Source organism: Streptomyces sp. NPDC102406, from assembly GCF_044765725.1.
Classification (GTDB): domain Bacteria; phylum Actinomycetota; class Actinomycetes; order Streptomycetales; family Streptomycetaceae; genus Streptomyces.
On sequence record NZ_JBIWKP010000014.1, the window covers coordinates 57,672 to 114,089 of the forward strand.

Below are 56,418 nucleotides of genomic sequence, written 5' to 3' on the forward strand. Positions count from 1 at the left end.
GGCCAGCCGGGCCAGGCGGACCAGGCGGACCGGACGGGCCAGCCGGGCCAGGCGGACCAGGCGGACCGGACGGGCCAGCCGGGCCAGGCGGACCAGGCGGACCGGACGGGCCAGCCGGACCAGACGGGCCAGCCGGACCAGCCGGGCCGGATGGACCAGCCGCCGCCCGGAGGGCCTAGGCCGCTACCGGCTCACCGGCCCGCGCCCCCGCGACCGACACCCACCGCGCGAGCACCCCCGCCGCCGCCCCCGAGTCCACCGCCCACGCGGCCCGCTCCAGAGCGGCGGCGAGCCGAGGGGCCACCGGTCCCGTGCCACCGTCCAGCGCCGCGAGCCCCGCCGCGGCGGACAACAGCACCGCGTCCCTGACCGGCCCGGTCACCGCACCGGCCAGGACGTCCCTGGCCACCCGGGCGTTCTCGACCCGGTCCCCGCCGCGCAGCGCGTCCGCGGTGGCCCGCGGGACACCGATGTCCCGCGGATCGAACGACTCCCGGCGCACCTCGCCCCCGGAGACCGACCACACGGTGGAGGTAGTGGTGACCGTCAACTCGTCCATCCCGTCGTCTCCGCGGAAGACCAGCGCGTCCGTACCGCGCCGCGCCAGCACCTCCGCGATCCGCTGCGCGAGCACCGGGTCGGCGACCCCCACCGCCTGCGCGGCGGGCCGCGCCGGATTGGTCAGCGGGCCCAGCGCGTTGAACACCGTACGGATACCGAGCTCGCGGCGCGGCCCGGCGGCGTGCCGCATCGCCGGGTGGAACAGCGGGGCGAAGCAGAACGTGACGCCCACCTCCGCGGCGACCGCCGCCACGTCGGCGGGCGGCAGGTCCAGCGGCACGCCCAACTCCTCGAGGACGTCGGCCGAGCCGCACGCCGAGGACGCGGAGCGGTTGCCGTGCTTGACGACCCGGGCGCCCGCCCCGGCCGCCACGAGCGCCGACATCGTGGAGACGTTCACGCTGTGCGAACCGTCACCGCCGGTGCCGACGATGTCGAGGCAGCGCCCCGGCACCGTCAGCGGCACCGCGTGCCGGAGCATGCCCCGCGCCAGGCCCTCGACCTCGGCGGCGGTCTCGCCCTTCGCCCGCAGGCCCATCATCAGCGCGGCGAGGCGCGCCGATCCCGCCGCGCCGGACATGGCCTCGTCCATCGCCCATTCCGCCTGCCGCGTGGACAGGTCCTGGCGGTCCAGCAACGCGTTCAGCAATTGCGGCCAGTTGTTCCGGTCGTCCACGACAGTCACGACGCGCTCCTCGTATTCCTCGGAAACGGCAGAAGAAGAGTTCGCCCTCAGTCTGCGAAATGCGGTCCGCCCTTTCCAGACCAGTCCCGGGCCATTCCTACGGTCCACTTCGACGGCACGGAAAGGGGATCGAGCAGCATGCATGTCGCGATGAATGTGGTCCGGGACTCCGAGGTCCCGCTGACGTCCCAGATACAGAGATTCATCAAGAGCGAGGTCGCCGCCGGTGTCCTGCACCCGGGCAGCCGGCTGCCCTCCAGCCGCAGCCTCGCCGACGACCTCGGCGTCTCGCGCAGCGTGGTCGTGGAGGCGTACGGGCAACTCGTCGCCGAGGGCTACCTGGAGGCCGTCCAGGGCGCGGGCACCCGCGTCGTACGGCATCTGCGGCCCGAGCCCGTCGTGCCGACCCTGCTCGACGACGGCCGCGTGCCCGACGTGCGCTGGGACCTGCGCCCCGGCGCCCCCGCCTTCCCGCACTTCCCGCGCCGCGACTGGCTCACCTCCTACCAGCGGGCCCTCCAGGGCGCGGACCCGGCCGACCACGACTACCCGCCGCCCGCCGGTGTTCCGACCCTGCGCGTCGAACTCGCCCACTACCTGGGCCGGGTGTGCGGCGTGCCCAGCACACCGGACGAGATCATGGTGGTCGCCGGGTTCGCCCAGACCCTCGGCCTGCTCGGCGCGGCGCTGCCCGCGCTCGGCGTGGACGCGCTGGGCATGGAGAACCCGGGGCATCCGCGCCAGCGCCGGTTCGTGCGCGAGTGCGGGCTGCGTCCCGTGCCGCTGCCGGTCGACGCGGAGGGCATCGACGTGGCGGCGCTCCGGGCGTCCGGGGCGCGGGCCGTCCTCGTCACCCCGGCGCACCAGTACCCGACCGGCGTCACCCTGTCCGCGCGGCGCCGCGCCGCGCTCGTCGCGTGGGCGCAGGAGACCGGCGGCTGGATCGTGGAGGACGACTACGACGGCGGCCTCTGGTACGAGCGCGGCACGCCCCGCCCGCTGGCCCTGCGCCGGCTCGCCCCCGACCACGTCGTCTACGCGGGCACCGCCAGCAAGACCCTCGCGCCGGGCCTGCGGCTCGGCTGGCTCGCGGCGCCGCGCGCGCTCCTCGACCCGCTGCTGCGGGCCCGCGCCCGGCACGACCTGGGCACCGACAGCCTGGCGCAACTGGCGTTCGCGCAGTTCCTGCGCAGCGGCCTGTACGACCGTCATCTGCGCCGCCTCAACTCCCTGTGCCGCGACCGCCGCCAGGTCCTGGAGACGGCGGTGCGCCGCCATCTGCCGGGCGCCGCGGTCCTGGGCCCGGCCGCCGGGGTGCACGCCTACGTACGGCTGCCCCCGCACACCGACGAGGCGGCGCTGGTGGCGGCGGCGCTGCGCCGATCCGTGCTGGTCAGGGGAGCGGCGGGCTTCCACGCGCGGGCCGGGGAGGGGCCGCCCGCGCTGGTGGTCGGCCACGCCCAGTTGCCGCGTACCGGCATCGGGGACGCGATAGCGGAACTGGGCACGGTCCTCGGCTGACCCCGGCTACCGCACGGCGGCGGCCCCGGCCCGCAGGTCGAGGAAGTTGCGCATCATCGTCAGTCCGCCCGTCGTCATCACCGACTCCGGATGGAACTGCACGCCCTCGACGGGCAGCGTCCGGTGCCGCAGCCCCATCACATAGCCGTGGTCGGCGGCGACGGCCGTCGTCACGAGCGGTTCCGGCAGCGGATCGGCGACCAGCAGCGAGTGATACCGGGTCGCCTCCAGCGAATGACCGAGCCCCTGGAACAGACCCGCCCCGTCGTGCCGCACCGTACTGGTGCGGCCGTGCATCACCTGCCCGGCCACCTCGACGCGCCCGCCGTAGGCGAGCCCGATGGCCTGGTGCCCCAGGCACACGCCGAGCAGCGGCACCCGCCCCGCGAACGTGTGCACCAGTTCCACGTGCCCGGAGTCGGCGGGATGGCCGGGGCCGGGCCCGAGCACCACCGCGTCCGGCTCCAGCGCGGCCAGCGCGGCCGGGGTGCGGGTCAGCGAGCGCACCACCTGGGTGTCGGCACCCAGGGTGCGCAGGTACTGGTCGATGATGTGCACGAAGCTGTCGTACGCGTCGATCAGCAGGACCTTCACGGCAGCAGTTCCTCTCCGGTCAGCGCCCAGTACGCCGCCCCCATCTTCGCCAGCGTCTCCCGCCACTCCGCCGCCGGATCGGACTGGGCGACCATGCCCGCCGAACTCTGCGTGGAGTAGGTGGCGCCGTCGTACTCCACCGTGCGGATGCACAGGGCCAGTTCGGACCAGCCGCGTACGTCGATCAGTCCCACGGCGCCCGCGTAGCCGCCGCGCCGCTCACTCTCCAGGCCGTCGATGACCTCCATGGCGCGTACCTTGGGCGCCCCGGTCATCGTCCCGGCCGGGAACGTCGCGCGGACCGCCTGCCACACGTCGACGCCCGGCTCCAGCCGCCCGGAGACCGTGGAGACCAGGTGGAAGACGTGCGAGAAGGTCTCGACGGCCATCAGCCGGTCCACCGGCTGGGTGCTGGGCCTGCTGACCCGGCCGATGTCGTTGCGGCACAGGTCGACCAGCATGATGTGCTCGGCCTGTTCCTTGGTGGACTCCCGCATCTCCTTGACGCGGCGCCGGTTCTCCTCGTCGTCGGGGCCGCGCCGCGCGGTGCCCGCGATGGGCCGCATCACGATCTCGTCGCCGGCCGCCTCGTCGGGCTCGATCCGGAAGAAAAGCTCCGGGCTCGCCCCGATCAGCGTGCCGCCGGCCCGCGGCATCAGATACATGTACGGCGACGGGTTGCGGCCGCGCAGCCGCCGGTACACGTCGAGCGGTTCCAGGTCGGTCTCCACGTCGATCCGGTGGCCGAGCTGGATCTGGTAGAGGTCGCCGACGCCGATGTGCTCCAGGCAGCGGTCCGCCCAGCCGAGGAACGTCTCCCGGCCGACGCTGTCGCGCACGGAGCGCGGCGCGGGCGCCTCGGGCAGCGCGGGCCCCGCCCCGTCCCCGGCCGCCCGCGCGGCGGCCCCGGCGACGTCCGCCCCCGGCCCCGCGGCCGCGAACCACCCGCTGCGCGCCCGCAGATGGCGGGGGGCGCCGCCCGCGACGTCGTACCAGACGGTGTCCCTGAACAGCGACAGCGTGATGTCCGGGCCGTGCGGCTCCTTGGTCCGCGCGGGCAGCGTCTCCATGTGCCACGCCGACTCGTACGCGAAGGAGGCCAGGAACCCGAACGCGTAGCCCCGCGCGGGCACGTTGCCGTCCACCTCGAAGATCCGCTGGGCCCGGCCGAGCGCCGCCCACAGCATGTCCTGGCCGGTGAAGCGCAGCCGGTGCGCGCCGGGGCCGGGTGGCGCGTCCCGGGCGAGCCCCGCCGCCGCGGCGGCCCGCGCGAGCGCCGCCGCCACCGCCGGCACGCCGTCGATGTCCAGGTACCGGTCGTGCACGCGGATCTCGGCGAGCCGTCCGACGCCGACGACGGCCGAGCGCCGGTCCTCGCCGCTGCCCGCCAGGCTCTCCAGGAGGAACACGTCCGCGGACGGGCGTCCACCGGTCAACCGGGCGTACAGCGCGAGCGGTTCGTGCCGGGGCAGCGGCGCGGACCCGATCCGTACGCCGATCGTCTCCGTCGGGATCTCCGTCGGGATCTCTGTCAGGTTTTCCGCCGGGGTTTCGGTCAAGGTTCCGGTCAAGGTGAAACTCCCCACCGCTCGTCGTTCATGTCGGGTCGAGTCAATCAACGGCCTTGCGCGCGGGGCCAGACCAATTCAACGGAGCCGATGCGGTCCATTGTTGAATTACTTGACCGGGTGCCCGGCGCGGATATGTAGTGGGCCCATATTCGACGTTTCTAGGGAAAGGCATGGCGATGGAAGTCCTGGAAGTCCTGGAACGGCACGAAAGACACCTCACCGATTCCTGGCGCGGTTTCCCGGCCGCCCAGCAGCCCGACTGGCCCGACCCGGCCGCGCTGCGCGATGTCACCGACCGGCTCGCCGCGTCGGCGCCGCTGGTCGGCGCCGCCGAGTGCGCCGCCCTGCGCACCCGCATGGCGGCCGTGGCGCGCGGCGAGGCGATCCTGCTCCAGGGCGGCGACTGCGCCGAGACGTTCAAGCAGGTCACGGGCGATGCGGTGCGGCGCAAGCTGAAGACGCTGCTGCAGATGGCGGTGGTCCTCACGCACGCGACCGCGCTGCCCGTGGTCAAGGTCGGCCGGATGGCCGGCCAGTACGCCAAGCCGCGCTCCAGCCCGGTCGAGCGGCAGGGCGCGCTGACCCTGCCGTCGTACCGCGGCGACGCCGTCAACGGGCAGGAGTTCACCGCCGCGTCCCGCACCCCCGACCCCGAGCGCCTGCGCACCATGTACGCGGCTTCGGCGAGCACGCTCGACCTGGTCCGCACCCTGACCACGGGCGGCTTCGCCGGGTTGAGCCAGGTGCAGGCGTGGAACCGGGGCTTCGTCGCCCGCTCGGGGGCCGGCGAGCGCTACGAGGCGCTCGCCGACGAGATCGGCCGCAGCCTGGACTTCATGCACGCCTGCGGCATCGACACCCGCGAACTGAGCACCGCCGACTTCTACGTCAGCCACGAGGGGCTGCTCCTGGACTACGAGTCGGCGCTCGCCCGCACCGACCCCGAGACGGGCCGCCTCTACGCGGGCAGCGGCCATCTGCTGTGGATCGGCGAGCGCACCCGCGACCTGGACGGCGCGCACGTCGAGTTCTTCTCCCGGGTCAGCAACCCGGTCGCCGTGAAGCTGGGCCCCGGCGCCACCCCCGACGACGCGCTGAAGCTGATCGACCGCCTCGACCCGGACCGCGAGCCCGGCCGCCTCACGTTCGTGGTCCGGGCGGGTGCCGACCGCATCCGGGACGTGCTCCCGGTCCTGGTCGAGAAGGTCGCCGCCGAGGGGGCGCCGGTGTGCTGGGTCAGCGACCCGATGCACGGCAACACCACCACGGCGCCCAGCGGCCACAAGACGCGCCGCTTCGAGACGGTCCTGGACGAGGTGCGCGGCTTCGTCGAGGTGCACCGGGCGCTCGGCACCCACCCGGGCGGCATCCACGTGGAGCTGACCGGGGACGACGTCACGGAGTGCGTCGGCGGCGGCGACGACCTCCTCGCCGAGGACCTTCCCGCCCGGTACGAGACGGCGTGCGACCCGCGCCTCAACCACACGCAGTCGCTGGACCTGGCGTTCTTGCTGGCGGAGATGTATCGCGACCGGTGAGCCCCGACGACGCCCCCGCCCCGAGGACCGTCGCCAGCACCTCGTGGGGCGGCGCCTGCTCCAGGTAGAAGTGGCCGCCCGGCAGCGTGTGCCGGGCGAACGCGCCGCGGGTGACCTCGCCCCAGGCGGCCGTCTGGGCGGCGGTCACCCGGGGGTCGTCGGCGCCGACCAGCGCCGTCAGCGGACAGGCGAGCGGCCGTGCGGAACCCCCGCCGTACGCGGCGAGCATCCGGAAGTCGGCGCCGATGTAGGGCAGGACCAGCTCCACGAACGCCCGGTTGCGCAGCAACTCCGGTTCGGTGCCGCCCAGTTCGACGAGGGTGCGGGTGATGGCCGCCTCGTCCCAGGTGGCCGCCGCCGCGCTGTCCGGCACGTGCGACTGGGGTGCCCGCGCGCCGGAGGCGAAGAGATGGCGCACGGTGCGGCCCGCCGCCTCCAGGGCCCGCGTCACCTCGTAGGCGACGGTCGCGCCCATGGAGTGGCCGAACAGGGCGAGCGGCCGGTCGTCGTCCGGCGCCAGCAGCTCCACCGCGATCTCCCGCGCCATCGCCGTGAGGTCGGTGGCGCAGGGCTCACCGAACCGCTCCGCGCGCCCCGGATAGCACACCGCGTGCACCTCGGCCCACGGCAGCGCCCCGCCCCAGTCGCGGAAGAAGTAGGGCGAGCCGCCCGCGTGCGGGAAGCACACCAGACGCCACCCGGCGAACGGTCTCGGCTCCACGATCTGTGTCCACAGCATCCTGCCCCCAGGGCTCGTCGCGCACGCGGCGCCCACCGGCGCCCCCCGCGATGCTCGCGCGCCGCGCTGACACCCCGCTGACAAGGGCGCGCGCCGCCCCGGCTGTCAGTCGCGTGTCAGGGCCGCTCGCCAGCATGGGTCGTACGGAAGTCTCCGCCCTACGACCACCCCCGGGAGCGTCATGCCGCCGGCCACCGCCACGTACCCCTCGATCACCGAGGCCACGATGATGCCGCGTCTCGTCCGGATCGGCGAGAATCTCTACGGCGCCGTCTTCACCCTGATGAAGCTGCTGCCCGCCCACTACATACTCCAACGGGCGCGCGACCGCGGCCTTCTGGGGCCGGACACGGTCATCGTGGAGACCACCTCCGGCACCTTCGGGCTCGCCCTCGCCATGCAGGCCGCCCTGATGCGCCGCAAGCTGATCCTGGTGAGCGACCCGGCCATCGACGCCAACCTGTACCGCAGGCTCACCGACCTCGGCGCCCGCGTCGAGATCTGCCAGGAGCCCGCCCCGGTCGGCGGCTACCAGACGGCCCGCCTGAACCGGCTCGCCGAGATCCGCGCCGAACTCCCCGACAGCTTCTGCCCCGAGCAGTACAGCAACCCCGACAACCCGCGCTCGTACGCCACCGTCGCCGAGCAGTTGCGGCGCACCCTCGGCACCGTCGACTGCCTCGTGGGACCGGTCGGCTCGGGCGGCTCCATGTGCGGCACCACCCGCGCCCTGCGCACCCACACCCCGCACACCCTCGCCCTGGGCGTCGACACCCACCGCAGCGTCCTGTTCGGGCAGCGGGACGGCTCGCGCGAACTGCGCGGCCTCGGCAACAGCCTGTGGCCCGACAACCTCGACCACGGCGTCTTCGACGAGGTCCACTGGCTGTCCGCCGCCGAGGCGTACGCCAGCACCCGCGCCCTGCACGCCCGCCACGCCCTGTTCCAGGGCCCGACCAGCGGCGCCGCCTACCAGGTCGCCCGCTGGTGGGCCGAGCGCAACCCCGACCGGCGGTGCGTCGTCATGCTCCCCGACGAGGGCTACCGCTACCAGGCCACCGTCTACGACGACGCCTGGCTCGCCGCCAACGGCCACACGGCGGCGCCCCGCCCGGCCGAACCCCTGCGGGTCACCGACCCCGCGGCCGCGGGCGAGCGCTGGTCGCGGCTGGCGTGGCGGCGCCGCCCCTACGACGCGGTGGCCGGCGCCGTCCCGCGCCCCGCCCAGGACGTGCCCCTCGCGGAAGAGGTCCTCTCATGAACCGCCCCGACGAGCAGGCCAAGGACACCGGCCGCCTGACCCGCACCCTCGCCCCCCGCACCCGCCGCATCGTCTACGGCGAGCAGGGCGCCGACGAGATCCGCCGCGAACTCGAACCCATCACCACCGTCGACCTCGCCCACATCGTGATGCTCGTCGAGAGCGGCCTCCTGCCGGGCCCCGCCGCGGCCCGCCTCATCACCGCCGTACGGGGCCTGCGCGACAGCGGCTTCCTCGAACTGGACGGCCTGCCCGCCCCACGCGGCGCCTACCTCATGTACGAGGGCTACCTCTCCGCCGAACTCGGCACCGACGTCGGCGGCAAACTGCACACCGCGCGCTCCCGCAACGACATCAAGGCCACCGTCACCGCGATGCGGCTGCGCCGCGAACTCGCCGAGCTGTACAGCCAGTTGATGCGCCAGCAGGGCGTCCTGCTGGCCCGCGCCCGCGCGCACGCCGACGTCGCCATGCCCCTCTACACCCACTTCCAGCCCGCCATGCCGGTCAGCTACGGCTACTACCTCGCCGGCATCGCCACCGCCCTGGACCGCGACCTCGCGGCGCTGCGCCACACCGTCGACGAACTCGACCGCTGCCCGCTGGGCGCGGGCGCCGTCGCCGGCACCGACCTGCCCATCAACCCGGAGCGCACCGCCCTGCTGCTCGGCTTCACCGCGCCGCCGCTGCACGCCACCGACGCGGTCGCCGCCCGCGACACCGTGCTGCGCGGACTCGCCGTGGTCGCCTCCGCCGCCGTCACCCTCAGCCGGCTCGCCACCGACCTGCAACTGTGGAGCACCCAGGAGTTCGGCTTCGTCGACTTCCCCGAACGGCTCGTCGGGGGCAGCTCCGCGATGCCGCAGAAACGCAACGCGTTCCTCCTCGAACACGTCAAGGCCAAGGCGGCCGTCGCCGTCGGCGCGTGGACGGCGGCGGCCTCCGCGATGAAGTCGACCCCGTTCACCAACTCCATCGAGGTCGGCACCGAGGCCGTCGCCGTGGTCTGGCCCGCGCTGGCCGCCGTCCGCGACTCCATCCTGCTCGGCCAGGTACTGGTCTCCGGGGCGCGCCCGGTCGCCGAACGGATGGAGGCCCGTGCCAAGGAGGGCTTCGTGACCGCCACCGTCGTCGCCAACCGGATGGTCGCGCAGGGCGTCCCGTTCCGCACGGCGCACCACGTCGTCGGCGCGGCCGTGCGCCGCGCCGTCGAGGCCGGGGACACCGAACTCACCGGCCTGGAATGGCCGGACGGACTCGGCGCCCCGCTGCCCTCTCTGGCCGAGACGGTCGCGGACCTCAACCGCGGCGGCGGCCCGGGGGAGTGCGACAAGGTGGTCGACGCCCTGCGCGGGCGCCTGCGCGAGCACGCGGACTGGGCCGCCGCCCACCGCACCCGCCTGCGCGCGGCCGGCCACCACCTGGACACCGAGGCACAAGCCGTCGTGACCCGCTACGCCGGACACGGCACGGGAGGCACCCGGTGACCGCCCCCTGGATGGCCTTCCTGGAGAGCAACACCACGGGCACGGGCCGGGAGTTCTGCGCCGCCGCCCGCGCCCGCGGCCTGCGCCCCGTCCTGCTCGCCCGCGACCCGGGGCGGTACCCGTACGCCGCCGAGGACGCCGTCGACGTCCTCGCCCTGGACACCGCGCGGCCGGACGCCGTACTGCGCGCCCTGACCGCCCTCGCCGGGGACGGCGGCCTCGCCGGGGTCACCTCCAGCTCCGAGTACTACGTCGCGGCGGCGGCCCACGCCGCGGCGGCGCTCGGCCTGCCGGGCCCCGACGGCGACGCGGTGGCCGCCTGCCGCACCAAGGACGTGCAGCGCGAGAGGCACCGCGCGGCCGGGGTCCCGGTGCCGGGGTTCGCCGTCGCGCGGGACGCCGACGCGGCCGTCGCCGCCGCCGACTCCCTCGGCTTCCCGGTCGTCCTGAAACCGGTGAGCGGTTCCGGCTCCGTCGGCGTCCGCCTGTGCCGGGACGCCGCCGACACCCTCGCCTGGGCACGCCGCCTCCTGGACCGCGACGGGCACGACCGCCTCCTGGTCGAGGAGGCGGTGGCCGGACCGGAGTTCTCGGTGGAGACGTTCGACGGCGAGGTCGTCACCGTCGTCGCCAAACACGTGGGCCCCGCCCCGTACTTCGTGGAGACCGGCCACGACGTCCCGGCCGTCACCCCCGAGTCCACCGCCCACGCCCTCGGCGAGACGGCCCTGCGCGCCCTGGCCGCGCTCGGCCTCGGCTGGGGTGCCGCCCACACCGAACTGCGCTGGTCGGCCGGCGGCCCCGTCGTCATCGAGGTCAACCCGCGCCTCGCGGGCGGCATGATCCCGGTCGCCGTCCGGGCCGCCCTCGGCGTCGACCTGGTGGACGCGGCCGTCGCCCGTGCGGCGGGGCTCCCCGCGGCCCGGCCCGTGCCCGGCACCGGCCACGCCTCCGTCCGCTTCGTCCGGGCCACCCGCGAGGGCCGGGTCGCCGGTGTCCGCGGCCTGACCGCCGCCGCCGCGTCCCCCGGCGTACTGACCGCGCGGGCGACCACCGAGCCCGGCCGCCACGTGCGGATCACGCACTCCTTCCAGGACCGGCTGGCCTGCGTGGTGGCCGAGGCACCGGACCCGCTGGCGGCGGCCCGCCGCGCCCTGGCGGCCACGGACCTCATCGAGATCGACCTGGCCCCCGCCACCGGACCGGCCCCGCACCCGTCCACCGACACCGCGCGGGACACCGCGCAGGACCCTTCACGAGAGAGGGCCGTCGTCCGATGAGCGAGCCGACCGTTCCCGAAGAGACCGGGCCCCCTGAGTCCCCCGAGTTCGCCGAGTTCGCCTCCACCGTCCCGCGCTGGTGCGCCCCCCACAGCGGCGGCCCCGGCACCGGGACCCACCGCGCCGCCCTGCCCGCGGACCGCACGCGGGAGGTGGAGCGCGTCGCCCGCGACCTCGGCACCGATCTGCCCACGCTGCTGCTCGCCGCGCACGCCCGCGTCCTGTCGACCCTCACCTCCGAGCGCGGCGTCGTCTCCGGCTACGTACCCCCGCGCCGCGACGGCGCGCCCCAGGCCCTGCGCCTGACCGTCCACCCGTCCACCTGGGCCGCACTGGCCGACGCCGTCTCCCGCGTGCCCGGGGCGACGGGCGCCGCGCCCGACGCCGTGCTCGATCTGTCCGGCCTCGCCACCGGCGTGCACGGCACCGGGCCCGGCGCCGTGGTGCGGTTCGCGTGGGCGCGCGAGGCGGGCGGCCTCGCCCTGCACGTCACCTACGACCTCGCCGCCCTCGACGGCGAACACGCCGCCCGCCTCGCCGGGTACCACCTGACCGCGCTGCGCCTGCTCGCGAAGGACCCGGCCGCCCGCCACGACCGCCAGAGCCTGCTCTCCGCCGAGGAGACCGCGACCCAGCTCTACGGCCTCGCGGGGCCGCGCGTCGACGCGCCCGCGCGCACCGTCGTCGACCTGTTCCGCGAGCAGGCCCTGCGCCACCCCGACGCGCCCGCCGCCGCGCACGCCGGACGGACCTGGACCTACCGGGAGCTCGACGCGCGCTCCGACGACGTCGCGCGCGCCGTGGCGGCGGCGGGCGCGGGCGCCGAGGACGTGGTCGCCGTCGTCATGGACCGCACGCTCGACTGGATCGCGAGCGCCCTCGGCGTCCTCAAGGCGGGCGCCGTCTACCTGCCGATCTCGCCAGGGCTCCCGGTGGAGCGGACCGCCGTCCAGCTCGACGAGGCGGTCTGCGTGCTCGTCCTCGCCGACCACCCCAGCGAGGCACTCGTCCGCAAGGCCTGCGCCGCACTCGACGACAGCCCCGCCGTCCTCACCCCCGACCGGATCACCGCCGCCGCCGGACACCCCCTGCCGGAGCCGCCCGCCCTCACCCAGGCCGCGTACATCTACTTCACCTCCGGCTCCACCGGCACCCCCAAGGGCGCCCTGTGCGAGCACGCGGGCCTCGTCAACCACCTCCACGCGAAGATCGACGACATGGGGCTCACGGCGGGCCCCGGCGAGGTCGTGGCCCAGACCGCGTCCGTCGGCTTCGACATCTCGCTGTGGCAGTTCGCCGCGCCGCTGCTGGTCGGCGCCGCCGTGCGCGTCATCGACACCGACCTCCTCCTCGACGTCCCCGGCTTCCTCGACGAACTCGCCGCCGGCGGGGTGACCGTCGCGCAGACCGTTCCCGCCTACCTCGACGTCCTGCTGCGCCACACGGAACACCGGCCGCGCGACCTCGGCGCCCTGCACACCCTCTGCGTCACCGGCGAGGTCCTCGGACACGACCTGGTGCGCCGCTGGTTCGCCGCTCACCCGGGCGTCCGTCTCGTCAACGCGTACGGCGCCACCGAGGTCTGCGACGACACCCTGCACGAGATCCTCGACGGCGTACCGGAGACGGGCTTCGTGCCGCTCGGCAGGCCGCTGCGCAACGTCAACCCCTACGTCCTGGACCACAATCTGCAACTCGTCCCCCTCGGCACGACCGGTGAGATCGCCTTCTCCGGGCTCTGCGTCGGCCGCGGCTACATCAACGACGAGGAACGCACCCGGCAGGCGTTCGTGCCCGACCCCTACCGCGCCGACACCCGCATGTACCGCACCGGCGACTTCGGCCGCAGGCTGCCCGGGGGCCGCATCGAGTTCCTCGGCCGCCACGACGAGCAGGTGAAGATCCGCGGCTACCGCATCGAGCTCGGCGAGATCGAGCACCGCCTCGCGGCCGTGCCGGGCGTACGGGACGCCGCCGTCGTCCTCGACGGCGACCTCGGCGCGACCCGTACCCTCACCGCGTTCTTCACCACCCACGACGCCCCCGGCACGCCCGGCGAGGAGGACGCCGCCGCCCGCGCCCGCGACCACCTCGCCGCCCTGCTGCCCGACTACATGGTGCCCACCTACTGCCACCGCCTCGAACGTCTCCCGCTCACCCCCCACGGCAAGGTCGACAAGGCGGCCCTGGCCGAACTCGCCGGCACCCTCGGCCACGGCGGCGGCGCCCACACCGCCCTGGCCACCCCCGACGAGCGGCGCCTCGCCGTCGCCTGGGCCGAGGTCCTCGGCGTCCCCCTGGAACGCATCGGCAGGCACGACAGCTTCTTCGCGCTCGGCGGCACCTCCCTGGCCGCCGCCCGCCTCCAGACCCACCTCGGCCGCCGCCTGACCGTCGCCGACCTGGTCGCCCACCCGGTCCTCGCCGATCTGGCCCGCGCCGTGACCCGCCACCGCGACGGCGGACCCGCCCTGCCGCGCCGCCGCCGGCTGCTGCACCCGCTCATCGAGGTCCGCAGCCCGCACCACACCCTGGTCTGCTTCCCCTACGCCGCCGGGAACGCGGTCAACTACCGCGCGCTGGCAGAGGAGTTGAGGCACGACGGCATCGCCGTGTACGGCGCGGAACCGCCCGGCCACGACTTCGCCGCCCCCGAGGAAGACCTCCAGGACGTACCCGAACTCGCGCGCCGCGCCCGCGACGAGATCCTCGACCACCTCACCACCCCCGTCCTGCTGTGGGGGCACTGCTCGGGTGCCGCGACCGCGCTGGAGACCGCCCGCCTCCTCCAGGAAGCGGGCCGCCCCGCCGAACGGGTCTTCCTCGGCGCCCAACTCCTGCCCGACGCCGACCGGTTGCGCGCCGAGCTCGCCGACCTCGCCGCCGTCGACCGGCACACCCTGCTCGGCCGGCTGCGCGGCGGCCACGCCTACGTGGAGCTGGACGCCTACCAGCCCGAACGCGCCGAGGTCACCGACCGCGCCTACCGCCACGACGTCGACACCGCCCACCGGCACCTCATCCGGCTCCAGGAACACCCGCGCCGCCTCGCCGCCCCGGTCGACGTCGTCGTCGCCCGCGACGACCCCGGCACCGCGGGAGCCGCCCACGCCGTCCACGCGTGGCAGGCCCTCGCCGACCACGTCACCCTCCACGAACTGGCCGACGGCGGCCACTACTTCATCGGCACCCGGCCCGCCCTGAGCGCGGCCCGCGTCCGGGCGGCGGTCGCCCGGACCCCCGTACAGGACAGGAGTCGCACGTGACCACCATCGACCACCGCCGGGTCGCCGCCACCGGCGTCAGCACCGCCTTCGGCACCTTCGGCGAACTGCTCCAGGGCGTCCTGCCCGAGGACGACGGCGACTTCCTGGTCACCCTGCCGGTGGCCCGCTGGTCCACGGCCCACTTCGAACTCACCCCCGACGAAACCGGGCTGACGGTCGGCCCGGTCCACAAGAAGAAGGCCCTGCGGCTGGCCCGGATGATCCTCGACGACGCCGGAAGACCCGGGGGCGGGGTGCTGCGCATCGACAGCACCCTGCCCGAGGGCAAGGGCCTCGCCAGTTCGAGCGCCGACCTCGTCGCCACCGCACGGGCCGTCGCCAACGCCCTCGGCGAGCCCATGCCGCCCCGCCGCATCGAGTCCTACCTCGCCCGCATCGAACCCACCGACGGCGTCCTCTACCCGGCGATCGTCGCCTTCCACCACCGCAGCGTGCGGCTGCGCGCCCGCCTCGGCTCACTGCCCCCGATGACCGTCGTCGGCATCGACGAGGGCGGCGCCGTCGACACCGTCGCCTTCAACGCCATCCCGAAACCCTTCACCGCCGCCGACCGGCGCGACTACGCCCGCCTCCTGGACCGCGTCACCCGCGCCGTCGACCGGCAGGACCTCGCCGAGGTCGGCCGGGTCGCCACCGAGAGCGCCCGCATGAACCAGGTCCTGCGCCACAAACGCTCGCTGGAGCCGATGATCCGCATGTGCGAGGAGCTCGGCGGACTCGGCGTCGTCATCGGCCACAGCGGCACCTCGCTCGGCATCCTCCTGGACACCACCGCCCCCGACAACGCGGCCCGCCTCGCCGCCACCGCCCAACGCTGCCAGGAACTCGAAGGCAACGTGACGATCTACCACACCCTCAGCTTCCACTGACCGGAGCACGGGGGTCCACCAGGTGGTGGACCCCAGGTTCAACCGGTCGCCGCTGTCGGCGCCACACCCCCCGCGAACAGTATGGATCTCATGAAGAATCTTCCTGTACGCATGGCCCGTTGGAGCGCCGCCAACCCCTGGCGCGGCATCGTCGGCTGGCTCGTGTTCGTCGTCCTGTGCCTCGGCATCGGCATCGCCACCGGCACCAACGCGGCGACCACCGAGGACTTCCGCATCGGCGAAGCAGGACGAGGCGAGGAGATCGCCGCCGACGGAGGACTCCAGCAGCGCCCCGTCGAGCACATCCTCATCACCGCGAAGCCCGGCGCGGGCCGCTTCGACATCGAGGCCGCCGACACGGCCGCCGCCGACGTCGCCGCCCGCATGGCGAAGCTCCCCGAGGTACGCGACGTCGCCGACCCGGTACGCAACGCCGCGGGCACCGCGGTACGCGTCGCCGTCACCATGAACGGCCCCGAGCTGGAGGGCAAGAAGCACGTCGACCCGCTCCTCGCACAGAGCGCCGCCGTGCAGAAGGCCAACCCGGACCTGCGCATCGAGGAGACCGGCTCCCCCTCCATCAGCAAGGGCGTCGACAACCTCCGCAGCGAGGACCTCTCCCGCACCGAGGTCATCGCGCTGCCCGTCACCCTCATCACGCTGCTGCTGGTCTTCAGCTCCGTCGCGATGGCCCTCGTACCGCTGCTGCTCGCCCTCTCCTCGATCATGGCGGCCGTCGGCCTGTCCATGGTCGCCTCGCACGTCTTCCCCGACGCGGGCGTCGGCACCAACGTCATCCTGCTCATCGGCCTCGCCGTCGGCGTCGACTACACCCTCTTCTACCTCAAGCGCGAACGCGAGGAACGAGCCCGCGCGGGCGGCAGGCTGACCCCGCAGGGCGTCGTCGAACTCGCCGCCGCCACCTCCGGCCGCGCCGTCGTCCTGTCCGGCCTCGCCGTCGCGATCTCCAGCGCCACCCTCTACCTCGCCGACGACGTCATCTTCTCCTCCATCGCCACCGGCGCCATCGTCGTCACCCTCGTCGCCGTCGTCAGCTCCCTCACCGTGCTCCCCGCCCTCCTCGCCCAGATGGGCATGCGCGCCGAACGCCGCGCCGAACGCCGCGCCGCCCGCGGACTCGCCCCCAAGAAGCAGCGCGCCCACAAGAACGGCCCCGGCCGGCTGACCGCCGCCGTGCTGCGCCCCGTCGCCAAGCACCCCGCCGCCACGCTCATGGTCACCGTCATCGCGCTGGTCGCCCTCGCCGCCCCCGTCCTCTCCCTCAAACTCACCGACATGGGCCGCGAGACGCACTCCCGCTCCATCGCCGCCATGCAGGTCTACGACCGCCTCAACGCGGCCTACCCCGACCTCAAGTCCATGCACCAGATCGTCGTCCGCGCCGACGCCGACCGCTCGCCCGAGGTCACCGCCGCCCTGCGCACCCTCGCCGCCGACGTCAGGGACGACCCGCGCCTGAGCGGCACCGCCGCCCTGCGCACCTCGCCCGACAAGCGCGTCAGCCTGCTCCAGCTCCAGGTCCCGCACTACGTCAGCAGCGACGAGGCCCAGTCCTCCCTCAAGGACATCCGCGACACCTACGTCCCCGAGACCGTCGGCAAGCTCCAAGGCGCCGAATACGCCGTCACCGGCGACGTCGCCCGCTACACCGACTACCCGACCCACCAGGAACAGAAGCTGCCCCTCATCATCGGCGCGCTGCTCCTGGTCACCTTCGTCATGACCGTCTACGCGTTCCGCTCGATCGTCCTCGGCCTCGTCGGCATCTTCCTCAACCTGCTCTCCGCCGCCGCCTCCCTCGGCATCCTCGTCATGGTCTTCCAGCACACCTGGGCCGAGAGCCTCGTCGACTTCACCTCCACCGGATCGATCGGCTCCCGCGTCCCCCTGTTCCTCTTCGTGATCCTCTTCGGCCTCTCGATGGACTACCAGGTTTTCGTGATCAGCCGCATCCGGGAAGCCGCCCTGCGCGGGGTCCCCACCCGCAAGGCCGTCATCGAGGGCATCGGCAGCTCCGCCGGGGTCGTCACCAGCGCCGCCGTCGTCATGGTCACCGTCTTCGCCAGCTTCGCCGCCCTGCACCTCATCGAGATGAAGCAGATCGGCTTCAGCCTCGCCGTCGCCGTCCTCCTCGACGCCTTCGTCATCCGGATGCTCGTCCTGCCGTCCCTGATGCTGCTCCTCGGCGAGGCCAACTGGTGGCCCTCCCGCGGCGTGCGCCGCGCCCGCACCGCCGCCGAACCGGCCCCCCGCCCCCTGCAACCGGTGAGCTGAACCGGCGCACCGGCCGACACCCGAACCCCCTTACCCATGAGGTGAATCACCGTGACTCAGTGGCAGCAGCAGCCGGGCGACCGACTCACCCTCGACCGGATCCGACGCTGGAACATGGCGGGCTGGATCCTGCTCGGCCTGCTGCCGACGGCCGTCGCCGTGCTCGACGCACCGCCGGCCAGGAAGTTCTGGCTGCTCGGCCTGCTCGCCCTGATCGCGCTCTGCCACACCGTCACCCTCAACCGGCCGGACAACCCCGTCCTGCACCCCCGCGCCTACCTCGGCGTCCTCGCCCTGACCCTCGGCATCACCTCCTACCTGCTGGATGGCGGGGCCGCCTTCTACGTCGTGTCCCTGCCGCAGTTCTGGCTCTACGCCCGCGCCCCGCGCGACGCCGTCACCCTCAGCGGGGCCGCCGCCCTCTGCACCGTCTTCGGCGGCACCCTCGGCCAGGGCTGGAGCCCCCAGTTCCTCACCGGCAACGCCGTGTTCACCGTCATCGCCTACGTCGCCGGCGTCGGCCTCGGGCTGTGGATGCACCGCTTCGTCGGCCAGAGCAACGAACGCCAGGAACAGCTCACCGCCGAACTCGTGCAGACCCAGGAGGAGTTGGCCACCGCATACCAGCGCCAGGGCGCCGTCGAGGAGCGCGAACGGCTCGCCCGCGAGATCCACGACACCCTCGCGCAGGGCTTCGCCTCCATCGTCGTCCTGGCCGAGGCCGCCCGCACCGCCACCGTCTTCGACCCCGGCCGCTGCGCCCAGCAACTGACCTCCATCGAGCAGACCGCGCGCGAGAACTTCGCCGAGGCCCGGGTGCTCGTCGGCGCCGCCCCCGAGAGCGGCGTCGCACCCGGCTCGCTCGCCACCACCCTGCGCCGGACCCTGGACCGCTTCGTCGAGGACACCGGCCTCACCGTCACCGCGGAACTCCCCGACCTCGCACTCGACCAGCGCACCCGCGTCGCCCTGCTGCGCTGCACCCAGGAGTCCCTGGCCAACGTACGCAAACACGCGGACGCCCAGGCCGTCGGCGTCGTCCTCACCGGCTTCCCCGGCGGCGTCGAACTGGAGATCACCGACGACGGCCGCGGCTTCGTCGTCGAGGAGTCCCACGGCTTCGGCCTCGACGGGATGCGCCGCCGCCTCGCCGAACTCGACGGCGAACTCACCGTCACCAGTTCGCTCGGCGACGGCACCCGCGTCCTCGCCGTCCTGCCCCTCCCCACCCAGGACTGAGGCCCGCCATGACCGACACCCTGACCGACACCCTGACCGACACCCTGTCCGACACGGTGACCGACCGGATCCGTGTGATCGTGGTCGACGACCACGCCGTGATGCGGGCCGGCGTCGTCGCCCTGCTCACGGCCGAGCCGACCATCCACATCGTCGGCGAGGCGGGCGACGGCCGCGAGGGCGTCGGACTCGTCGAACGGCTCGCCCCCGACGTGGCCCTCGTCGACCTGCGGATGCCGGTGCTCGACGGCGTCGCCGCCACCACCGAGATCGCCGCCCTGCCGGTGGCGACGCGGGTGCTGATCCTGACCACGTACGACACCGACGTCGAGATCGAACGGGCGGTGGAGGCAGGCGCCGTCGGCTACCTGCTCAAGGACACCACCCGCGAACAGCTCGCCGACGCCATCCGCTCCGCGGCCCGCGGCGAGACGGTCCTCGCGCCCAAGGTCGCCGAACGCCTCGTGGCCCGCATGCGCCGCCCCGAACCCGTCGCCCTGACCGCCCGCGAACGGGACGTGCTGAGCGCGGTCGCCGACGGCCTGTCCAACGCCGAGATCGGCCGCCGCCTGGTCATCGGCGAAGCCACCGTCAAGACACATCTGCTCCGGGTCTTCGCGAAACTCGACGTCAGCGACCGCACCCGGGCCGTCGTCGTCGCCCTGGAACGCGGCCTGCTCACCCGCCCCTGAGAGCGGCGCCCCGCGCGGCCCCTGCCCCCGGGATTCCCGTGCTCCTACCATCTATGCGCTCGGTGTGCCGAGATCCTTACTAGATCCACAACTCTCTCGCTTATGCTCCGCACGGGGACGGGGTCACGGGGAGAGGGGATTCGGACATGTTGAGCCGTCAGAAGTTATCACCAGAGACGGCCGAGGACGACGCGAACGCGGGGGAGCTGCTCGGCAGAAGCGGCAACCTCCCCGCACCCAGACTGGGCCGACTCGTCCTGCTCGCCGCTCTGTTCTGCTACTTCAGCATCACGCTGCTCAACATCCTCAGCTCGCACGCCTCGGCCGCCCCGGTCACCGCCGCGGTCCTGTGCCTGTTCGGCATCATGGCGCTGCAACTGCTGCATTCCAGACCCGGCGCGCACCTCGTCCCCGCACGACAAAAAGCGCTCACCCTGTTCGCCCAGGCGCTCCTCACCTACGTACCCCTCCTCGTCTTCAAAACCCAGTGGGGCTCCATGGCGGGCTTCCTCGCCGGCTCCCTGCTGCTGCTCCTGCCGGCGCCCCAGGCCTGGCTCATGTACGGGGTGGTGGGCGCCTCGATGCTCGCGCCGCCGCTGCTCACCGGCCTGCCCGTCGTCGAGACGTTCTACTACGTCCAGTCGACCCTGCTGACCGGCCTCGTCGTCTACGGCCTCACCCGCCTCGCCGACCTGATCCGCGTCCTGCACGAGACCAGAGGCGAACTCACCCGCGTCGCCGTCACCCAGGAACGCCTGCGCTTCGCCCGCGACCTGCACGACCTGCTGGGCTACAGCCTCTCCGCGATCACGCTGAAGGGCGAGCTGATCCACCGCCTCCTGCCCGCGCACCCCGCGCGGGCCAGGGCCGAGGTCGAGGACGTGCTCACCATGTCCCGCCAGTCCCTGGCCGACGTACGCAGCGTCGCCAGCGGCTACCGCGACATGTCCCTCCAGGACGAGATCACCTCGGCCCAGTCCGTGCTCTCCGCCGCCGACGTCCGCATCGACGCGCGCGTCCGCCTCGGCGAACTGGAACGGGAACTGGACACCGTGCTCGCCACCGTGCTGCGCGAGGCGGTCACCAACGTCCTGCGCCACAGCCGGGCCACCTACTGCGAGATCGCCGCCGAACAGAGTGCGGGCCAGGTGCGGCTGACCATCGTCAACGACGGCGCGACCAGCGGCTACCGGGACGCGTCCCCGCACAGCGGCAGCGGCCTGGGCAACCTCCAGACGCGGCTCGGCGCCGTCGACGGCGCCCTGACCGTGGAGCAGCGCGTCGACGGGACGTTCCGGCTGATGGCCCGCGCCCCCGAGCAGAGCGACCGCGAGGAAGCGAGCCAGTCGGCGGCCTGAACACCGAACGGCTCGTTGTAGCAGGGCAGTTGATATGCTGACGATCCTAGATCGCTGGGCCCAAAGGGGGGTTGAGCTGCGGTGATTCGGATTTTGCTCGCCGAGGACATGAACATGGTCCGCGGGGCGCTGGTCGCGCTCCTGAATCTGGAGAACGACCTGGAAGTCGTCTGCGAACTGGAGCGCGGGGACCAGATCCTCGACGCCGCCCTGGAGGCCAAACCCGACATCGCGGTCATCGACATCGACCTGCCGGGCCTCGACGGTCTCAGCGCCGCCGTCCTGATCAGGGAGCGGCTGCCCGGCTGCAAGACGCTCATGCTCACGAGCCTCGGCCGCCCCGGCACCCTGCGCAGGGCGCTCGCCGCCGAGGTCGACGGCTACCTCCTCAAGGACGAGTCACCGGCCGAACTGGCGCACGCCATCAGGCGGGTCGTCGCGGGCCACCGCGTCATCGACTCCAAGCTGGCCCTCGCCTCCTGGAGCGGCGCGCAGAGCCCGCTGACCGAGCGGGAGACGGAGGTGCTGCGCCTGGCCGCCGAGGGCTCGGAGGCCAAGGAGATCGCCGGCACCCTGCACCTGTCCACCGGCACCGTGCGCAACTACCTGACGACGGTGGTCACCAAGCTGAACGCGCGCAACAGGGTCGACGCCATCCGTATCGCCCGCGACGCCGGCTGGCTCGTCTGACGAGCCGGTCCGACGGCGGTCCGCGCCTACGGCTCCTCGTCGGCGGGGGCCGCCATCCCGGCCGCCGCCAGATAGCGGATGATGCCCTCCGTCATGTGCGGCGGCAGCGGCAGCGCGGCCGTCGCCCGGTCCGGGGTGACCGGCCATGCGAGGAGCGCCACCACGAGCGCCGCCTCGGGCCGGTGCAGCACCACCCGGTGCGGATTGCCGGCCGCCTCCAGGGACAGGCCGTTCTCGTGCATCGTCAGCACCACCCGGCGCGGCAGCCGCACCGGCCGCTCGCCCGGCACCCACACCAGGGTGAACGGCGCGTCCGGCGTCTCGGGGAACACCGACAGGAGCGGGCCCCCCAGATCGTCGACGCCGAGCGTGCGCACCACCAGATGGGAGAGCCGGTCCAGCGCCGGCAGCATCACCGCGTACAGGTCCTCCGGCGTGTCGACGGCGTTGGCGAGGAGGACGGGCCCCAGCTCCATCCGGCGCAGCGCCTCCCGGACCCCGGGCCCGGGCCGCTCCAGGCAGTCCACGCCCCACCGGCTCTTGAGCCGCACCTGGTCCGCTCCCGCGTCGTGCTCGACGATGACGTCCTCGCACAGCGACCACAGATGGACAGTGACGGCATCAGCAGGCATGTCTCCCATCGCCCACCCTCTCCCTTCGAGCGGACCCGCCGCTGACTAGAACGCGGCGAGCGCACGGACCGGCCCGTCCAGGACGGCCTCACCGGCGAGTACCCAGCGATGCAGTTCCTGGAGGCGCCGTGACGGCTCGATGCCCAACTCCCGTACCGAGGTCTCCCGCAGCCGCCGGAACGCCTCCAGGGACTGCGAGGGACGGCCGCTGCGGTAGAGCGCGACCATGAGCTGCGCGTGCAGGCTCTCCTGCAACGGATGCAGCGTGGTGAGCGCGGTCAGTTCACTGACCAGGTGCACATGGCGCCCGAGCCGCAGCTCGGCCTCGATGCGCGACTCCACGGCCGCGAGCCGTACCTCGTCGAGCCGCAGCGCCTCCGCCCGCAACGCCCCCGACATCCGTACGTCGCTCAGTGCCTGCCCCTGTCCCTGCCACAGGGCGATCCCGTCCGACAGCAGACGCACCGCCCGCTCGTCCGCGCCCTCGGCGACCGCCTGCTCACCCCGGCGCACCAGCAGCTCGAACTCCCGGGCGTCCACCCGCACTTCGGGCATGGCCAGCCGGTACCCGCTGTGCCCGCGGCTGAGTACCTGCTTGGGGTCGATGCCGGGCCCGAACCGGGAGACGGCACCGGCGATCCGCTGCCGCAACTGCTTCACGTACGTCTGCACGGCGGCGGCGGGCCCGGCGGGCGGGCACCCCTCCCACAGTTCCTCCGCGATCGTGGCCATGCTCATCTCGCGCCCGGAGCCGACCGCGAGCAGGGCGAGAAGCCTGCGCTGCTTGGCCGCACTGGGGACGATGGACGCACCGCACACGGAAGCCGTGAACGGCCCCAGCAGACCGATCTCCAGATACGCCATGTCAGGTCCCTTCCCTCTGGATGGCGCGAGCCTGACACGCGGCGGTGGACGCCCGACAGTGAGGACGCCACGAGATACGGGTGAATGTTGCGTGCTCCCCCGTATGAGAACTTCACAAGCAGCAGGTGGGAAGGGGTACACGCGGAGGTGAGAGACGTCCCCGGCAGGCTTGTACACATATCGGTCACCGCTCAGAATGGTGACGTGAGACATGCATTCCCCTGCGGGACGCTCCCGCTGGACTTCATCGGCACGCTGCACGCGCGCCGCTCCGACATGCCGACGGCGCGACCCGCACCGGTTCGGTCTCCCAGGGCCTCGCCGCGCTCGCCCGGGAGACGGTCGACATCATCGGCGGCGACGACGGAGCACCCGGAACCGAGGGCCTGCCGCGGTCAGTCGGCTTCGGTGGCCGGGGTCGCGCGGGCCGGCTCGGTGAGGGTGTACATCACGGACCGCTGCTGCTTGTGACGGCGGATCTTCCCCTTGGCGACCAGTGACTCAAGGGTGTTCCGGACGACCTGGGGCGTGGGCGTGCGGTCCGGGTGCTTGCGCACGAGCTCCTCGCGCAGCTCCTTCGCCGGGCGGGGCTCGTCGTACCCGGCGAGCAGCTCCATCAGCAGGGTCCCGAGCAGGGGTTGGCGCTGGGCACTCTCGGCGGCGGGCTTGGACGCCTTGGCGGGCTGCGGACTCTTCGCGGGGACGGGCTCGCTCTGCGCCTGCTCGGGCAGCGGGGAGACGCCCTTGGAGTCCTCGTAGTGCTCGGCGAGGTTCATGATGTCGACCAGGAGGGCTTCCTCCTGCTCCAGCATCTTGAGTTTCTCCGCCAGTTCCCGCTGCCTGCGGCGGTTCTCCTGCAGATCCGACGCGGCCTGCTCCACATACCGCGATCGGAGCGTGGCGGCTGATTGGCTGGTCACAACCGTTCACTCCCTCACTCATGGTGACGCTGGCATGGTGTCCACGCCGAAACGTCGTGGTCCCGGCGGCAGCCGTCACCCCTCACCATACGGGAGACACACGAGACGGAAGACACGTTTCCCACCGCGGCGACCCCCTTGCTCGAACACGTGGGCGACGTTGCGACGGCACACCTACGATCGAGGCTCGTCACAGAGCGCGCCAGATGTTGTCGAACGCGGCGTTCTCCACCGCGCGTTGCTGGCGCACCGCTTCCAGCTCCATCACCGCACCGCCGACCGCGGCCAGGACGGCGGTGACCGCGTCGTCCGTGAACTCCGTTCCTTCGTCGCCCGGTTGCTCCTGCTCGCCGATCCCGGCGGCGGAGGCCAGAGCCGCGAGTACCGGCTCGCCCGACGCCTGTCGCTGCGCGGCCTCGCGGGAGGCCGGTGAGTCGAGCGGCACCCGCCGCTCGGACCGCCGACCGCGCGCGCGGGCCGCCGACCCGGTCCGCTCCAACTCGTCGACGTAGGCCGAGGACAGTCCCCGGCCCCGGCGCCACAGCCACTCCTCGACGGACTCGTACGGCTCCTGCCCGACGAGCAGGGCGGCGGCCTCGTCGAGGAGCCGGTCGCCGGTGGGGGAGGAGGCGCCAGGGACGAGGCGGTCGTCCTCGTCCACCGCGACGACCCGCGCCGCCACGAGGTCGAGGAGTTCGGCCCCGGCGAGGGCGAGGGACAGGTCGCCCTGCTCCACCGGGTGGTCCTGCGGTGCGGACAGGGCGACGATCGCGAGGTCGCGTGCGGTGTTCATACGACAAGTCTCCCTCGTTCCCGGCCGAAGACGAGGTGTCACCGCTCAACCCGGTGACCGCGCGCCTGGTCCCGCAACGCGTAGAACCGCATCGGGGAGTTCGGCTCGAAGCCGATCCCGATCGTCCCGGGACGGAACGGCCGAGGGCGGGGCCGGCCTGATGGCCGCCCCCGCCCTCGGTCGGGTGTGCTGGTGCCGTGCTGGTTCAGCCGCGGATGATGTTCTCGGCCTGGGGGCCCTTCTGGCCCTGGGTGACGTCGAAGGAGACCGTCTCGCCCTCGACGAGCTCGCGGTAGCCGTTGCCGGAGATGTTGCTGTAGTGGGCGAACACGTCAGGTCCGCCGCCGCTCTGCTCGATGAAGCCGAAGCCCTTTTCGGAGTTGAACCACTTCACGGTACCGCTGGCCATACTGCTGTCCTTTTACTTGTGCCCGACAGGGTGCCGGGCTGGGATGTCGAGGGCACCGATCGATGATCACGAACGGGCCTGGCACCGTTGTACCCCGACGACGTGTGCACACACCAGCCCTACGGGCTGTTGGGAGGACCGAGAGTGTCGTCGCCGCCGTCCACCCGGGGGTCCAGGTGCGGTGCCAACTCGCCGCCGAAGGGATGACGGTCGGTGGCCGGGCGGGGCCCGCCGGTTATGAATGGAGGTTCTCGACCCAGCCCCGTACACGAAGGAAATCCCATGTCATCTCGGATCCGCCCCGCCCTGGGCGCGGCTGTCGGCGTCTCGCTCCTGCTGGCCGCCCCGGCGGCGTCCGCCGCCTCCGAACCGGCCGAGTACGTCACCGTCGATCCGACCGGACAGGTGGCCGCCGACGGCACCGTGACGCTGTCCGGCACCTACCGCTGTCAGCACAGCACCGGTCTCACCTTCGTCTCCTCCTCCGTGCGGCAGGGCTCGGAGATCAGGCGGTACGGCATCGGCGGGACCTCGGCCGTCTGCGACGGCGCCGAGCACCGCTGGCAGAACAGCGGCAAGGCCCAGCCCGACGCGGTCAAGCCCGGCGCCGCGCACGTCCAGGCCACCATCATGGAGCTGCGGCTGCGCAACGGTCTGCCGCTGCCGTACTTCCACGCGGTACGCGACCAGGACGTGACGCTGAAGACCCGGTGACCGGCTGAGCGGGCGCTCGCCCGGACGTTCACCCGTTCGGCCTAACGGTGACCGTCCGGTCCCGTCTCCTCCCTGCCTGGCCCTTCGCGCCGACGTGCTCCGCCGGGCCGGGCCGCACCGGTTGCCTCGTACCTTTTTGTGGTGTTTTGGTGAGGTGTTGGGGCACTGCGGTAGTGCCGACATCGATGCGGAGGAGCCAGTGATGCTCACCCTCCAAACCACGAGCCTCGAGCTCGACAAGGAAGTCGTCGAAGAGTTGATGGCCCCCTCGGAAGCGCCGGTCAGCGACGCGCCGATCCCCTCGCTTGAGGACGCCGGTGAGGGCGCCGGTGCCCTGCTGCTCGGGCTGGGGCTGCTGCTCTCGCCGAAGGAGCCCAAGGAGCCGAAGGGCCGGTGATCAGCGAATGCTCACGCACCGCCCACAACGGGTCGGCTGAGCGTTTGGCTCGTCGTGTGCTCGACGCCCTGCGGGGCGCCGGGCACACGGCCGTCGTCGCCGGTCACCTGGAGGACGCCGCCGCCCTCACGCCCCAGGAGCAGGTGGCGGCCCTCGGCGCGGTACGCCTCCTGGGCGCGGACGTCCTGGCCCCCTGCCTGCTGACCGGCCGCACCCCGCCCGCCGAGGAGACGGCCGCACTCGCCGCCGCGCTCGACGCGCTCCCCCCGCAGCAGCCGCCCCCCGCCGCACCGCCCACGGGCCCGGAACCGCCCTGGGTGCGGGGATGGATCGACTGGTCCCTGATCACCGTCCTCGCCCGCCTGGACCCGGCATTCGTGCCACCGGCGACGCCCGAGCCCCCGCCGCCCCCGCACTGCGACGCGCCCACCGCGCCCCGGCGCACCCCCGCCACCGTCCACGCCGACGGCACCCGCCAGGGCTGGGTGCCCTGGTCGGTCCTGATGGGACAGCTCGCCCCGCTCGCCCTGCCCGGCCTCGACGGACCGGTGCATCAGGCCGCGCGCTCCGCCGCGACGGGCCTGGCGCGCGGCGCCACCCGCGCCGTGCTGCGCCGCGACTTCCCCACGGCGGCCCGCGTCACCCGCTGGCTGGCCTGGCTGCACGCGGAGAACGTACGGCTGCCGCTCGACCCCGTGCCGCTGACCGAGCACATCGCCCTGCTCGGCGGGGGCGGGCGCGTCGCCCTGGACACCGCCATCGCCCGCCGACTCCTCGACCAGGGGCCCGCATGAGCCACCCGCCCGCCGGTCTCGCCCACACCGTCAGCTCCCGGGCGCTGCACTGGCTGCACGCCAACCGCCACCACGGCGCCCTCTCCGACCTGCCCGACGCCGACCTCAGCGCCGACCGGGGCGCGTACAAGGCGCTGGGCGAGACGGCGCTGGCCGCCTCACTGGTCCTGCGCGGCGGCGCCGCCGGGACGACCGAGCTCAGCCTCGCCCGCGAACTGCTCGCCTACTGCTGGGAGCAGGCGGGCGAGGGATCGCTCCTGTACGAGCGGCTGCTGCGCTATCCGCTGAAGACGGACCCGCTGGAGACGTACGCGCACTTCAACCGTGGCGGCCTGCGCCATGAGGAACTCGACGAACTCCTCGCCCACACCGCCACCCTCACGTCGACACATGCCTCCGAACATGTGCCCAACCGGCGGCTCGGCGTCGCCAACGCCCTGCGCGTGAGCGGCCTCGACCACGGGGCCGGGGCGCCCGACTGGCCGACGCTCACCCGCGCCACCTGGCTCGGTCACACACCCGACCCGTGGCACATCGACTGGCTGACCGCCTACGCCGTCACCCACACCGTCTACCACCTCACGGACTGGGGGCGGCTGCCCACCGGCGTCCCCGACGACCTCACCGACTACCTGCGCCGCTGGCTCCCGGTGTGGACCGACATCTGGTCGGAGGCCGGGCACTGGGACCTGATGGCCGAGCTGATGATCGTCGACATGTGTCTGCCCGGCTCACACGTCGATCCCGCCGACTGGCAGCGGCTGGCGGAGGTCCAGCACGAGGACGGCATGGTGCCCCGCGACGACCAGCCCGTCGACGACGACCCCGCCCAGCGTTTCGACGACCACCAGCACCCCACCATCGTCGCCGTCATCGCCGGGAATTTGGCGCTCACTCGCGCGCTGGAAAACCCGCAGCCGGCCTGATGCGCCCCGACCGGGCCGCACCGCCCCCGGACACCCCCTGGCCCGCGGCGAGCCGGTGCCTGCCGGCGCTGCTGTCGGCGGCACCGGCGGCCAGCACGGTCGCGGTCGGCCTGCACCACGACGGGCGGCGCGCCTTCTACGTGCACGGCCGTACGGCACACCACGACGGGGTACCGGCGCACGAGGCCACCCGCTTCGAGATCGGCTCCCTCACGAAGACCCTCACCGCGCTGCTGCTGGCCGAACAGGCGGCCCGCGGCGAACTGGGCCCCGACGACCCGCTCTCCCGCCACCTGCCCCCCGGCACCGGCCTGCCGCGCGGCGCGGACGCCCTCACCCTGACGCACCTGGCCACGCACACCTCGGGCCTGCCCCGCCTCCCGCCGGGCCTGGTGCGCCGGGCGGTCCCGCACCTGTTCACCAACCCCTACGCGGTCTTCACCCCCGCCGACACCCTGCGCGCGCTGTCCCGCGCCCGCCTGCGCTCCCGGCCGGGCACGCGCGTGCACTACTCGAACTTCGGCGTCGGCGTCCTCGGCCACGCCCTGTGCGGCGCGGCAGGCACACAGGACTACGGCGCCCTGCTCACCGCCCGCGTCCTGCGCCCCCTGGGCCTGCACGACACGGACTGCGCCGCCACCGCTCCCGCCGGTACGGACCAGGTCACCGGCTACTGGCACGGCCGTCCCCGCCCGCCGTTCGCCATCCCCGGGATGCCCGCGGCCGGGGCCGTCCGCTCCAGCGCCCGCGACCTGCTGACGTTCACGGAGGCGCTGCTCGACCCGGCAGGCACCGTACGGGACGACCCTTTGATGCGAGCGGCCCTGCGCGACACCCTCCGGCCGCGTCTCGCCACCCGGCGCGGCGCCCAGCGGACGTCCCTGATCTGGAACATCCGCCCGCAGCGCGACGGCTCCGTCCTCTACCACCACTCGGGTGGCACCCGCGGCTGCACGGCCTTCGCCGGGTTCGACCCGCACCGGCGCGTGGCGGTCGTCGCCCTGGCCAACTGCGCGCCGGGCCACGGGAACGAGCTGATCCAGCGGGCCTACGACACCTTGCGCAGTGCGCTAGGAGGCCTCGCTGAGGGCGGGGTCGGTGCGCCAGACGAGGGCGAGGTCGGACAGTGACACGCCGAGTACCTCGCTGAGGCGGACGATGGTGCCGAACGCGGGCGTCGGCAGCCGGCCGGTCTCGATCTTGCGCAGGGTCTCGGGGGAGATCTCCGCCGCCAGGGCCACTTCGGCGGGGCTGCGTCCGGCGCGGGCGGTGCGCAACGCGGCCCCGAGGCGTCGGCCCGCCTCGATCTGTTCGGGGGCGAGCGGGTGGCGAACCATGCGCCCATGCTAGAGCCGCAGGTGGCGGGGCGGCAACCAGCTCTCTGGTATAAAAATACCCCCACTGCTGGTATAAATATACCTGTCGGCCGCACCGGGGACATCATCGGTTGCACCAGGGAAATCGAGGAACGCAGTGATCGAGCACAAATCCCCCGTAGACATCGAGCGCATGCGCGTGACGGGACAGTTCGTCGGCCAGGTGCTGGCCGAGCTCGCCGACCTCGCCGAGGTCGGGGTCGATCTGCTGGACCTGGAGCAGCACGCGCGCCGCCGCATCAAGGAGCGCGGCGCGACGTCCTGCTACTGGGACTACGAGCCCTCGTTCGGCAAGGGCCCGTTCCGCAACGTGGTGTGCCTGTCGGTCAACGACGCGGTGCTGCACGGACTCCCGCACCGCTACAAGCTGCGCGACGGCGACCTGCTCACCATGGACATGGCGGTGACCGTCGACGGCTGGTCCGCGGACTCGGCCCGCTCCGTCGTCGTCGGCACCCCCTCGGCGGAGGACCTGCGCCTGATCGAGGCCACCGAGACCGCCCTGGACGCCGCGATCGAGGTCGCCCGCCCGGGCAACAAGCTGGGGGACATCTCGGCGGCCATCGGCGCGGTCGCCGCCGCGTACGGCTACCCGGTGAACCTGGAGTTCGGCGGGCACGGCATCGGCCGCACCATGCACGAGGACCCGCACATCCCCAACGACGGCCGCCCCGGCCGGGGTTGGAAGCTGCGGCCGGGCCTGACCATCGCGATCGAGCCGTGGTTCGCCGCCGGCACCGACCGGATCGTCTACGACCCCGACGGCTGGACGATCCGCTCGGCCGACGGTTCGCGCGCCGCCCACTCCGAGCACACGGTCGCGGTCACCGAGTCCGACCCGATCGTCCTGACCCGCATTGACGGGCCAAAAGACGCTTCATAGCCTCCTTGCGTCCGGCTCCCGGCCGGCGCGTACAGAGAGGACGCCGTACGTGAAGGCGTTGAGGCGACACCCCCGGAGCGGGCCGGTCCTCCTGGCCGTAGGGGCCGCGCTCGCGGCGGCGGCCCTGGTGTGCGCCGGGCTGATACCCGGCGACCCCGACGACCGGGCGACGACCGACGCCCGGCCCCGCACCCTGGAGCAGACGAACGCGGCCCTGTCCCGCCACGCGGCGGAGCAGGGCATGGTCCTCCTGGAGAACCACGACGGGGCGCTGCCGCTCGCCGCCTCCGGCACCGTCGCCCTGTTCGGCGTCGGCGCGTACCGCACCGTCAAGGGCGGCACCGGCTCCGGATACGTCAACAACCGCTACACCGTCGACGCCCGCCAGGGCCTGGAGCGGGCCGGATACCGCGTCACCACCGGCGACGCCTACTGGTCGGCCATGACCCGCGCCTACGACAAGGAGTACGGCGGCACACCCGGCCCCTTCGGCCGCAGGGTCGACCACGCCTCCCTGGAGCAGCCCCTCACCGCCGCCACCGTCCGGCCGACGGCGAGGACCGACACCGCCGTCTACGTCCTGGCCCGCAACTCCGGTGAGAACAAGGACCGTTCCGCGGGCAAGGGCGACTACCTGCTCGCCGACACCGAGCGGGCCAACCTCGAACTCCTCGGCCGCACCTACCGGCGCGTCGTCGTGGTCATCAACTCCGGCGGCATCGTCGACACCAGCTTCTACCGGCAGATCAACGCCGGGCTGCGGGACCCGGCCGGGGGCCGGGCGCTGGACGCCATGCTGCTGATGAGCCAGGCCGGACAGGAGAGCGGCAACGCCCTGGCCGGCGTGCTCGACGGAACCGTCACCCCCTCCGGGAAACTCACCGACACCTGGGCGTCCCGGTACCCGGCCTACCCGGCCTCCGCCACCTTCGCGGGCAACGACGGCCGCACCGCGACCGAGGAGTACGGCGAGGGCATCTACGTCGGCTACCGCTACTTCGACTCCTTCTACCGCTCGATCGACCGGAAGAACCCGGCAGGCGTCGTCACCTACCCCTTCGGATTCGGTCGCTCCTACACCGAATTCAGCGTGCGGGCCCGGCAGGTCCGCGCGGACGCCAAGAAGGTGACGGTCCGCGCCGAGGTCACCAACACCGGTCGCCGCCACAGCGGCCGGGAAGTCGTGCAGGTCTACGTCTCCGCCCCGCGGACCGGCGCCGACAAGGCGTACCAGCAGCTCGCCGGGTACGTGAAGACGGACGAGCTGGCCCCCGGCGCCTCGCAGACCGTGACGGTCGACTTCGCCCCCGCCTCGCTGGCGTCCTACGACGTGTCCCACGCCGCCTGGGTCCTCGACGCGGGCGACTACCTGGTCCGGGTCGGCACCTCCTCCCGCGCCACACATGTGGCCGCCCGACTGCACCTGCCCGAGCGAGTCGTCACCGAACGGACCCACCACGAACTGGACGACCAGGGACCGGCCCGCGAACTGTCCGCCGACCCGGCCGACTTCTACACCTACGCCACGGAGAAGAAGGAGATCGCCGCCGCCCGGCGCATCGCCCTCGACCCCCGCTCGTTCCGCACCGCCGACACCTCCTCCCCGTACGAGCAGGACGTCACCGTCGGTCCGGACTCGCCCTATCACGCCCTCGACGGCGCGAAGATCTCCTCCACCACCGTCTATCTCGACCGCGACCAGAAGAACTGGGAGAAGACCGGCGCCCCCTACGCCCCGAAGACCGGCGAACACGTCACGTACGTCGAGACGGACCCCGCCGCCACCCTCTTCGACGTGGCCAAGGGCAGGACATCCATCGAGCGGTTCGTCGCCGGACTCTCCGTCGGCCGACTCGCCGAGCTCGTGGAAGGCACCGACTCGGGAGGCAGCACCCGTTCGGCGGTCGGAGCCGCCGGTTACACCACCGGCGCCCACGAGGACCTGGGCATCCCGAGCATGACCCTCGCCGACGGCCCCGCGGGACTGCGCCTCACCCAGAAGGTCCCCACCACCCCGGCCACGTACCAGTACGGCACGGCCTGGCCGATCGGCACACTGCTCGCGCAGACCTGGGACCGGGACCTCGTCCGCCGGGTCGGCCACGCCGTCGGCAAGGAGATGAACACCTACGGCGTCTCCCTCTGGCTGGCCCCGGGCATGAACGTGCACCGCGACCCGCTGGGCGGCCGCAACTTCGAGTACTACTCCGAGGACCCGCTCGTCTCCGGTCTCACCGCCGCCGCCACGACCCGAGGCGTGCAGAGCAACCCCGGCGTCGGTGTGACCATCAAGCACCTGGCCGCCAACCAGCAGGAGACCGACCGCCTCACCGGCAACTCCGTGGTGAGCGAGCGGACGTTGCGCGAGATCGAGCTCAAGGGGTTCGAGATCGCCGTCGAAGCCGCCCAGCCCATGGCCGTCATGAGCTCGTACAACAAGCTCAACGGCACCTACGCCGCAGGCGACTATGACCTTCTCACCGACGTGCTGCGCGGCGAATGGGGCTTCGAGGGCCTCGTCATGAGCGACTGGGGCGGCGCGCACGGCGCCACCGCCACCATGTACAGCGGCAACGACCTCATCGAGCCCGGCGGCAAACCCTCCGACATCGTCGACGCGACCCTCAGGACCCCGCCCACCCTCGACCTCACCGGCCTGCCCGTCATCACCAGGACCGTCAGGAAGGGCACCGGTTCGACCAGTTACGCCGTCCGGCTCGGCGCACTCACCCTGGCGGCAGGTGGCACCACCACCGTCTCCACGACGGTCGACGCCTCCACCGACCTGTCGGGGACACCGCTGTCCGGCACCACCACGATCGACGCGATCAACAACAGGACCCACACCGCCGACCCCGGACCCACCTCGGTCGACGACGCCTACCGGGCCGTGCGCACCCGGCTCGCGTCCTCCGCCCTCACCCCCGCCCAGAAGGCGGCGATCCGGGTCACCGACGTGCGCCGCGCCTCCGGCACCACCGGCCCGGTCACCGCGTACACCGTCACCCTGACCGGCGACTACCCCGCCGCCACCCGTCACACGATGCGCCTGGGCGACCTCCAGCGCAGCGCCGTCCGTATCCTCACGACGGCGTCCAGGACCTCGGCGTTCGGACAACTCGCCGCGGACCGACACATCCGGGGCATCTCCGTGGGCTCGTACACCAAGCGGTTCAAACACCTCGACCCGGTGGTCACGTTCTCGAAAAGCCGGGTCGTCCGCCCGCCCCGCACACACTGAGGTGGCAAACATCACACTCGCCGACGCCCGTGCAACCTACGCCCGATCTCGCCTGTCTACCGGAAAGAAGGTGCAGCTCCATCACCGAAGATGCCGATGGGCGGGCGAGGCAGGGCGCGTAACGAAGCGCCCAAAAGGGCCTGTTGCGGCGCTGAGCAGGAGGTGGGAGCGGTATCCACCCCTCGGCTCATACTGTACTTTCATGTAATATTCACCTTCTGCTTATACGTACCGCCCAGAGGCGCCTGAAGAAGGCGTCCTTTTGACGCGCTCCAGGTCCAGGGAAGCCCACATGTTTCATGCCCAGAGCACGGTCGCTCCTCGAATAAGCCTTGTCGTCCCGGTGTACAAGGTCCAGGGGTACCTGCGTGCGTGCCTCGACTCGATCCTCGACCAGTCCTTCGCCGACTTCGAGATCGTCGCCGTCGACGACCGCTCCCCGGACGCCTGCGGCCGGATCCTCGACGAGTACGCCGCGCGCGACGAGCGCGTCCGGCCGATCCACCTCGAGGAGAACAAGGGCATCGGCAAGGCGCGCGACCTGGGTGCGCTGCGCGCGCGAGGCGACTACATCTTCTTCCTGGACAGCGACGACACGCTGGCCCCGGGTGCCCTCCAGGCCATCGCCGACCGGCTGGACCTGACGGAGAACCCCGACATCCTGCTGCTCAACCACGTCCGTACGTACTGGACGAACCGGGTGCAGCAGAGCGCCGCCGGGGAACTCCTCGCCGCCGCCGGCACCGAGGTGTTCACCGCCCTGGAGCGGCCCGAGTACCTGACGATGTTCGCCGTCGTGTGGAACCGCGTGTACCGCCGCGAGTTCTACGTCGGCAACGAGTTCACCTTCACCGACGGCATCTACGAAGACGCCCTCATGGTCTACAAGACCATGCTGACCGCCGAGCGCATCGCCTGCCTGGAGCAGGTCTGCGTCGAGTACCGCCAGCGCCGCCAGGGCAACTCCATGCGTACGCCCGGCCAGAAGCACTTCGGCATCTTCGAGCAGTACGCCCGCCTGTTCGCGTTCCTCGACGAGCGCCCGCACCTGGCACCGGTGCGCGGCCTGCTCTTCGAGCGGATGGTCAGCCACTTCCTGTTCACGCTGGTGCGCGAGGACCGGATCCTGCCCAAGGACCGCCCCGACTTCTTCAAGCGCTCCTCGCAGCAGTACAACCGCTTCAAGCCCGCCGGCTTCAAGAAGCCCGAGGGCGTGGCCGGACTGCGGTTCGACCTGGTGGAGCGCGGCTCCTACACCGCCTACGCGGCCGTCCAGTTCGCCGGCTCCACGCGCGGCAAGCTGCGCAAGCGCGCCGCCAAGACGAAGACCGCGCTGGGCAAGAAGGCGTACGACCAGCTCTACCGTATGCACCTGCGGCGCCCCATCGACGAGAACCTCGCCGTCTACAGCGCCTACTGGGACCGCGGCGTGGCCTGCAACCCGGCCGCGATCTACCACAAGGCCAAGGAGCTGGCCCCGCACATCCGCGGCGTGTGGGTCGTACGGCCGAGCGAGGTGCAGAACGTGCCGGAGGGCGTCGACTACGTCGTGACGCGCTCGCCCCGGTACTGGGAGGTCATGGCGCGCGCCAAGTACCTCGTCAACAACGTCAACTTCGCCAACGAGATCATCAAGCGCCCGGGTCAGATCCACCTCCAGACCCACCACGGCACGCCCCTCAAGCAGATGGGCATCGACCAGCAGCGCTTCCCGGCCGCCGCGAAGAACATGAGCTTCCACCAGATGCTCAAGCGCGTCGACCGCTGGGACTACAGCCTCTCCTCCAACCAGCACTCCACGGAGATCTGGGAGCGCGTCTACCCCTGCGCCTTCGAGAACGTCGACTCGGGCTACCCGCGCAACGACGTGTACTTCCAGGCCGGCGCGCAGGACGTCGCCCGCATCCGCGCCGAACTCGGCATCGAGGAGGGCCAGACCGCCCTGCTCTACTGCCCCACGGTGCGCGACTACCAGAAGGGCTTCATCCCCCGCCTGGACCTGGAACGCATGTGCCGCGACCTCGGCCCCGACTTCGTGGTCCTGGTGCGCGCCCACTACTTCTACGGCGCCGACCCGCAGTTGCAGGCGCTCCAGGAGCGCGGCCTGATCAAGGACGTCTCCAAGTACCCGGTGGTCGAGGACCTCTGCCTCGCCGCCGACGCCCTGATCACGGACTACTCGTCGATCATGTTCGACTACGCCTGCCTCGACCGGCCCATCGTCTCCTACGTGGACGACTGGGAGGTCTACAGCAAGGCCCGCGGCGTGTACTTCGACCTGCTGTCGCAGAAGCCGGGGGAGACCCCGGGCGCCACCGCGACCAGCGAGGACGAACTCATCGAGGTCTTCCGCAGCGGCGCCTGGAACGACGAGCGCGCCACGGCCCTGCGCGCCGCGTTCCGCGAGCGCTTCGTGCAGTACGACGACGGCCACGCCGCCGAGCGCGCCGTGCGCACGATCTTCCTGGGCCAGCCGGCGACGCCCGCCGTCATCCCGCTCGACCAGCGCACCCCGGCGCCCACCGCGGCGGTCGCCGCGCGGCTCGTCAGCGGCACGGACCTCGTCGGCGCCTGACACCTCACCTCTCGGCACGGCCCCGCACAGTGCGGGGCCGTGCCGACGCGCACCCACCCACCACTCCACGCCACTCACGGGGAACCACCACACATGCACACCAGGATCACCAAGGCCGTCATCCCTGCCGCGGGTCTCGGCACCCGGTTCCTGCCGGCCACGAAAGCGACTCCCAAGGAGATGCTTCCCGTGGTGGACAAGCCCGCGATCCAGTACGTGGTCGAAGAGGCCGCGTCGGCAGGTCTCGACGACGTCCTGATGATCACGGGTCGCAACAAGCGGGCGCTGGAGGACCACTTCGACCGCAACTACGAGCTGGAGTCGGCCCTCCAGAAGAAGGGCGACGCGGCCCGCCTGACGAAGGTCCAGGAGTCCAGCGACCTGGCGACCATGCACTACGTGCGCCAGGGCGACCCCAAGGGCCTGGGCCACGCCGTGCTCTGCGCGGCCCCGCACGTCGGCGACGAGCCCTTCGCGGTCCTCCTCGGCGACGACCTGATCGACCCGCGCGACCCGCTGCTCGCCCGCATGGTCGAGGTCCAGGAACAGCACGGCGGCAGTGTCGTGGCGCTGATGGAGGTGGACCCCGCGCAGATCCACCTCTACGGCTGTGCCGCCGTCGAGGCCACCGAGGACGGCGACGTCGTCCAGGTCACCGACCTGGTGGAGAAGCCGGACGCGGCCGACGCCCCGTCCCACTACGCCGTCATCGGCCGCTACGTCTTGGACCCGGCCGTCTTCGGCGTGCTGCGCCGGACCGAGCCGGGCCGCGGCGGCGAGATCCAGCTCACCGACGCCCTCCAGCAGCTCGCCGCGGACGAGAAGATCGGCGGCCCGGTGCACGGCGTCGTCTTCAAGGGCCGCCGCTACGACACCGGCGACCGGGGCGACTACCTGCGCGCCATCGTCCAACTCGCCTGTGAGCGTGAGGACTTGGGCCCGGACTTCCGGGTCTGGCTGCGCAGGTACGTCACCGAACAATGCCCTGTATGACACCGAGCCGTCACATCGGCAGGACGGAACCAGGTCAAGTGAACGAATCACAGCAAGGCCAGGACGAACTCTCCTGCCTGCACGACGAGGACGACCCGGAGGCCGGACTCCCCATCGGCCCGCTGGTGTTCTTCATCGTGCTCATGGTGATCGTCCTGTGCGTGGACTGGCCGCGCACCTGAGAGCCACCTGACAACGGGACCGGCCCGAAGCCTTGGAGGCTTCGGGCCGGTCCTGTCTGTCGTGCCGGTGCTGGGAAGGTCAGCGCACGTCGACGTAGTCGGCGGACGAAGTCGCCGTGGACGTCGTGCCGTTGCCCGCGTAGGAGAAGCGCCAGGTGCCGTCGGCCGAGGCGGTGACGGTGGTCTTCACCGCGCCGGACGAGGAGCTGGTCACCGTCTTGACGGTGCTGTAGGTGCTGCTGCCGGCCTTCTTGAACTGGAGCTGCACCTGCTGGCTGCCGTAGCCGTAGTACTTGAGGTACGACCAGCTCACGCGGCTCAGGTTGCCGGAGACCGTGATCGGCTTGCCCTTCGTCACCGGCTCGGGCGAGGCGTTGAACGACGTGATCTGGGCCGCGCGCTTGATCCAGTGGTTCTTGTACGTGACGTTCTCGGCGAGGTCACCGTCCGAACCGACGGCGGCGGCGTACACGTTCCACTTGCCGTTCAGCGCGCTGTCGTACAGCTCCTCGCCAGGAGTGGCGGTCAGCTCCACCTTGCAGGTGGCCGACGTCGCGCTCCAGTGGTCGCAGTCGTACGAGATGTCGTCGCTGTTCGGGACGATGGCCCCGTCGACGCCGGTCTCGCTGTCGAAGTCGGTGCCGTGCCACAGGAACGCCTGGACACCCTCGATGCCCTCGGGGTTGGTGGCCGTCACGTAGACGCTGAACGTCTTCGCCTGCGTGCCACCGACGACGATGTCCTTGTTCCCGTTGACCGTGACCTTGGTGATCTGGATGTCGTCGACGGAACGCGCCGACATCTTGCTCCCGCCCTGGCCGACTGCGAACGACGTGACGTCCGCGACGGGCGAGGGGGTGTCGTCGGCCTGGGCGGCCGGGGCGACGAGTGCGGTGAGAGCCACGGCGCCGGACATCGTCGCGGCGGCCAGGCTGGCACGTATGCGCATAAAAGCGTCCCCAGTTGAGAAAGTGCTCCCGGTCCCCTGAGGCAGAGGGAGCTGTATCGATCAGATGAGTCTGATGACTCCTGAGGTAGACCTGTGACACGGGTCAACGGTTGTACGCGGCACGAAGTTTTTTCACCGAGCACGCCAACGGGAGAAGGCCCTGGCTGGACGGGGGGGACCAGCCAGGGCCGTACAGGTGTGGCATGCGGAGGGCGGTCGCCTCGCGGCGAAAGGCTCCATGGGGCTTCAGCCGAACGATCTTCCCCATGGGCTGGAGATGAGGCCCGGGGACACTGTCCCCTCCGCAGCCACACTCATCTGAACGATGGGCTGTACAAGGATGTTCCGGCTCCGGGCGCCAATGGGGGTGAAGTAGGACACACCGAACAGTGGGGGTGTTCAGTGCTTCGAGGCCAGGTCCAGGGTCCACCAAGGGCCGCCGGGGCCCTCGGCCCTACCGACACCCGCATGGGTGAAACGGCAGGTCAGGATGAGGTCGCGGTGTGAGGGGCTGTCCATCCACTCGCCGACGACGGCGCGCGCGGAGTCCGCGCCGGCGGCGATGGCCTCGCCCGCGTACGCGGCCCGGTACCCGGCGGCCCGCATCCGCTCCTGCGGGCCGCTCCCGTCCGTGCCGGTGTGGTCCAGACGCTCATGGCGGGCCATGTCGGCGCTGTGCGCCCGCGCGGCCCGGCCGAGCGAGGAGCGCAGCCGCACCGGACGGCACCCCGCCGCGACGCGCCGCCGGTTGACCCCGGCGACCACCTCGGCCGCCACCCCCGCGGCACGGCCGACGCTCGGCCACCCGTCGTCGGCGGGCGGGGGCCACCGCGCCACCTCGTAGGGCGGTGGCCCCGCCCAGGCCGGCTGCGCGCCCGGCAGCAGCACCGCGAGGAGCGCGCCCGTCACGCACACCAGGGACCGGAGCGATGCGACCACAGTCATCCCACCTTCTCGCTTTCCTCGGGTTCCTTTCAGCCTGGAGGGTTCTGGCGCGCTCGCAACTCCGCCGTACCGCTCTGCTCCCCTGCGCCCGGTATGGCCAGTTCCGCTCTGGCGTCCGACACGCCCCTCCGCGACGCTGCCGACGGGGACCCCACACCGGCAAGACATGACAAAAGCGTCCGAAGGAGAGTTGATGAAAGGCAAACTCCGCCACGCGTCGGTGCTCGCGCTGGGGATCGCGACGGCGCTCGTGACGGCGGTCGCCCCCGCCCAGGCGAAGGCCGCCTCCCCGTGGGCCAACTGCCCCGACGGAGCCGTCTGTCTGTACCCCGAGGGGCAGAACCCGGCGCAGAACCCCAGCCAGACCTTCTGGAGCTACGGCGCCCACAACCTGAACGGCCAGTACAACTACCACTGGATCCTCAACAACCAGTACGGCGGCGCCCACGCGAAGCTGTGCAGCGGCTACAACGGAACCGGCACCTGCCACCACGACATGGCCCCGCAGCACGGCTGGTGGACCAACTTCACGCCGGTCAACTCGGTGGTGCTCTACGTGCCGTGACAGCCGCCCCTCGAAGCGGGCCGCTCAGTCCGGGCAGGGTGTTCCGCGAGGTATCTGCAAGGGAGCGGCGAGCCGGTAGGTCCCGGGGTGCGGAGCGTGCAGGCGCACCCAGGTGCCCGCCTGGGTCACACAGCCGTAGCGGTTGAGGTACGCGACGCCCTCCTCGCTGCGCTCCTTCACCGGCTTCGGGCCCGACCGGTCCTGGCCCGCGGGCGCCCGGGACGGCCGGTGCGCGTCGGCCACGACCTCCGGCCGCTCGACCGGCTCGCCCCGGGCGTCGACCAGACCCAGCCAGGGCGAGTACCGCACGCGGACGAGAACGTCCCCGGCGGACTTCATCCGTACTTCGAGCTGGCCCTCGTCCTCGCGGACCGCGGTGGCGGGAGGGTCGACCAGCGGGGTCGCTCCCGCCACCCGGTACAGGCGCCAATGGGGGTCCGACCAGATCTTCTTCAGGTACGGCTGGCCCGCCGCGACAAGCCGTGCCTCCTGCGCGGCGCCGGTGTCGGGCCGGTCGCCGACAGGCAGGACGACGTACCGCACGGCCCACTGCTTCAGCCAGGCCCGATACGTGTGAGCGTCCAGGCTGCCGTCGTAGAACAGCTTGTTGCGGTCGAGGTCGGCCTGCCGGTTCCAGCCCCGCGCCAGGTTGACGTAGGGCACCAGGGCGGCGGCCTCGCGATGGCTGCGCACGGGCACCACCTCGACCCGGCCGCGCCCGGCGTCCCTCGTCTCCAACTGGTGCACCAGGGGCTTGAGATCCTTGCTCCACGCCTCGTCCGGGGTGGTGAGCACCAGGTCGGCCGCGGGCTTTCCGAGCTGCCAGCACGCCAGGGCGGCGAAGGCCAGCCAGACGACGCTCAGGTAGCGCACCCGTACGTGCGCGCGGGTGCGGTTGTACTCGACGGACGCCAGCAGGACGGTGCCGCCGAAGATCAGCGCCAGTCGTTCGACATTGAGGCCGACCTGCGAGGGGAAGGCCATCGTGGCGACCGTCCCGAGCGCGTAGACGATCGAGCCGAGGCGCACCGTGCGCCACTGCGGCGGGCTGAGCACGTACACGAGGGCGCAGCACCCCACGGGCAGGAGGCCGGAGATCCACGGCATCGGCTGGACACCCTGGAAGGGGAAGAGCCACGCGGACACGGCGAGCACGAGCGGGAAGGGAAGGGCGATCGCGTACGCGATGCGGCGCCTTCCCTGGAGCAGCAGCGCGGCCGCGACCACTTCGAGGAACAGGCCGGCGACCGGGCTGCTCGCCGTGGCCAGCACCGAGCAGACCACGACCCAGACGTGCCGCCACTTCGTGCCCAGCAGGCGGGGCGGGCAGGAGAAGACCAGGGCCGTGACAGCGAGCGCGAACATCAGACCGAGGCCGAAGGTGACCCGGCCCGAGGCGGCGTTGCAGACGAGGGCGACGGCCCCCCACAGCGAGGGCAGCAGCGGCCGTCGCACCCCGCCGCACCGGCTGACGATGTGCGCCAGCAACCCCGAGGACACCACCCCGATGACGATCATGGTGGTCCGCACGCCCAGCACGGCCATCACGTACGGGGAGACGAAGCTGTACGAGACCGGGTGGACGCCGCCGTACCAGGTGAGGTTGTAGGCGGAGCCCGGATGACGCCGGGCGAAGTCGGCCCATGCGTCCTGGGCGGCCAGGTCACCACCGCTGTTGGCGAAGAACAGCAGCCAGGCCACATGCAGCACGAGCCCGAGGCAGACGGAGGCCGGGACCGGCCGGAGGAGACGGCGGACCACCGGACGGTCGCGTACGCGCCGCCCGGGCGGCACATCCGCCTGCGGGGCCTTCACCGAAGAAACGCGCCGCGTCGGCTGCGCAGTCGTCACCATGGACTCCCGTCATCTCGCGCGGTCTGTGCGCAGGTCAAGGCCCCCGCGATCCTAGATCGGGGGGCGGGAGCGCCCTCACGCCACCCTGCGTTCACGGCCCCCGATGCGAGGATCTACTCGTTGAACCACTCGGACTTCACCGTCGTACCGAGGCTGTCGCCGTTCCAGGTGAGCCACATCTGATACGTGGTCCAGTTCCCGATGTTGTAGCCCTTCTTGTCACAGCCGGAGTCCCCGCCGTCGGTGACCTCGATCATCTGGGCGTAGCTTCTGTCGATGAGCTGGCCGGTCATCCCGTATCCGTCCGCGGCCGTGTCACAGACCTCGAACATGTCCCCGTCGTCGATGAACGTCATCTTTCCCTTACCGGCCGGAAAGGTGATCGTCTTGTTGGAGACGGCGAGAGCCGGGGATGCCGCAAGGGTCACCACAGCGGCGACCGCCGCGCCCGTCACCGCAATGCGAGCCATGGACCTGATCATTGAAAAACCCTCCCTGATGAGAAACTGCTCCGGAATGGACTAGCTGTGCGGGTCACTCATTGAAGAGCGCCGAGTAGACGGAGGGCCCGCCGCCGTCCCACGCCAACTCCATCTGGTAGCTGCTCGGCCAGTTGTCCACGTTCCAGCCGTCCTTGTCGCAGCCGGCGTCACCTCCGTCCGTGATGATCAGGAGATTCCGCTTGGTGTCCGAGTTCATCAGATAACCGGTCATGCCGTGCCCGTCCGCTTTGGTGTCGCAGACCTCGAACATGTCCCCGTCGTCGTGGAACACCATCTTTCCGCGATTGGGAAGAGTGAGCGTCATGTCGGTGGTGAGGGGATGGACATCCACGGCGAAGGCCGGTGTCGCGACGCCGCCGAGCGTCGCCGCGAGCACCGCACCCACCGCGGCGGCGCGGGAGAAAGAATTGGTCATGATTGTCCCTTGTCTTCGGTTCTGCTATTCGTTGAACCACTCGGAAACCACGGCATCGCCGCCACCGTTCCACCAGAGCCACATCATGTACTTCTCGTCCAGATGATTGCCGACGTTGTAGCCCTTCTTGTCACACCCGGCATCGCCGCCGTCGGTGACCTCGATCATCGTCGGGAATCCGGAAGCGCCATTTCTGAGCTGCCCCGTGACACCGTGGCCGTCGGCCCTCGTGTCACACACCTGGAACATGTCGCCATCGTCGATGTACGTCATGGTGCCCCGGCCATTGGGGAGAGAAATCTTCTTGTTGGTGTCCAAGGCACCGGCGCCCGCTGCCATGGCCGGCGTCGAGACGCCGACGACTATCGCGGCGACTGCCGCACCTGCTACGGCAAGACTGCTGAAATACTTGACCATTGACGTGTCTTTCTGTGGGGAGCCGTCATGTCCGTTGCGCCGCCCGCCGGGCATCACTCGCTGAACGCAGGCGAGGTCACGGACGGCCCGCCGCCGGACCAGGCGAGCTCCATGTAGTAGGACTTGCCCCACGAGATGTCGTAGCCGCCCTTGTCGCAACCGGCGTCACCGCCATCGGTGAGATAGAGGACAGTGGTACTGCCTTCGAGCAACTGGCCTTCGACTCCGTGACCGTCCGCTTTGGTGTCGCAGACCTCGAACATGTCGCCGTCGTCGTGGAAGGTCATGCGCCCGTGGTCATTGCTGATGGTCTTGTTGGTGATACGCGCTTGGACATCACCGGCCATGGCAGGAGCGGACGTTCCGGCGAACACGGCGGCGACCGCGGTACCGGCCACAGCAAGACGCGCGAGAGTCAGGCGCATAGATATCTCTTTTTCTCGTGGAGGACAGCGGAACGGGCGGGGCGTGTTCCGTCGAGTTGCGCCGACCATAGGGCAGCGTGATCTTTCGGTAAACCGGTTTCACCGGGCAGTCACACCGCTGCGATTGGTACGGAGCGTGAGTGAATTGAGGGTTCCTTGAGGTGCCCGACGGGTCGCACGTTCCTTTTTGGGCAATAAGGGGCGGAGGGCTCCGCACGCTCGGTACACACAGCCTTCACAAAGTGATCTACGCCACATGCGGCGGGAGCGCGCTGCCGCGCCGCTCGCGCCGGACGGTCCAGCCGCAGGTCAGCGCACCTGTCGCCGCTCACCGCGTCAGTTCCCCGCGGCGGTGGGGAAGTTGAGGCCGGGAGTGTCCGCCTCACTTCTCGCGCGCGCCCGGCCTGTCGCTGTGGCGCAGATCACTTTGTTGAGGTCATGTCTACTCAGCGTGCCGGGTTGTCCGTCCCTTATTGCCCTAAAAGCAGCTTGCGACCCGATGGGCACCTCAAGGAACCCTCAATTCACTCACACTCCGTGCCAATGCCGCTGGTGTGTCTGCCGCGTGAAACTGGTTTACCGCAAGATCACGCTGCCCTAAGGTCGGCGCGAACGCTGTGCTCCACGAGAAAAGAGAAACCCATGCGTCTGACCCTCGCGCGTCTCGCAGTGGCCGGTTCCGCCGTCGCCGCGGTGTTCGCCGGAACGTCCGCTCCCGCCATGGCCGGCGACGTCCATGTACTCGATACCAATAAGACGATCAGCAATGACCGCGGCTATATGACCTACATCGATGACGGCGACATGTTCGTGGTGTGCGACACGAAGGCCGACGGTCATGGAGTGACCGGCATCGTCCAGACCCCCAAGGCGATTCCTCTGGACAAGCTGGTCATCACCGACGGTGGCGACGCGGGCTGCGACAAGGGCGGCATCGATATCACGAACTCGTCCGACTACCGGATGAAGCTGACGTGGAACGGTGGCGGGCTCTCCGTCTACTCGGAGTGGTTCAACGAGTAAGCCGCGCTGTCCGCCCGCGAATTGCCGACCTGCGAGGAACATCTGTGACATCCGACCGACCGAGCCGCGAGAGGCCGACCGTGCAGCCCTCCGACGATTCCGGGCAGCGGACCCGTGCGACGAAAGCGCGCAGAACTCGCTCCTGGGCGGCGGTCGCCGTCGCCGTGGCACTCGTCGCGGGAGGCGCCGCGCTGGCTCTGCGTCCGGGCGGTGAGGACACGAAGGACCCGCGGGCGCAGCAGGTGCGAGCGCCGAGCACGCCGCGTTTTCAGGCGAGGCCCGGTCAGTCGCCGCCACGGGAACTCATAGCGGCAGGGCGAGTCGCCGTCTCGGGGTACTACACGACGGAGGTCGTGAAGGAGGCGAACGGCGATGCCGTCGGCACCTACAGGTGGAGCCTCTACGACGCCGCCGCCAAGCAGTACCGGACAACGGACTGGGCCTGGGTCGACGTCGCCCCCGGAATGCGGACGGCAGCGGTTCTGGAGCGGGACCTGCCCGTCGACCGGATCGGCCTCCTGGACATGCGCACCGGAAAGATCCGGCGATGGATCGAGGTGGACGAGAAGGTCGGCGGCGTCCGGTTCTCGCCCGACGGGAAGCGTCTGGTGGCCACCACCTACAGCCGCAACCCCGACGGCCTCTTCAAGGACGCGTCGTACCGGCTGAACGGCAAAAAGGTCCCGGGGCCGAAGCCGAGCCGCACCGGGTTCCACGTCATCGACGTCGAGACGGGCACCGCGCGTTTCGCCGCCCTGCCGCCGAGGAAGGACCAGCCCGGCGCCTTCGCGGGAGCCGGCCGCCATGACCTCGCCTGGAGTTCCGACGGACGGCTGCTCTGGGAACCCGCGGCCAACAAGACCGGCAAGGCGTACTACGACGAGCACGCGAAGGCGAGTCCCGTTCCCGGACGCGAGGCCTCGTTGCCCTTGGGGGGCGGCGTTCTGTCCCCGGACGGAGCGCACATGACCGGCGATTTCGCGGGCGAGGACGGGAAAATCACCTCCGAGGTCCTCGACGCGAGAACCGGGAAGCGGTCCGCGCTCGTGCCCGCGCAACAACTCCTCGCCTGGGCGGACGACAGCCACCTCATCGCGTGGAGGTGCGACCCCGACCGGTGCGAGCCGGGAAAGGGCGAATTCCGTAACCAGCTTCTCCTGGTGGGCCTCCACGGGGAGAAGCCGATCCCGCTCTCCGGTTTCCGGCAGCCGAAACTCCGCGACAAGGACCGGTGGAACCCGGTGCTGACCGAGCGCTGAGAGAAATGCGGCCTCTCGCGGCGGGCGCGATCCGGGGCGAACCGGGAACCCGCCCCGCCGCGCCCGCCCCGCCCTACGCCCGCAGCGCGTAGAAGATGAGGTCGCGGGTGTCGGCCCAGCGCCTGACCAGTTCGGACCGGCGGTCGAGCCGGGCGGAGATGTGCTGGGTGCCGAAGAAGGCGGCGATCAGGGTGTGCGCCCCGGCGTCCGGGGTGATGCCCTCGCGCAGTTCCCCGGCTTCCCGCGCCTCCGCCAGCAACTGCCGCAGCAGTTCGATCCAGCCGATGTAGGGCGTGGGGAGTGTGCCGGGAGGCAGCGGCTGTTCCATCTGGAGCCGTGCGCCTCCCCGCACGATCGGGTCGTCCCGGAAGGTGGCCGCCGTCTGGTCGAGCAGGTCGATCAGGGTGTCCATGGGGCCGAGCCCCTTGCTCTGCGAGGCCTCCAGCAGGAGGGGCCAGCGGGCGTAGTGGGCCTCGACGACCGCGATGGTGAGCGCTTCCTTGGTGGGGTAGTGGAAGTAGACCGCGCCCTTGGTCATGCCCACCTCGTCGGCGACGTCCTTGATGGACGTGCCCGCGTAGCCGCGCCGGTCGAACAGGCCCGCCGCCGCCTCCAGGACCTGGAGGCGGGTCTGGACGGCCCGCTCCTGGTGCAGCTCGGGGCTGCGTCCGGCCCGCGCCGTCTCGCCTTTGGAGCGTTCGTGCTCGGGGAACGTCGCCCGGCTGCTCCTGCGCTCCTTGTTGCCCGCTGCATTCACTGTCGTGAGCCTCCTCGCAGCTCGTACCGTCTGGGCGGGTCAGTGCTGCCCAGCTCCGAACCGCCATTGCAATATACCTTCTCGTAGGTATATTTTCGACCCGCCAGGTGGTCGGTGACCGGGGGGACTTCCAGGTCACCAGCTTCTTTCAGGGAGGGGAAAGACGTGCACGACCTTGCCATACGACCCGGTTCCGCGCCGTTCGCCGAAGGTTCCGCCGAGGTTCATGTCCCGCGGACGATGGTGCACAAGACGGTGGACCACGAGGTGCTGCTGGCGTCCGCCGCCCGCCTCACCGAGGACCGGTTCGCCGTACGGCTGCGCTGGCCCGAGGCGCATCTGCTCCACCACCGCCGCGCCGACGGCACCCGCGACTCCCTGGTCGTCGCGGAAACGATGCGGCAGGCCGGGATCTACCTCTCGCACCGTTTCCACGACGTGCCCGCCGACTACGCGTTCGTCCTGCACCGCTTCGACTTCCGGCTGACCGAGCCGGTCCGGGACCGCGGGGCGGGCGCCGACGCCGTCCTCGACATCCAGGTGCGTCGCGAGCCGGGCAACCCGAGGCGTTTTCGGATGGCGTCCGTGGCGTGGCTGGAGATCGGCGGCCGACGCGTCGGCCGGGCGACCATGGAGTGGGACGCGTTCGCGCCCCGCCAGTACGCCATCATCCGGCGCCGGGGCGGCACCCCGGACGTCGAGCGCACCACCGCACCGGCGGCCGGGCACCGTCCGCTGCCCGCCGCGCTCGTGGGCCGGGACCGGGCCGACGCCGTCCTGCTCGCCGAGGGCCCGGCCACGGCGCAGGGCTGGCGGCTGCTGATGGACACCGGGCACCCCGCCCTGTTCGACCACGCCAGCGACCACGTCCCGGGCATGGTGATGGTCGAGGCGTTCCGCCAGGCCGTCCTCGCCCGGACGACGCCGCTCTCCCCGAGCTGGACGATCCGTCACATGGACACGTCCTTCCACTCGTTCGGCGAGCTCGGCCTTCCCGTCACCATCACCGCCGAGCCCGCCGGGCAGGACACGTTCCAGCTCGTCGCCCGCCAGGGCGCGCAGCCGCTGGCCTCGGCCCGTGTCGCCGGACGTGCCGACGAGACCGGCCTGGTGCCCGTCCTGGCGGGTGCTGCCGGATGCTGAGCGATCTGCGCCGCACGCTGAGCGCCGCCCGCGAGGACCACGCCCTGGTCGAGGAGGGGCGCCGGCTGACCGACCGGGTCGCCGAGGCCCTGGTCGCCGACGGCTTCGCGCGCCACTTCGTCCCCGAACGCTGGGACGGCTGCGCCGGTACGTTCACCGCGCTGCTCGACGCGGTCTCCAGCGTGGCGGAGACCTGCGCGTCCACCGCGTGGTGCGCCTCCCTCTACGCCGCTCACGGCCGCCTCGCCTCCTACCTGCCCGAAGAGGGGCAGCGCGCACTGTGGGGCGGCACCCCGGACGTGTGCGTGGCCGCCTCCGTGGTGCCGCCGCAGGGCAGGGCCGAGCGGGTCGACGGCGGCTGGCGGATCTCCGGCGAATGGACCATGGCCAGCGGCGTCGACCACGCGGACTGGGTGCTGCTCGCCTCCTGGGCCGAGGGGCCCGCGGGCGAGGCGCGCGAGAACCGGGTCTTCGCCGTCCCGCGCCCGGACGTCAAGGTGCGGGACACCTGGCACCCGGTCGGCCTGCGGGGGACCGGCAGCAACACGGTGGAGGCCGAGGTGTTCGTCCCCGGCCACCTCTCCTTCACCGTTCGCGACCTCGCCCGGGCGCAGCCGCACGCGGCCCGTTGCCACACCGTGCCGTTCCCGCTGGTGGCCGGGCTGATCTTCGCGGCGCCCGTCCTCGGAGCCGCCGAGTCGACCCTGCGCCACTGGTGGAGCCAGCAGTGCCTGCGGACCCGCCCCGACGGCAGCACGGCAGCCCAACAGCCCTCGCAGCAGAGGGTGTTGGCGAAGGCGTCGGCGCACATCCAGTCCGCCAGGCTGCTCCTGGAGCGGGCCGCGCAGCGGGCCGACACCGCGCCGATCACCCCGCTCCTCGTCGCCGAGAACCAGCGCGACGTCGCCGCGGCCGTGGAGCTGTGCGGCACGGCGGCCGACGAGATGCTGCACTCCGCCGGCGCGCGGGCCCTGGACGACACCAACCCCTTGCAGCGCGCCTGGCGGGACATCACGGCGGCGCGCGCCCACGGCACCCTCAACTTCGAGACGGCCGCGGCCACCTACGCCCAGGCCCGGCTCGCCGCCCAGGCGGCGGAGCCCGAAGGAGCCCGATGATGCGCCGCATCGCGTTCTTCGACGTCGACGAGACGCTGCTGGCCGAGAAGAGCATGATCAGCTTCTGGCACCACTGGACCGCCCAGCTCGCCGAGGAGGGGCGGACACCGGGCGCGCTGCGCACCGCCGGGGCGGACCGGGAGACGCTGAACCGCGCCTACTTCACGCACTTCGCGGGCGTCCACCGGGTCGTGCTCCAGGAGTCCGCCCGCCGCTGGTACGCCCAGTACCGGCGCGGCCGGCGGGCCTATCTGCCCGACACCCTGCACCGCCTGCACCGCCACCGCTCGGACGGTGACGAGATCGCCCTGGTCACCGGCTCGGGCCGACTGCTTGTCCAGCCGGTCGCCGACGACCTCGGCGCGCACCACGTGCTCGCCACCGAGCAGGTGAGCGACGTGACGGGCAGGCTCACCGGCGAGGTGACCCGCTCCATGATCGGTGAGGCCAAGAGGGAGGCGATGACCGCGCTGCTGCGGCGCCTCGGCGTCCGCGCCCAGGACTGCTACGCCTACGGCGACCACAGCACGGACCTGTCGATGCTGAACGCGGTGGGCCATCCCGTCGTGGTCGGCGACGACCCGGTCCTCACCGCCCACGGCCTGGCGCACGACTGGCAGTTCCTGTCGAGGACCCCCGGTCCCCGCCTCGCCCCGGCCGAGGTGATGCGCGTCGGCTGACCGGTCTGGCCCCGGAGGCCCATGTGGCCCCTGTGGGCCAGACTCATCGGCAGAAAAAATACCTTCGGGAGGGTATTTTGTTGGCATGCAGCATTCACCGCCCCGGTGCGGCACGTCGGACACGGGAACGAGAGGTCCGTGATGAGCCAGCCACGCGCCCAGCGCACGCGCCGACGGCTCCTGCGCGCCGCCGCCCAGGAGTTCGCCACCCTCGGCTACTCCGGGGCCCGGCTGACGGACGTGGTCGACCGGATCGGCATGACCAAAGGCGCCCTGTACGGGCACTTCACCTCCAAGCAGGACCTGGCCACCGCCGTCCGCGACGAAGCCATGTGCCGCTGGGAGACCCTCCGGCGAGAGGTGGCCGCGACCTGCCCCGACGCCCTCGGACGGCTCCGGGCGCTGGCCGAGCGGCTGGTGCGCTACATGGAGCGCGACCCGCACTTCCGCGCCGCGATCAGGTTCGCCTCGGACGGGCGACCCGGACCGGGGGAGCGGGACCTGCTCGCCGCGGTCGCGGCCCATCTCGCCGCCCTGGCACGGCAGGCGGAGGACGACGGACAACTGACGTCGGCCCTGCCCGCCCGCACCTTCGCCGACCTGCTCGTCGCCACCGTCTTCGCCGGCGAGCAGTCGGGCTCCGACCGGCGCACCCGGCTCAGCGGACTCTGGGACCTGCTGGACCACACCCGATGACCCAGGACCGCTCCCCCACCCCCCGTAACGACGCGCCTCACCCCACCGGCGCGGAAAGGCAGCGGACGGTATGAGCGCCCCCACCCTAGGACCTCAGGCCCTGCGACTGTTCGAGTACGCCTCGACACGCAGCAACTGGTCCCTGCGCAGCGCCTGCGAGCAACTCGACGCCACCGCGGACGAGTTGGAGCCGGCCCGCCAGGAACTCATCCGCCTCGGCCTGCTCATCGAGGCCGCGGACGACCCCGCGGGCGGCGAACCCACCGCCCGCGCCACCGCACCCGAGGCCGCCCTGCTGCGCCTGCTCACCTCGCAGGAGACGGCGGCGGCACGGCTGACCGAGGAGATCCGCAGCACCCGCGAACAGATCGACGCGATGCGCGAGGCGTTCCTGCCCCTGCACGCCGCGCGCAGCAGCGGCCTCGACAGCGAGGTCGTCACCGACCCCGACCGGATCGCCCGCGTCCTCGGCGACACCGCCGACATCGCGACCTCCGAGATCCTGAGCATGCACCCCGGCCCCGTGATGGCACCGGAGATCCTGGCCGAGGGGCTGCGGCGGGACCGGCGCGTCCTCGACCGCGGGGTCACCATGCGCAGCATCCACCTGCGGCCCATGACCCGCATCATCCACTCGATGAACCACCTCCAGGAACTCCAGGCGGCCGGGGCGCAGGTACGTATCGCCCACATCGTCCCGTTCCGGTTCATCCTCGTCGACCGCGTGCAGGCCCTGGTGCCCGCGCTGCACACCAACTCCAGGAACGCGATGATGGTGCTGCGCGGCGAGGCCGTCACCGCCCTGCTGGTCAAGGTGTTCGAGATGTGCTGGGCCTCCGCCGCGCCGCTGGCCGTCGCCGGGGGCGCCCCCGAGACCGGCCTCAGCTCCCAGCAGTTGTGGGTGCTGCGCCTGATGGCCACCGGCCGCAAGGACGAGGCGATAGCCCGCGAACTGGGCGTCTCCGTACGCACGTTGCGCCGTGTCATGGCCGATCTGATGGCGCGGCTCGGCGTGGAGAGCCGCTTCCAGGCCGGTATCACCGCGGCGAAGATGGGGCTCCTCGACCAGAGCACATCCGGCGAACCCGGCTGAGCGAGCCTGCCCGGGGGTGCGAGGGCAGGCTCTGACCGCAACCGGACACGCCGCACGGTGCCGTGCCACGGGCCTGGCGACGTCACGGGCACACTGGCCATGATGAGGCTCCGCCACGGCAGCCTCAGGAGCCCACGTGTTCGACCCCGCACTCCTTCGATCCCTCACCGGGACGCCGCTGCGCGTCGAGTGCGACATCCTGCGCGCCCAGCCGCTCCACCCGGTCTCATGGCCCGGCGCCTGGTCCGTCGTACGGATCACCGCGCGCAACGCCGGCAGCACCGGACGGGGCGAGGCGACCCTGCGCCCCGGCGTCGCCGCCCACCGGCCCACCGCCCTGCGCTCCCAACTGGCCGGGGCCCACCCCGCGCTGCTCAGGATGGTCAGCCCCACCGAACTGCCCGCGCTGCTCCCGGCCGGCCCGCTGCGCAGCGCGATGGACACCGCGCTGTGGGACCTGCTCGCCAAACGCACGGGACAGCCCGTGTGGGACCTCGTCGGAGCCCCGCGGCCCCGGGCCGTACCGCTCGTCCACACCGTCGAACGAGGTGAACCGGGCGCGCTGGAGAGCGAGTTGGAACGCAGCGCGGACTTCGACGGGCTACGCGTGAAGCTCGGCGCCGGGGCAGTCGAGGACGACCTCGCCCGGCTCACCGCGGTACGCCGACACCGCCCCGACGCCTGGCTGATGGCCGCCGCCGACGGGAGCTGGGACGTCGACCGGCTGCGCGTCATGCTGCCCGTCCTGCACGACCACGGGGTACGACTCCTCGAACAGCCCCTGCCGGAAGCCGAGTCGGGCGTCCTGTGCACCCTGCGCCGCCCGTTCCCGATCATCACCAGGACGGCGTACGGGGACGACCGCGACATGGGCCGGCTGGTCTCCCGCTACGACGGGATACGCCTCACGCTGGACGCCGTGGGCGGACTCACCACCGCGCTGCGCCTGATGGAACAGGCCGACCAGCTCGGCCTGCTGGTGCTCCTCGGCTCACCACCGGCGACCCCGCGCTCCTGGGCCGCGGCGCTCCAGGCCGCGCCGGGCGCCCACTACGTGAACTACACGCCAGGACTCACCCTGCGCGACGGCGCCGACCCGGTGCGCCCGACGGACGGGGCGCTCGCCCCCATGCCCGCGCCACTGTGGGGCTGAGCCTCCGCCCAGCCCCGGTGCGCGCTCCTCGAGGACGGGCTCTCAGCCCCAGATCAGGTCACCGGGAGCGGACGCCGCCGCGCTCGTGTGCGCCTGCGCGCCGGGGGCGGACTGCGCGGCGGAGATCGCGCCCGCCGACAGCGCGGCGACGGCGGCGACCCCGGCGACGAGGCGGACCAGCTTGGTGGTGACGCCTGCGGTGTTCGGGCGGGACATACGCATGGCAACAATCCTTCTTCCGGTACGGGGGGGAAAAGTGAGAGGCGGCGCCTTCGTTGAAAACTCTCGCATTCCACCTCCACCTTTGGGTAATGGTTGATCTGACCCAACTGTGCCTGGCCGCGACATGCCACCGGCGCTGTATCTCCTGTTCAAGGTTTTCCGCGGGACCCATCCGGGACATGGCCCTTCTCGGCCACCGCCGCACCCCCTGACACCCGCTCAACCCCGCCTAGCGTCAGCAGAGTTCAGCCGCGCGAGCGGCGCCGTACAGGAAAGGGACGCGATGTCAGGGACAGCGGAATCACGCCGGGTATCGATTTTCGACACCACGCTCCGGGACGGCGAACAAGCCCCCGCGAACGCGATGGACCCACAGCAGAAACTCGACATGGCCCTGCGTATAGAAGCCCTCGGCGCGGATTACATCGAAGCCGGATTTCCCGCTTCCTCGCCCAGTGAGTTCGAGGCCACCGAGCTGATATCCAGAAAGCTCACGTCGGCCAGGTTCACCACCTTCTGCCGGGCGGTGCGCGCCGATGTCGACACCGCCGTGGCGGCCGGCGGCACCGACCGCCACCAGGTGCAGGTCATGGCCACCGGCAGCGACATGCACCTGAAGCACAAGCGGGGCATCAGCCGCGCGCAGGCCGTCGAGGAGGTGGCCGACACCGTCGCCCATGCCCGCGCCCTGGGTGTGGAAGAGGTGTCCGTGGGCATCGAGGACGCCAGCCGCGGCGAGGAGGAACTGCTGCGCGCCCTGGTGACCGGCGCCGTCGAGGCGGGCGCCACCTGCTTCGCGGTCGCCGACACCTCCGGCTGCAACCTGCCGCAGGAGTACGCCGCGCTCATCTCCGCCTTCCGCTCCTGGGTGCCCGACACGGTCCGTATCGCCACCCACTGCCACGACGACTTCGGCCTGTCGCTCGCCAACGCCGTCGCCGGTCTCCAGGCGGGCGCCGACGAGGTGCAGGCGACCCTCGGCGGCATCGGCGAACGGGCCGGCAACACCCCCCTGGAGGAGCTGGCCGCACTGCTGTCGTACAAGGGCGACGTCCTCGGCCTGCACACGGACATCGACGTGTCCGCCATGTACGAGGCGTACACCGCGCTGCGCGGCCACATCGGCCTGGAGGAGCCCCGCAACAAGGCGATCTTCGGGACGTACGCCTTCGGCACCGCGGCCGGGATCCACCAGCAGGGCATGCTGCGCAACCCGGCCACCTACGAGTACGTGGAGCCCGCGCGGTTCGGCCGTGAGCGCTCCCTGCTGATCGGCCGGCACTCGGGGCGGGCCGTGCTGCGGCACATCCTCGACGAGCTGCGCATCGAGGTGAGCGGCGAGGAACTGGCCGAGCTGTACCGGGTGCACATCGCCGAACGCACGGGCGGTGACTGCGAGGACATCTCCGTCCTCAAGGAGCGTCTGGCCCGGGAACTCCTGGACCAGCCGCTCGCCGCCGCCTGACCGAGCGGACGGCCGGGACCGGTCACACGGCCGGTCCCGGCCGCCGCCGTGGCACACACGCGTGAGGAACACAGGAGAGCGGCAATGGAGTTGACCGTACGCAACGCCGACGACGGACGGATCCTGCTGTGCGCGGCGGAGCCGGCCGAGGTGTCCGTCCTGCTGGCGGACGCCGACCCGGTGTCCCGGCACGTCCTGGCCGGTGCCCTCGACGGCGCCGACCGGATCACGGTCGTGGGCACGGCCGACAGCGCACGGCCGCTGCACCACTGGCCGCTGAGCGAGGCCGACGTCGTCGTGCTCGCGGGGCTGGCCGCGCCCCGGCCCGCGCCGGTGGTCACCGAGCTGCTGCACAAGGGGGCGCGGGTCGTGCTGCTCGACACCCGGTGGACGGGGGCGTCGCTGGCGGCCGCGTTGTCCGCGGGCTGCGCCGGCGCCCTGATCAAGAACCACGAGGTGGGCCGGCTCGCCGCGGCGGTCCGGGCGGTGGCGGCCGGGCACACGGTCGTGTCACCGCAGTTGGTGGGGTTGTGGCCGTCGGCGCACCGGCCCGAACGGCCCCCGCGCCCGCCGCGCCAGGACCGTTCCGCGGGCCTGCGGCTGCGGGAGCTGACCGAGCGGGAACGCGCGGTCCTGACCTGTCTGGCCGAGGGTCTTTCCACCAGGGAGACGGCCGGGCGCCTGAAGGTCACCGCGGCCACGGTCAAGAGCCACGTCTCGCACGCGCTGGCCAAACTCGCCGTCCGCAACCGCCTGGAGGCGGTCCTGCTCATGCGCCAGGCGCTCGACGAGGACCTGCCTCCCTGGCTGTGACCGCCACCGCCGTGCGCGGTGCCACCGTGCGGGGCGCCCCGGGGGGGGCGCCCCGCACGGCGCGTACGGTCCGGCCGACGGCGGCCGGGGAAGGGGGGTGCCGCCGGCCGGAGATCAGTCGCCGACCCGGCCGCGCACCCCGTCGAGCCAGCGGTCCGCGTGGCGCTCGGCGGCTGCCTCGTCGCGGAACGCGTACGTCTTCAGGAGCCAGCGCTGACGGGCCGCCGCCGCGTCGTTGATCTCCATCTTGTCGCGGCTGTGCAGGCCGTCCTGGTTGGCGAAGGTGAACAGGTCGCCGGTGCGGATGCGGTGGCGGGTCTTGTCCGCGCGCACGATGGCGTTCTTCAGCGCGAGCAGCGCGTCCTTCGCCGCCACGGGGGCGTCCGGCGCGGCGGTCGTGCAGGTGTCCAGGTAGCGGAAGCTGTGGTGGTTCTCCAGGATCGGGTGGACCTCGGAGACCGTCAGGGACGTGTTGTTGTCCCGCGAGAAGACGTCGAACGGCGTGATGAACTGCGCCGTGCGCAGCTCGGCCTGCTCCTCGTCGCTGAGGTGCGCGAGCAGGTCGCGCCCGTCCACGAACCCGGTGTAGATGAACTCGCCCTCGGGGCAGTGCATGCCGAGCAGCGAGATGAAGTCGGCGCGGACCGGGTGGGCGGTGCGGTCGTTGTGGTAGACGAGCTCGCTGTCGCTGAAGCCGGTCTGCATGCCGCTGTAGCGGTTGATGGCGACGACGTCGGTGAAGAAGTCGCCGTTGAAGCGGGTCGCGTAGGACAGCAGCGGCGTCTGCACCAGTTGGGCGAACAGTTCGAGGAAGGCCTCGCCGACGAACGTCTTCTTCTTCGCGTGCTTGTCGGCGACCGGGTCGTCGAGGTCCAGGAGCGGGATCTCCGCGTCGAGCGGGCAGTTGCGCAGCACGTGCGCGTCGGAGGCGCCGCTGGAGCGGTCCGCGTGGATCCGGGCGCAGATGTCGGTGAAGAAGGCGGGCACCTCACCACGGGCGATCACATCGCCGACAGCCCGGGAGAAGCCCTCGTAGTCCTCGTACGGGTTCTTGGCCACGGACTCGAGCACGGCCGTCAACTGCTCGCGCTCGGGATCGGAGAGTACGTAGATGGGTTCCATGCCGCGATCCTCACGGCCCGGCCGCCGCGCACGCATCGGCTGTCGGAGGAGCCGCCCGCGGCGCCCCTACACCATCGGCGAGGCACGCCTCCGCCAAAGTGGAGCCGCCCGCCGCTATCCCGCCAGTTCCAGTCCGAGCGCCTCGCGCAGCCCGGTGGCGCCCTCGTCCGTCAGATGGACGACCCGGGGGCTCACACCCCAGCGCACCCAGCCCAGCGCGAACAGCCGGTCGGTGAGCGCCGCGCCGAGCCCGCCGGCCAGGTGGTGCTGCTGCTCGCTCCAGTCGACGCAGTACAGGACGGCGGGGCGGCGCGGCGGCAGCCGCCGGGTGTCCACGCCGAGCGCGGCGAGCTGCCGGTGCCCGTCGTCGGTGATCCGGTACTGGAGGTCGCGTCCGTAGGACGAGGGGCGGTCGCGGACCGCCTCCTGGGGGCG

Annotated in this window: 54 protein-coding genes (1 of these 54 cut by a window edge); 33 read left to right on the forward strand and 21 right to left on the reverse strand. The window is 72.0% G+C overall.

Annotated features, from left to right (window positions below):
• Nucleotides 1-175: 175 nt before the first annotated feature.
• Nucleotides 176-1,246, reverse strand: a complete 1,071-nt coding sequence (trpD, locus tag ACIRF8_RS33985) for an anthranilate phosphoribosyltransferase (RefSeq protein ID WP_404221391.1) — start codon at nt 1,244-1,246, stop codon at nt 176-178.
• 138 nt (nt 1,247-1,384) lie between these two features.
• Here trpD and ACIRF8_RS33990 point away from each other — a divergent pair, with 138 nt between their 5' ends.
• The gene (locus ACIRF8_RS33990; RefSeq protein ID WP_404221393.1) at nt 1,385-2,767 is read left to right on the forward strand and encodes a PLP-dependent aminotransferase family protein; all 1,383 of its coding nucleotides are present in this window, start codon (nt 1,385-1,387) and stop codon (nt 2,765-2,767) included.
• A gap of 6 nt (nt 2,768-2,773) precedes the next feature.
• Here the strand turns inward: ACIRF8_RS33990 and ACIRF8_RS33995 are convergent, their stop codons facing one another.
• Together ACIRF8_RS33995 and ACIRF8_RS34000 are read right to left on the reverse strand one after the other, a co-directional pair.
• Nucleotides 2,774-3,361 (reverse strand): anthranilate synthase component II, encoded by a 588-nt coding sequence (locus ACIRF8_RS33995; protein ID WP_404221395.1) that lies wholly within the window; start codon nt 3,359-3,361, stop codon nt 2,774-2,776.
• Entirely contained in the window at nt 3,358-4,932 is a 1,575-nt protein-coding gene (locus ACIRF8_RS34000; protein WP_404221397.1) for an anthranilate synthase component I family protein, read from the reverse strand. The genes ACIRF8_RS33995 and ACIRF8_RS34000 overlap by 4 nt, the downstream gene beginning before the upstream one ends.
• A gap of 176 nt (nt 4,933-5,108) precedes the next feature.
• On the opposite strand from ACIRF8_RS34000, the gene ACIRF8_RS34005 reads away from it, so the two are divergent.
• Complete coding sequence (locus ACIRF8_RS34005; protein WP_404221552.1) at nt 5,109-6,470, forward strand: class II 3-deoxy-7-phosphoheptulonate synthase; 1,362 nt, start codon at nt 5,109-5,111, stop codon at nt 6,468-6,470.
• Here the strand turns inward: ACIRF8_RS34005 and ACIRF8_RS34010 are convergent.
• A complete protein-coding gene (locus ACIRF8_RS34010; protein WP_404221399.1) occupies nt 6,409-7,209 on the reverse strand; it encodes a thioesterase II family protein in 801 nt (266 codons plus the stop codon). The two genes, ACIRF8_RS34005 and ACIRF8_RS34010, sit on opposite strands and share 62 nt — an antisense overlap.
• Nucleotides 7,210-7,390: 181 nt before the next feature.
• Here ACIRF8_RS34010 and ACIRF8_RS34015 point away from each other — a divergent pair, with 181 nt between their 5' ends.
• The 10 genes from ACIRF8_RS34015 (at nt 7,391) to ACIRF8_RS34060 (ending at nt 21,667) form a co-directional block, all read left to right on the forward strand.
• Entirely contained in the window at nt 7,391-8,470 is a 1,080-nt protein-coding gene (locus ACIRF8_RS34015) for a cysteine synthase family protein (RefSeq protein WP_404221401.1), read from the forward strand.
• Complete coding sequence (argH, locus tag ACIRF8_RS34020) at nt 8,467-9,957, forward strand: argininosuccinate lyase (protein WP_404221403.1); 1,491 nt, start codon at nt 8,467-8,469, stop codon at nt 9,955-9,957. The genes ACIRF8_RS34015 and argH overlap by 4 nt, the downstream gene beginning before the upstream one ends.
• Nucleotides 9,954-11,237: an ATP-grasp domain-containing protein gene (locus ACIRF8_RS34025; RefSeq protein ID WP_404221405.1), complete on the forward strand. Its 1,284-nt coding sequence runs from the start codon at nt 9,954-9,956 to the stop codon at nt 11,235-11,237. Before argH ends, ACIRF8_RS34025 begins: the two co-directional genes overlap by 4 nt.
• Complete coding sequence (locus tag ACIRF8_RS34030; protein WP_404221408.1) at nt 11,234-14,503, forward strand: amino acid adenylation domain-containing protein; 3,270 nt, start codon at nt 11,234-11,236, stop codon at nt 14,501-14,503. Before ACIRF8_RS34025 ends, ACIRF8_RS34030 begins: the two co-directional genes overlap by 4 nt.
• Nucleotides 14,500-15,393 (forward strand): kinase, encoded by an 894-nt coding sequence (locus ACIRF8_RS34035; RefSeq protein ID WP_404221410.1) that lies wholly within the window; start codon nt 14,500-14,502, stop codon nt 15,391-15,393. The genes ACIRF8_RS34030 and ACIRF8_RS34035 overlap by 4 nt, the downstream gene beginning before the upstream one ends.
• Before the next feature lie 90 nt (nt 15,394-15,483).
• The gene (locus ACIRF8_RS34040) at nt 15,484-17,688 is read left to right on the forward strand and encodes an MMPL family transporter (RefSeq protein WP_404221412.1); all 2,205 of its coding nucleotides are present in this window, start codon (nt 15,484-15,486) and stop codon (nt 17,686-17,688) included.
• 51 nt (nt 17,689-17,739) lie between these two features.
• Nucleotides 17,740-18,927, forward strand: coding sequence for a sensor histidine kinase (locus ACIRF8_RS34045; RefSeq protein WP_404221414.1), 1,188 nt, complete (start codon nt 17,740-17,742; stop codon nt 18,925-18,927).
• 8 nt (nt 18,928-18,935) lie between these two features.
• Nucleotides 18,936-19,619, forward strand: coding sequence for a response regulator (locus ACIRF8_RS34050; protein WP_404221416.1), 684 nt, complete (start codon nt 18,936-18,938; stop codon nt 19,617-19,619).
• Between the two features lie 146 nt (nt 19,620-19,765).
• Complete coding sequence (locus ACIRF8_RS34055; protein ID WP_404221418.1) at nt 19,766-20,977, forward strand: sensor histidine kinase; 1,212 nt, start codon at nt 19,766-19,768, stop codon at nt 20,975-20,977.
• Nucleotides 20,978-21,058: 81 nt separating this feature from the next.
• Complete coding sequence (locus ACIRF8_RS34060) at nt 21,059-21,667, forward strand: DNA-binding response regulator (RefSeq protein ID WP_404221420.1); 609 nt, start codon at nt 21,059-21,061, stop codon at nt 21,665-21,667.
• A 26-nt stretch (nt 21,668-21,693) separates the two neighbouring features.
• On the opposite strand, the gene ACIRF8_RS34065 is transcribed toward ACIRF8_RS34060, so the two are convergent.
• The 5 genes from ACIRF8_RS34065 to ACIRF8_RS34085 form a co-directional block, all read right to left on the reverse strand.
• Nucleotides 21,694-22,299: an NADH oxidase gene (locus ACIRF8_RS34065; RefSeq protein WP_404221422.1), complete on the reverse strand. Its 606-nt coding sequence runs from the start codon at nt 22,297-22,299 to the stop codon at nt 21,694-21,696.
• Nucleotides 22,300-22,344: 45 nt separating this feature from the next.
• Nucleotides 22,345-23,163 (reverse strand): BTAD domain-containing putative transcriptional regulator, encoded by an 819-nt coding sequence (locus ACIRF8_RS34070; RefSeq protein ID WP_404221424.1) that lies wholly within the window; start codon nt 23,161-23,163, stop codon nt 22,345-22,347.
• A 395-nt stretch (nt 23,164-23,558) separates the two neighbouring features.
• Nucleotides 23,559-24,083, reverse strand: a complete 525-nt coding sequence (locus ACIRF8_RS34075; RefSeq protein WP_404221426.1) for a hypothetical protein — start codon at nt 24,081-24,083, stop codon at nt 23,559-23,561.
• Nucleotides 24,084-24,273: 190 nt separating this feature from the next.
• Nucleotides 24,274-24,876: a GPP34 family phosphoprotein gene (locus ACIRF8_RS34080; protein WP_404221428.1), complete on the reverse strand. Its 603-nt coding sequence runs from the start codon at nt 24,874-24,876 to the stop codon at nt 24,274-24,276.
• 205 nt (nt 24,877-25,081) lie between these two features.
• A complete protein-coding gene (locus ACIRF8_RS34085) occupies nt 25,082-25,285 on the reverse strand; it encodes a cold-shock protein (RefSeq protein WP_404221430.1) in 204 nt (67 codons plus the stop codon).
• Between the two features lie 282 nt (nt 25,286-25,567).
• On the opposite strand from ACIRF8_RS34085, the gene ACIRF8_RS34090 reads away from it, so the two are divergent.
• The 5 genes from ACIRF8_RS34090 (at nt 25,568) to ACIRF8_RS34110 (ending at nt 29,246) form a co-directional block, all read left to right on the forward strand.
• Nucleotides 25,568-25,999 carry a DUF6299 family protein gene (locus tag ACIRF8_RS34090; RefSeq protein WP_404221432.1) on the forward strand — a complete coding sequence of 144 codons (432 nt, stop codon included), beginning with the start codon at nt 25,568-25,570 and terminating at the stop codon, nt 25,997-25,999.
• 202 nt (nt 26,000-26,201) lie between these two features.
• Nucleotides 26,202-26,396, forward strand: a complete 195-nt coding sequence (locus ACIRF8_RS34095) for a hypothetical protein (RefSeq protein WP_404221434.1) — start codon at nt 26,202-26,204, stop codon at nt 26,394-26,396.
• Between the two features lie 44 nt (nt 26,397-26,440).
• On the forward strand, nt 26,441-27,190 hold the full coding sequence (locus tag ACIRF8_RS34100; protein ID WP_404221436.1) for a hypothetical protein: 750 nt from the start codon (nt 26,441-26,443) through the stop codon (nt 27,188-27,190).
• The gene (locus ACIRF8_RS34105; RefSeq protein ID WP_404221438.1) at nt 27,187-28,116 is read left to right on the forward strand and encodes a DUF6895 family protein; all 930 of its coding nucleotides are present in this window, start codon (nt 27,187-27,189) and stop codon (nt 28,114-28,116) included. The genes ACIRF8_RS34100 and ACIRF8_RS34105 overlap by 4 nt, the downstream gene beginning before the upstream one ends.
• The gene (locus tag ACIRF8_RS34110; RefSeq protein ID WP_404221440.1) at nt 28,116-29,246 is read left to right on the forward strand and encodes a serine hydrolase domain-containing protein; all 1,131 of its coding nucleotides are present in this window, start codon (nt 28,116-28,118) and stop codon (nt 29,244-29,246) included. The genes ACIRF8_RS34105 and ACIRF8_RS34110 overlap by 1 nt, the downstream gene beginning before the upstream one ends.
• Here the strand turns inward: ACIRF8_RS34110 and ACIRF8_RS34115 are convergent.
• On the reverse strand, nt 29,187-29,453 hold the full coding sequence (locus tag ACIRF8_RS34115; protein WP_404221442.1) for a helix-turn-helix transcriptional regulator: 267 nt from the start codon (nt 29,451-29,453) through the stop codon (nt 29,187-29,189). The two genes, ACIRF8_RS34110 and ACIRF8_RS34115, sit on opposite strands and share 60 nt — an antisense overlap.
• A gap of 136 nt (nt 29,454-29,589) precedes the next feature.
• On the opposite strand from ACIRF8_RS34115, the gene map reads away from it, so the two are divergent.
• The 5 genes from map to ACIRF8_RS34140 all read left to right on the forward strand — a co-directional run bounded on the left by map (nt 29,590) and on the right by ACIRF8_RS34140 (nt 37,366).
• Nucleotides 29,590-30,375, forward strand: coding sequence for a type I methionyl aminopeptidase (gene map / locus ACIRF8_RS34120; RefSeq protein ID WP_404221445.1), 786 nt, complete (start codon nt 29,590-29,592; stop codon nt 30,373-30,375).
• A 49-nt stretch (nt 30,376-30,424) separates the two neighbouring features.
• Nucleotides 30,425-33,616, forward strand: a complete 3,192-nt coding sequence (locus ACIRF8_RS34125) for a glycoside hydrolase family 3 protein (protein WP_404221447.1) — start codon at nt 30,425-30,427, stop codon at nt 33,614-33,616.
• A gap of 292 nt (nt 33,617-33,908) precedes the next feature.
• On the forward strand, nt 33,909-36,191 hold the full coding sequence (locus tag ACIRF8_RS34130; RefSeq protein WP_404221449.1) for a CDP-glycerol glycerophosphotransferase family protein: 2,283 nt from the start codon (nt 33,909-33,911) through the stop codon (nt 36,189-36,191).
• A 93-nt stretch (nt 36,192-36,284) separates the two neighbouring features.
• Complete coding sequence (gene galU, locus ACIRF8_RS34135; protein ID WP_404221452.1) at nt 36,285-37,184, forward strand: UTP--glucose-1-phosphate uridylyltransferase GalU; 900 nt, start codon at nt 36,285-36,287, stop codon at nt 37,182-37,184.
• A 38-nt stretch (nt 37,185-37,222) separates the two neighbouring features.
• Nucleotides 37,223-37,366, forward strand: a complete 144-nt coding sequence (locus tag ACIRF8_RS34140) for a hypothetical protein (protein WP_404221455.1) — start codon at nt 37,223-37,225, stop codon at nt 37,364-37,366.
• Nucleotides 37,367-37,445: 79 nt separating this feature from the next.
• Here ACIRF8_RS34140 and ACIRF8_RS34145 read toward each other — a convergent pair whose 3' ends face one another.
• Nucleotides 37,446-38,315 carry a calcium-binding protein gene (locus ACIRF8_RS34145; protein ID WP_404221457.1) on the reverse strand — a complete coding sequence of 290 codons (870 nt, stop codon included), beginning with the start codon at nt 38,313-38,315 and terminating at the stop codon, nt 37,446-37,448.
• 399 nt (nt 38,316-38,714) lie between these two features.
• Nucleotides 38,715-39,260 carry a CAP domain-containing protein gene (locus ACIRF8_RS34150; RefSeq protein WP_404221460.1) on the reverse strand — a complete coding sequence of 182 codons (546 nt, stop codon included), beginning with the start codon at nt 39,258-39,260 and terminating at the stop codon, nt 38,715-38,717.
• A 193-nt stretch (nt 39,261-39,453) separates the two neighbouring features.
• Between ACIRF8_RS34150 and ACIRF8_RS34155 the strand changes: the two genes are divergently transcribed.
• Nucleotides 39,454-39,825 (forward strand): hypothetical protein, encoded by a 372-nt coding sequence (locus ACIRF8_RS34155; RefSeq protein ID WP_404221462.1) that lies wholly within the window; start codon nt 39,454-39,456, stop codon nt 39,823-39,825.
• Nucleotides 39,826-39,849: 24 nt separating this feature from the next.
• Here ACIRF8_RS34155 and ACIRF8_RS34160 read toward each other — a convergent pair whose 3' ends face one another.
• The 5 genes from ACIRF8_RS34160 to ACIRF8_RS34180 all read right to left on the reverse strand — a co-directional run bounded on the left by ACIRF8_RS34160 (nt 39,850) and on the right by ACIRF8_RS34180 (nt 43,439).
• On the reverse strand, nt 39,850-41,679 hold the full coding sequence (locus tag ACIRF8_RS34160) for an MFS transporter (protein WP_404221464.1): 1,830 nt from the start codon (nt 41,677-41,679) through the stop codon (nt 39,850-39,852).
• 113 nt (nt 41,680-41,792) lie between these two features.
• On the reverse strand, nt 41,793-42,149 hold the full coding sequence (locus ACIRF8_RS34165; RefSeq protein WP_404221466.1) for a hypothetical protein: 357 nt from the start codon (nt 42,147-42,149) through the stop codon (nt 41,793-41,795).
• A 64-nt stretch (nt 42,150-42,213) separates the two neighbouring features.
• Complete coding sequence (locus tag ACIRF8_RS34170; RefSeq protein ID WP_404221468.1) at nt 42,214-42,597, reverse strand: hypothetical protein; 384 nt, start codon at nt 42,595-42,597, stop codon at nt 42,214-42,216.
• Between the two features lie 24 nt (nt 42,598-42,621).
• Complete coding sequence (locus ACIRF8_RS34175) at nt 42,622-43,014, reverse strand: hypothetical protein (RefSeq protein ID WP_404221470.1); 393 nt, start codon at nt 43,012-43,014, stop codon at nt 42,622-42,624.
• Nucleotides 43,015-43,067: 53 nt separating this feature from the next.
• On the reverse strand, nt 43,068-43,439 hold the full coding sequence (locus tag ACIRF8_RS34180; RefSeq protein WP_404221472.1) for a hypothetical protein: 372 nt from the start codon (nt 43,437-43,439) through the stop codon (nt 43,068-43,070).
• A 642-nt stretch (nt 43,440-44,081) separates the two neighbouring features.
• Between ACIRF8_RS34180 and ACIRF8_RS34185 the strand changes: the two genes are divergently transcribed.
• Both ACIRF8_RS34185 and ACIRF8_RS34190 read left to right on the forward strand, forming a co-directional pair.
• Entirely contained in the window at nt 44,082-44,462 is a 381-nt protein-coding gene (locus ACIRF8_RS34185) for a hypothetical protein (protein ID WP_404221474.1), read from the forward strand.
• 44 nt (nt 44,463-44,506) lie between these two features.
• On the forward strand, nt 44,507-45,721 hold the full coding sequence (locus tag ACIRF8_RS34190; protein WP_404221476.1) for a hypothetical protein: 1,215 nt from the start codon (nt 44,507-44,509) through the stop codon (nt 45,719-45,721).
• A 73-nt stretch (nt 45,722-45,794) separates the two neighbouring features.
• On the opposite strand, the gene ACIRF8_RS34195 is transcribed toward ACIRF8_RS34190, so the two are convergent.
• On the reverse strand, nt 45,795-46,478 hold the full coding sequence (locus ACIRF8_RS34195) for a ScbR family autoregulator-binding transcription factor (RefSeq protein ID WP_404221478.1): 684 nt from the start codon (nt 46,476-46,478) through the stop codon (nt 45,795-45,797).
• A 165-nt stretch (nt 46,479-46,643) separates the two neighbouring features.
• On the opposite strand from ACIRF8_RS34195, the gene ACIRF8_RS34200 reads away from it, so the two are divergent.
• The 6 genes from ACIRF8_RS34200 (at nt 46,644) to ACIRF8_RS34225 (ending at nt 52,361) form a co-directional block, all read left to right on the forward strand.
• Nucleotides 46,644-47,621 carry a ScbA/BarX family gamma-butyrolactone biosynthesis protein gene (locus tag ACIRF8_RS34200; RefSeq protein ID WP_404221480.1) on the forward strand — a complete coding sequence of 326 codons (978 nt, stop codon included), beginning with the start codon at nt 46,644-46,646 and terminating at the stop codon, nt 47,619-47,621.
• The gene (locus ACIRF8_RS34205; RefSeq protein ID WP_404221482.1) at nt 47,615-48,739 is read left to right on the forward strand and encodes an acyl-CoA dehydrogenase family protein; all 1,125 of its coding nucleotides are present in this window, start codon (nt 47,615-47,617) and stop codon (nt 48,737-48,739) included. The genes ACIRF8_RS34200 and ACIRF8_RS34205 overlap by 7 nt, the downstream gene beginning before the upstream one ends.
• Entirely contained in the window at nt 48,736-49,419 is a 684-nt protein-coding gene (locus tag ACIRF8_RS34210) for an HAD family hydrolase (protein WP_404221484.1), read from the forward strand. The genes ACIRF8_RS34205 and ACIRF8_RS34210 overlap by 4 nt, the downstream gene beginning before the upstream one ends.
• Before the next feature lie 141 nt (nt 49,420-49,560).
• On the forward strand, nt 49,561-50,115 hold the full coding sequence (locus ACIRF8_RS34215; protein ID WP_404221486.1) for a TetR family transcriptional regulator: 555 nt from the start codon (nt 49,561-49,563) through the stop codon (nt 50,113-50,115).
• 70 nt (nt 50,116-50,185) lie between these two features.
• Nucleotides 50,186-51,208: a LuxR C-terminal-related transcriptional regulator gene (locus ACIRF8_RS34220; protein ID WP_404221488.1), complete on the forward strand. Its 1,023-nt coding sequence runs from the start codon at nt 50,186-50,188 to the stop codon at nt 51,206-51,208.
• Between the two features lie 136 nt (nt 51,209-51,344).
• Nucleotides 51,345-52,361, forward strand: coding sequence for an enolase C-terminal domain-like protein (locus ACIRF8_RS34225; RefSeq protein ID WP_404221490.1), 1,017 nt, complete (start codon nt 51,345-51,347; stop codon nt 52,359-52,361).
• A gap of 42 nt (nt 52,362-52,403) precedes the next feature.
• Here ACIRF8_RS34225 and ACIRF8_RS34230 read toward each other — a convergent pair whose 3' ends face one another.
• Nucleotides 52,404-52,583: a hypothetical protein gene (locus ACIRF8_RS34230; protein WP_404221492.1), complete on the reverse strand. Its 180-nt coding sequence runs from the start codon at nt 52,581-52,583 to the stop codon at nt 52,404-52,406.
• Between the two features lie 283 nt (nt 52,584-52,866).
• Here ACIRF8_RS34230 and ACIRF8_RS34235 point away from each other — a divergent pair, with 283 nt between their 5' ends.
• Nucleotides 52,867-54,048: a LeuA family protein gene (locus ACIRF8_RS34235; RefSeq protein ID WP_404221494.1), complete on the forward strand. Its 1,182-nt coding sequence runs from the start codon at nt 52,867-52,869 to the stop codon at nt 54,046-54,048.
• 84 nt (nt 54,049-54,132) lie between these two features.
• Nucleotides 54,133-54,861 carry a LuxR C-terminal-related transcriptional regulator gene (locus ACIRF8_RS34240; protein WP_404221496.1) on the forward strand — a complete coding sequence of 243 codons (729 nt, stop codon included), beginning with the start codon at nt 54,133-54,135 and terminating at the stop codon, nt 54,859-54,861.
• Nucleotides 54,862-54,975: 114 nt separating this feature from the next.
• On the opposite strand, the gene ACIRF8_RS34245 is transcribed toward ACIRF8_RS34240, so the two are convergent.
• Nucleotides 54,976-55,983, reverse strand: coding sequence for a TauD/TfdA family dioxygenase (locus ACIRF8_RS34245; protein ID WP_404221498.1), 1,008 nt, complete (start codon nt 55,981-55,983; stop codon nt 54,976-54,978).
• Nucleotides 55,984-56,097: 114 nt separating this feature from the next.
• Nucleotides 56,098-56,418 carry the 3' end of an ArsR/SmtB family transcription factor gene (locus ACIRF8_RS34250; RefSeq protein ID WP_404221500.1) on the reverse strand. Its footprint extends 501 nt past the window's final position, so the window shows 321 of its 822 coding nt (coding positions 502-822); its start codon lies beyond the right edge, outside the window; it ends in the stop codon at nt 56,098-56,100.

Coding starts and splice junctions, on each gene's coding strand:
- ACIRF8_RS33990 (WP_404221393.1), top strand. CDS start 1,385: ATGCATGTCGCGATGAATGTGGTCCGGGACTCCGAGGTCCCGCTGACG.
- ACIRF8_RS34005 (WP_404221552.1), top strand. CDS start 5,109: ATGGAAGTCCTGGAAGTCCTGGAACGGCACGAAAGACACCTCACCGAT.
- ACIRF8_RS34010 (WP_404221399.1), bottom strand. CDS start 7,209: ATGCTGTGGACACAGATCGTGGAGCCGAGACCGTTCGCCGGGTGGCGT.
- ACIRF8_RS34015 (WP_404221401.1), top strand. CDS start 7,391: ATGCCGCCGGCCACCGCCACGTACCCCTCGATCACCGAGGCCACGATG.
- argH (WP_404221403.1), top strand. CDS start 8,467: ATGAACCGCCCCGACGAGCAGGCCAAGGACACCGGCCGCCTGACCCGC.
- ACIRF8_RS34030 (WP_404221408.1), top strand. CDS start 11,234: ATGAGCGAGCCGACCGTTCCCGAAGAGACCGGGCCCCCTGAGTCCCCC.
- ACIRF8_RS34040 (WP_404221412.1), top strand. CDS start 15,484: ATGAAGAATCTTCCTGTACGCATGGCCCGTTGGAGCGCCGCCAACCCC.
- ACIRF8_RS34050 (WP_404221416.1), top strand. CDS start 18,936: ATGACCGACACCCTGACCGACACCCTGACCGACACCCTGTCCGACACG.
- ACIRF8_RS34055 (WP_404221418.1), top strand. CDS start 19,766: ATGTTGAGCCGTCAGAAGTTATCACCAGAGACGGCCGAGGACGACGCG.
- ACIRF8_RS34065 (WP_404221422.1), bottom strand. CDS start 22,299: ATGCCTGCTGATGCCGTCACTGTCCATCTGTGGTCGCTGTGCGAGGAC.
- ACIRF8_RS34070 (WP_404221424.1), bottom strand. CDS start 23,163: ATGGCGTATCTGGAGATCGGTCTGCTGGGGCCGTTCACGGCTTCCGTG.
- ACIRF8_RS34080 (WP_404221428.1), bottom strand. CDS start 24,876: ATGAACACCGCACGCGACCTCGCGATCGTCGCCCTGTCCGCACCGCAG.
- ACIRF8_RS34085 (WP_404221430.1), bottom strand. CDS start 25,285: ATGGCCAGCGGTACCGTGAAGTGGTTCAACTCCGAAAAGGGCTTCGGC.
- ACIRF8_RS34090 (WP_404221432.1), top strand. CDS start 25,568: ATGTCATCTCGGATCCGCCCCGCCCTGGGCGCGGCTGTCGGCGTCTCG.
- ACIRF8_RS34095 (WP_404221434.1), top strand. CDS start 26,202: ATGCTCACCCTCCAAACCACGAGCCTCGAGCTCGACAAGGAAGTCGTC.
- ACIRF8_RS34105 (WP_404221438.1), top strand. CDS start 27,187: ATGAGCCACCCGCCCGCCGGTCTCGCCCACACCGTCAGCTCCCGGGCG.
- ACIRF8_RS34110 (WP_404221440.1), top strand. CDS start 28,116: ATGCGCCCCGACCGGGCCGCACCGCCCCCGGACACCCCCTGGCCCGCG.
- ACIRF8_RS34115 (WP_404221442.1), bottom strand. CDS start 29,453: ATGGTTCGCCACCCGCTCGCCCCCGAACAGATCGAGGCGGGCCGACGC.
- ACIRF8_RS34130 (WP_404221449.1), top strand. CDS start 33,909: ATGTTTCATGCCCAGAGCACGGTCGCTCCTCGAATAAGCCTTGTCGTC.
- galU (WP_404221452.1), top strand. CDS start 36,285: ATGCACACCAGGATCACCAAGGCCGTCATCCCTGCCGCGGGTCTCGGC.
- ACIRF8_RS34145 (WP_404221457.1), bottom strand. CDS start 38,315: ATGCGCATACGTGCCAGCCTGGCCGCCGCGACGATGTCCGGCGCCGTG.
- ACIRF8_RS34150 (WP_404221460.1), bottom strand. CDS start 39,260: ATGACTGTGGTCGCATCGCTCCGGTCCCTGGTGTGCGTGACGGGCGCG.
- ACIRF8_RS34155 (WP_404221462.1), top strand. CDS start 39,454: ATGAAAGGCAAACTCCGCCACGCGTCGGTGCTCGCGCTGGGGATCGCG.
- ACIRF8_RS34160 (WP_404221464.1), bottom strand. CDS start 41,679: ATGGTGACGACTGCGCAGCCGACGCGGCGCGTTTCTTCGGTGAAGGCC.
- ACIRF8_RS34165 (WP_404221466.1), bottom strand. CDS start 42,149: ATGGCTCGCATTGCGGTGACGGGCGCGGCGGTCGCCGCTGTGGTGACC.
- ACIRF8_RS34170 (WP_404221468.1), bottom strand. CDS start 42,597: ATGACCAATTCTTTCTCCCGCGCCGCCGCGGTGGGTGCGGTGCTCGCG.
- ACIRF8_RS34175 (WP_404221470.1), bottom strand. CDS start 43,014: ATGGTCAAGTATTTCAGCAGTCTTGCCGTAGCAGGTGCGGCAGTCGCC.
- ACIRF8_RS34180 (WP_404221472.1), bottom strand. CDS start 43,439: ATGCGCCTGACTCTCGCGCGTCTTGCTGTGGCCGGTACCGCGGTCGCC.
- ACIRF8_RS34185 (WP_404221474.1), top strand. CDS start 44,082: ATGCGTCTGACCCTCGCGCGTCTCGCAGTGGCCGGTTCCGCCGTCGCC.
- ACIRF8_RS34205 (WP_404221482.1), top strand. CDS start 47,615: ATGCTGAGCGATCTGCGCCGCACGCTGAGCGCCGCCCGCGAGGACCAC.
- ACIRF8_RS34210 (WP_404221484.1), top strand. CDS start 48,736: ATGATGCGCCGCATCGCGTTCTTCGACGTCGACGAGACGCTGCTGGCC.
- ACIRF8_RS34215 (WP_404221486.1), top strand. CDS start 49,561: ATGAGCCAGCCACGCGCCCAGCGCACGCGCCGACGGCTCCTGCGCGCC.
- ACIRF8_RS34220 (WP_404221488.1), top strand. CDS start 50,186: ATGAGCGCCCCCACCCTAGGACCTCAGGCCCTGCGACTGTTCGAGTAC.
- ACIRF8_RS34230 (WP_404221492.1), bottom strand. CDS start 52,583: ATGCGTATGTCCCGCCCGAACACCGCAGGCGTCACCACCAAGCTGGTC.
- ACIRF8_RS34235 (WP_404221494.1), top strand. CDS start 52,867: ATGTCAGGGACAGCGGAATCACGCCGGGTATCGATTTTCGACACCACG.
- ACIRF8_RS34240 (WP_404221496.1), top strand. CDS start 54,133: ATGGAGTTGACCGTACGCAACGCCGACGACGGACGGATCCTGCTGTGC.
- ACIRF8_RS34245 (WP_404221498.1), bottom strand. CDS start 55,983: ATGGAACCCATCTACGTACTCTCCGATCCCGAGCGCGAGCAGTTGACG.